Annotated in this window: 56 protein-coding genes, 2 tRNA genes and 3 pseudogenes (1 of these 61 only partly in view); 23 read left to right on the plus strand and 38 right to left on the minus strand. The window is 64.3% G+C overall.

Going from position 1 to position 56,019, the window contains the following annotated elements; translation table 11 throughout:
• Positions 1–11: 11 nt before the first annotated feature.
• The 3 genes from CXY73_RS09645 to CXY73_RS22295 all read right to left on the minus strand — a co-directional run bounded on the left by CXY73_RS09645 (position 12) and on the right by CXY73_RS22295 (position 1,885).
• Positions 12–719, minus strand: a complete 708-nt coding sequence (locus CXY73_RS09645) for a tyrosine-type recombinase/integrase (RefSeq protein WP_199184279.1) — start codon at positions 717–719, stop codon at positions 12–14.
• Positions 683–1,528 carry a tyrosine-type recombinase/integrase gene (locus tag CXY73_RS09650; protein WP_199185338.1) on the minus strand — a complete coding sequence of 282 codons (846 nt, stop codon included), beginning with the start codon at positions 1,526–1,528 and terminating at the stop codon, positions 683–685. The genes CXY73_RS09645 and CXY73_RS09650 overlap by 37 nt, the downstream gene beginning before the upstream one ends.
• A gap of 129 nt (positions 1,529–1,657) precedes the next feature.
• A complete protein-coding gene (locus CXY73_RS22295) occupies positions 1,658–1,885 on the minus strand; it encodes a hypothetical protein (RefSeq protein ID WP_199184277.1) in 228 nt (75 codons plus the stop codon).
• Between the two features lie 158 nt (positions 1,886–2,043).
• On the opposite strand from CXY73_RS22295, the pseudogene CXY73_RS09655 reads away from it, so the two are divergent.
• The 3 genes and pseudogenes from CXY73_RS09655 to CXY73_RS21965 all read left to right on the plus strand — a co-directional run.
• Positions 2,044–2,355, plus strand: a pseudogene (locus CXY73_RS09655) (IS3 family transposase); the annotation flags it as partial.
• A gap of 54 nt (positions 2,356–2,409) precedes the next feature.
• On the plus strand, positions 2,410–2,721 hold the full coding sequence (locus CXY73_RS09660) for a hypothetical protein (protein WP_146071718.1): 312 nt from the start codon (positions 2,410–2,412) through the stop codon (positions 2,719–2,721).
• Positions 2,718–2,858, plus strand: a complete 141-nt coding sequence (locus CXY73_RS21965) for a hypothetical protein (RefSeq protein ID WP_158254094.1) — start codon at positions 2,718–2,720, stop codon at positions 2,856–2,858. Before CXY73_RS09660 ends, CXY73_RS21965 begins: the two co-directional genes overlap by 4 nt.
• Positions 2,859–3,084: 226 nt before the next feature.
• Here the strand turns inward: CXY73_RS21965 and CXY73_RS09665 are convergent.
• From CXY73_RS09665 to CXY73_RS09685, 5 genes are all read right to left on the minus strand, one after another.
• Positions 3,085–3,159, minus strand: a tRNA-Arg gene (locus tag CXY73_RS09665).
• The gene (locus CXY73_RS09670; RefSeq protein WP_369831233.1) at positions 3,150–3,635 is read right to left on the minus strand and encodes a VOC family protein; all 486 of its coding nucleotides are present in this window, start codon (positions 3,633–3,635) and stop codon (positions 3,150–3,152) included. The genes CXY73_RS09665 and CXY73_RS09670 overlap by 10 nt, the downstream gene beginning before the upstream one ends.
• A 10-nt stretch (positions 3,636–3,645) precedes the next feature.
• Entirely contained in the window at positions 3,646–4,143 is a 498-nt protein-coding gene (locus tag CXY73_RS09675; RefSeq protein ID WP_104135580.1) for an HNH endonuclease, read from the minus strand.
• A 341-nt stretch (positions 4,144–4,484) separates the two neighbouring features.
• A complete protein-coding gene (locus tag CXY73_RS09680; protein WP_104177606.1) occupies positions 4,485–5,288 on the minus strand; it encodes a C40 family peptidase in 804 nt (267 codons plus the stop codon).
• A gap of 282 nt (positions 5,289–5,570) precedes the next feature.
• Positions 5,571–6,290, minus strand: coding sequence for a metal-dependent transcriptional regulator (locus CXY73_RS09685; RefSeq protein ID WP_104135578.1), 720 nt, complete (start codon positions 6,288–6,290; stop codon positions 5,571–5,573).
• A gap of 132 nt (positions 6,291–6,422) precedes the next feature.
• On the opposite strand from CXY73_RS09685, the gene serC reads away from it, so the two are divergent.
• Positions 6,423–7,541 carry a phosphoserine transaminase gene (gene serC / locus CXY73_RS09690; RefSeq protein ID WP_104177607.1) on the plus strand — a complete coding sequence of 373 codons (1,119 nt, stop codon included), beginning with the start codon at positions 6,423–6,425 and terminating at the stop codon, positions 7,539–7,541.
• Positions 7,542–7,715: 174 nt separating this feature from the next.
• Here the strand turns inward: serC and CXY73_RS09700 are convergent, their stop codons facing one another.
• Positions 7,716–8,321 carry a DUF3027 domain-containing protein gene (locus tag CXY73_RS09700; RefSeq protein ID WP_104177608.1) on the minus strand — a complete coding sequence of 202 codons (606 nt, stop codon included), beginning with the start codon at positions 8,319–8,321 and terminating at the stop codon, positions 7,716–7,718.
• Entirely contained in the window at positions 8,314–8,694 is a 381-nt protein-coding gene (locus tag CXY73_RS09705; protein WP_092451191.1) for a cold-shock protein, read from the minus strand. The genes CXY73_RS09700 and CXY73_RS09705 overlap by 8 nt, the downstream gene beginning before the upstream one ends.
• Before the next feature lie 93 nt (positions 8,695–8,787).
• Here CXY73_RS09705 and CXY73_RS09710 point away from each other — a divergent pair, with 93 nt between their 5' ends.
• The 3 genes from CXY73_RS09710 to CXY73_RS09720 all read left to right on the plus strand — a co-directional run bounded on the left by CXY73_RS09710 (position 8,788) and on the right by CXY73_RS09720 (position 12,650).
• The gene (locus CXY73_RS09710; RefSeq protein ID WP_146071719.1) at positions 8,788–9,060 is read left to right on the plus strand and encodes a multidrug ABC transporter ATPase; all 273 of its coding nucleotides are present in this window, start codon (positions 8,788–8,790) and stop codon (positions 9,058–9,060) included.
• Positions 9,060–10,922, plus strand: coding sequence for a helicase-associated domain-containing protein (locus tag CXY73_RS09715; protein ID WP_104177609.1), 1,863 nt, complete (start codon positions 9,060–9,062; stop codon positions 10,920–10,922). The genes CXY73_RS09710 and CXY73_RS09715 overlap by 1 nt, the downstream gene beginning before the upstream one ends.
• Before the next feature lie 84 nt (positions 10,923–11,006).
• The gene (locus tag CXY73_RS09720) at positions 11,007–12,650 is read left to right on the plus strand and encodes a DNA repair helicase XPB (protein ID WP_104177610.1); all 1,644 of its coding nucleotides are present in this window, start codon (positions 11,007–11,009) and stop codon (positions 12,648–12,650) included.
• Between the two features lie 111 nt (positions 12,651–12,761).
• Here CXY73_RS09720 and CXY73_RS09725 read toward each other — a convergent pair whose 3' ends face one another.
• Together CXY73_RS09725 and folP are read right to left on the minus strand one after the other, a co-directional pair.
• On the minus strand, positions 12,762–13,484 hold the full coding sequence (locus CXY73_RS09725) for a pyrimidine reductase family protein (protein ID WP_104135571.1): 723 nt from the start codon (positions 13,482–13,484) through the stop codon (positions 12,762–12,764).
• Positions 13,484–14,398: a dihydropteroate synthase gene (folP, locus tag CXY73_RS09730; RefSeq protein ID WP_233198249.1), complete on the minus strand. Its 915-nt coding sequence runs from the start codon at positions 14,396–14,398 to the stop codon at positions 13,484–13,486. Before folP ends, CXY73_RS09725 begins: the two co-directional genes overlap by 1 nt.
• Positions 14,399–14,541: 143 nt before the next feature.
• Here folP and CXY73_RS09735 point away from each other — a divergent pair, with 143 nt between their 5' ends.
• The 6 genes from CXY73_RS09735 to CXY73_RS09760 all read left to right on the plus strand — a co-directional run bounded on the left by CXY73_RS09735 (position 14,542) and on the right by CXY73_RS09760 (position 22,846).
• Positions 14,542–15,234: a response regulator transcription factor gene (locus CXY73_RS09735; RefSeq protein ID WP_092112483.1), complete on the plus strand. Its 693-nt coding sequence runs from the start codon at positions 14,542–14,544 to the stop codon at positions 15,232–15,234.
• A gap of 46 nt (positions 15,235–15,280) precedes the next feature.
• Positions 15,281–17,020, plus strand: coding sequence for a HAMP domain-containing sensor histidine kinase (locus tag CXY73_RS09740; protein WP_104135570.1), 1,740 nt, complete (start codon positions 15,281–15,283; stop codon positions 17,018–17,020).
• A 130-nt stretch (positions 17,021–17,150) separates the two neighbouring features.
• Positions 17,151–17,441, plus strand: a complete 291-nt coding sequence (locus CXY73_RS09745) for a WXG100 family type VII secretion target (RefSeq protein ID WP_104135569.1) — start codon at positions 17,151–17,153, stop codon at positions 17,439–17,441.
• Between the two features lie 196 nt (positions 17,442–17,637).
• Positions 17,638–19,773: a choline BCCT transporter BetT gene (gene betT, locus CXY73_RS09750; RefSeq protein WP_104135568.1), complete on the plus strand. Its 2,136-nt coding sequence runs from the start codon at positions 17,638–17,640 to the stop codon at positions 19,771–19,773.
• Positions 19,770–21,266 (plus strand): aldehyde dehydrogenase family protein, encoded by a 1,497-nt coding sequence (locus tag CXY73_RS09755; RefSeq protein ID WP_104135567.1) that lies wholly within the window; start codon positions 19,770–19,772, stop codon positions 21,264–21,266. Before betT ends, CXY73_RS09755 begins: the two co-directional genes overlap by 4 nt.
• Before the next feature lie 8 nt (positions 21,267–21,274).
• Positions 21,275–22,846, plus strand: coding sequence for a GMC family oxidoreductase (locus CXY73_RS09760; RefSeq protein ID WP_104135566.1), 1,572 nt, complete (start codon positions 21,275–21,277; stop codon positions 22,844–22,846).
• Between the two features lie 135 nt (positions 22,847–22,981).
• Here the strand turns inward: CXY73_RS09760 and groL are convergent, their stop codons facing one another.
• The 5 genes from groL to CXY73_RS09785 form a co-directional block, all read right to left on the minus strand.
• A complete protein-coding gene (gene groL / locus CXY73_RS09765; RefSeq protein WP_104135565.1) occupies positions 22,982–24,610 on the minus strand; it encodes a chaperonin GroEL in 1,629 nt (542 codons plus the stop codon).
• 140 nt (positions 24,611–24,750) lie between these two features.
• Positions 24,751–25,800: a DUF3048 domain-containing protein gene (locus CXY73_RS09770; protein ID WP_104177612.1), complete on the minus strand. Its 1,050-nt coding sequence runs from the start codon at positions 25,798–25,800 to the stop codon at positions 24,751–24,753.
• Between the two features lie 65 nt (positions 25,801–25,865).
• Complete coding sequence (locus CXY73_RS09775; protein WP_035834941.1) at positions 25,866–26,069, minus strand: cold-shock protein; 204 nt, start codon at positions 26,067–26,069, stop codon at positions 25,866–25,868.
• Positions 26,070–26,353: 284 nt separating this feature from the next.
• Positions 26,354–26,917 (minus strand): LytR C-terminal domain-containing protein, encoded by a 564-nt coding sequence (locus CXY73_RS09780; RefSeq protein WP_104135563.1) that lies wholly within the window; start codon positions 26,915–26,917, stop codon positions 26,354–26,356.
• 84 nt (positions 26,918–27,001) lie between these two features.
• Positions 27,002–27,274 (minus strand): DUF3263 domain-containing protein, encoded by a 273-nt coding sequence (locus tag CXY73_RS09785; protein ID WP_104135562.1) that lies wholly within the window; start codon positions 27,272–27,274, stop codon positions 27,002–27,004.
• Between the two features lie 181 nt (positions 27,275–27,455).
• Between CXY73_RS09785 and msrB the strand changes: the two genes are divergently transcribed.
• Together msrB and CXY73_RS09795 are read left to right on the plus strand one after the other, a co-directional pair.
• On the plus strand, positions 27,456–27,857 hold the full coding sequence (gene msrB, locus CXY73_RS09790) for a peptide-methionine (R)-S-oxide reductase MsrB (protein WP_104135561.1): 402 nt from the start codon (positions 27,456–27,458) through the stop codon (positions 27,855–27,857).
• A 4-nt stretch (positions 27,858–27,861) separates the two neighbouring features.
• Positions 27,862–28,509 (plus strand): nitroreductase family protein, encoded by a 648-nt coding sequence (locus CXY73_RS09795; RefSeq protein WP_233198250.1) that lies wholly within the window; start codon positions 27,862–27,864, stop codon positions 28,507–28,509.
• Positions 28,510–28,627: 118 nt separating this feature from the next.
• Here the strand turns inward: CXY73_RS09795 and CXY73_RS09800 are convergent, their stop codons facing one another.
• The 4 genes from CXY73_RS09800 to CXY73_RS09815 all read right to left on the minus strand — a co-directional run bounded on the left by CXY73_RS09800 (position 28,628) and on the right by CXY73_RS09815 (position 32,603).
• Complete coding sequence (locus CXY73_RS09800; protein ID WP_233198251.1) at positions 28,628–29,626, minus strand: DMT family transporter; 999 nt, start codon at positions 29,624–29,626, stop codon at positions 28,628–28,630.
• A 151-nt stretch (positions 29,627–29,777) separates the two neighbouring features.
• Complete coding sequence (locus CXY73_RS09805) at positions 29,778–31,373, minus strand: ABC-F family ATP-binding cassette domain-containing protein (protein ID WP_104177613.1); 1,596 nt, start codon at positions 31,371–31,373, stop codon at positions 29,778–29,780.
• A gap of 135 nt (positions 31,374–31,508) precedes the next feature.
• Positions 31,509–31,581, minus strand: a tRNA-Thr gene (locus CXY73_RS09810).
• A 107-nt stretch (positions 31,582–31,688) separates the two neighbouring features.
• A complete protein-coding gene (locus tag CXY73_RS09815) occupies positions 31,689–32,603 on the minus strand; it encodes a thioredoxin domain-containing protein (RefSeq protein WP_104135559.1) in 915 nt (304 codons plus the stop codon).
• 217 nt (positions 32,604–32,820) lie between these two features.
• On the opposite strand from CXY73_RS09815, the gene CXY73_RS09820 reads away from it, so the two are divergent.
• Both CXY73_RS09820 and CXY73_RS09825 read left to right on the plus strand, forming a co-directional pair.
• Positions 32,821–33,918 (plus strand): ABC transporter ATP-binding protein, encoded by a 1,098-nt coding sequence (locus CXY73_RS09820; protein WP_104135558.1) that lies wholly within the window; start codon positions 32,821–32,823, stop codon positions 33,916–33,918.
• A gap of 64 nt (positions 33,919–33,982) precedes the next feature.
• Positions 33,983–35,293 (plus strand): DUF4032 domain-containing protein, encoded by a 1,311-nt coding sequence (locus CXY73_RS09825; RefSeq protein ID WP_104135557.1) that lies wholly within the window; start codon positions 33,983–33,985, stop codon positions 35,291–35,293.
• 80 nt (positions 35,294–35,373) lie between these two features.
• Here CXY73_RS09825 and rlmB read toward each other — a convergent pair whose 3' ends face one another.
• From rlmB to CXY73_RS09845, 4 genes are all read right to left on the minus strand, one after another.
• A complete protein-coding gene (rlmB, locus tag CXY73_RS09830) occupies positions 35,374–36,510 on the minus strand; it encodes a 23S rRNA (guanosine(2251)-2'-O)-methyltransferase RlmB (protein WP_104177614.1) in 1,137 nt (378 codons plus the stop codon).
• Positions 36,510–37,925 carry a cysteine--tRNA ligase gene (gene cysS / locus CXY73_RS09835; RefSeq protein WP_104177615.1) on the minus strand — a complete coding sequence of 472 codons (1,416 nt, stop codon included), beginning with the start codon at positions 37,923–37,925 and terminating at the stop codon, positions 36,510–36,512. Before cysS ends, rlmB begins: the two co-directional genes overlap by 1 nt.
• Positions 37,922–39,256: a 2-C-methyl-D-erythritol 4-phosphate cytidylyltransferase gene (gene ispD / locus CXY73_RS09840; protein ID WP_104177616.1), complete on the minus strand. Its 1,335-nt coding sequence runs from the start codon at positions 39,254–39,256 to the stop codon at positions 37,922–37,924. The genes cysS and ispD overlap by 4 nt, the downstream gene beginning before the upstream one ends.
• Before the next feature lie 93 nt (positions 39,257–39,349).
• The gene (locus CXY73_RS09845; RefSeq protein WP_104135553.1) at positions 39,350–39,832 is read right to left on the minus strand and encodes a CarD family transcriptional regulator; all 483 of its coding nucleotides are present in this window, start codon (positions 39,830–39,832) and stop codon (positions 39,350–39,352) included.
• Positions 39,833–40,005: 173 nt separating this feature from the next.
• Between CXY73_RS09845 and CXY73_RS09850 the strand changes: the two genes are divergently transcribed.
• Entirely contained in the window at positions 40,006–40,521 is a 516-nt protein-coding gene (locus tag CXY73_RS09850) for a hypothetical protein (protein WP_104135552.1), read from the plus strand.
• Between the two features lie 148 nt (positions 40,522–40,669).
• Here CXY73_RS09850 and CXY73_RS09855 read toward each other — a convergent pair whose 3' ends face one another.
• Positions 40,670–41,353, minus strand: a complete 684-nt coding sequence (locus tag CXY73_RS09855; RefSeq protein WP_104135551.1) for a response regulator transcription factor — start codon at positions 41,351–41,353, stop codon at positions 40,670–40,672.
• A complete protein-coding gene (locus CXY73_RS09860; RefSeq protein ID WP_104135550.1) occupies positions 41,350–42,537 on the minus strand; it encodes a cell wall metabolism sensor histidine kinase WalK in 1,188 nt (395 codons plus the stop codon). The genes CXY73_RS09855 and CXY73_RS09860 overlap by 4 nt, the downstream gene beginning before the upstream one ends.
• Before the next feature lie 182 nt (positions 42,538–42,719).
• Here CXY73_RS09860 and phoU point away from each other — a divergent pair, with 182 nt between their 5' ends.
• Positions 42,720–43,376, plus strand: coding sequence for a phosphate signaling complex protein PhoU (phoU, locus tag CXY73_RS09865; RefSeq protein ID WP_104135549.1), 657 nt, complete (start codon positions 42,720–42,722; stop codon positions 43,374–43,376).
• A 169-nt stretch (positions 43,377–43,545) separates the two neighbouring features.
• On the opposite strand, the gene CXY73_RS09870 is transcribed toward phoU, so the two are convergent.
• From CXY73_RS09870 to CXY73_RS09885, 5 genes and pseudogenes are all read right to left on the minus strand, one after another.
• A complete protein-coding gene (locus CXY73_RS09870) occupies positions 43,546–44,298 on the minus strand; it encodes a phosphoglyceromutase (protein WP_104135548.1) in 753 nt (250 codons plus the stop codon).
• A gap of 185 nt (positions 44,299–44,483) precedes the next feature.
• Entirely contained in the window at positions 44,484–45,746 is a 1,263-nt protein-coding gene (locus tag CXY73_RS09875; RefSeq protein ID WP_104177617.1) for a folate-binding protein YgfZ, read from the minus strand.
• A gap of 189 nt (positions 45,747–45,935) precedes the next feature.
• Positions 45,936–46,328 (minus strand): annotated as a pseudogene (locus CXY73_RS23565) (FABP family protein); the annotation flags it as partial.
• Positions 46,329–46,556: 228 nt separating this feature from the next.
• Positions 46,557–46,751, minus strand: a pseudogene (locus CXY73_RS23570) (FABP family protein); the annotation flags it as partial.
• A 140-nt stretch (positions 46,752–46,891) separates the two neighbouring features.
• Positions 46,892–47,146 (minus strand): hypothetical protein, encoded by a 255-nt coding sequence (locus CXY73_RS09885; protein WP_104135545.1) that lies wholly within the window; start codon positions 47,144–47,146, stop codon positions 46,892–46,894.
• A gap of 72 nt (positions 47,147–47,218) precedes the next feature.
• Between CXY73_RS09885 and CXY73_RS09890 the strand changes: the two genes are divergently transcribed.
• The 4 genes from CXY73_RS09890 (at position 47,219) to CXY73_RS09905 (ending at position 52,106) form a co-directional block, all read left to right on the plus strand.
• Positions 47,219–47,911: a response regulator transcription factor gene (locus CXY73_RS09890; protein ID WP_104135544.1), complete on the plus strand. Its 693-nt coding sequence runs from the start codon at positions 47,219–47,221 to the stop codon at positions 47,909–47,911.
• Positions 47,880–48,755, plus strand: coding sequence for a mycothiol synthase (mshD, locus tag CXY73_RS09895; protein WP_158254095.1), 876 nt, complete (start codon positions 47,880–47,882; stop codon positions 48,753–48,755). The genes CXY73_RS09890 and mshD overlap by 32 nt, the downstream gene beginning before the upstream one ends.
• A gap of 232 nt (positions 48,756–48,987) precedes the next feature.
• Positions 48,988–51,159: an RNA degradosome polyphosphate kinase gene (locus tag CXY73_RS09900; protein ID WP_104135542.1), complete on the plus strand. Its 2,172-nt coding sequence runs from the start codon at positions 48,988–48,990 to the stop codon at positions 51,157–51,159.
• Complete coding sequence (locus CXY73_RS09905) at positions 51,159–52,106, plus strand: NUDIX domain-containing protein (protein ID WP_255411381.1); 948 nt, start codon at positions 51,159–51,161, stop codon at positions 52,104–52,106. The genes CXY73_RS09900 and CXY73_RS09905 overlap by 1 nt, the downstream gene beginning before the upstream one ends.
• A gap of 85 nt (positions 52,107–52,191) precedes the next feature.
• Here CXY73_RS09905 and map read toward each other — a convergent pair whose 3' ends face one another.
• The 6 genes from map to rpsE form a co-directional block, all read right to left on the minus strand.
• Positions 52,192–53,022 carry a type I methionyl aminopeptidase gene (gene map / locus CXY73_RS09910; protein ID WP_233198252.1) on the minus strand — a complete coding sequence of 277 codons (831 nt, stop codon included), beginning with the start codon at positions 53,020–53,022 and terminating at the stop codon, positions 52,192–52,194.
• Positions 53,023–53,142: 120 nt separating this feature from the next.
• Positions 53,143–53,727 carry an adenylate kinase gene (locus tag CXY73_RS09915; protein WP_104177619.1) on the minus strand — a complete coding sequence of 195 codons (585 nt, stop codon included), beginning with the start codon at positions 53,725–53,727 and terminating at the stop codon, positions 53,143–53,145.
• Positions 53,724–55,046 carry a preprotein translocase subunit SecY gene (gene secY, locus CXY73_RS09920; RefSeq protein WP_104135588.1) on the minus strand — a complete coding sequence of 441 codons (1,323 nt, stop codon included), beginning with the start codon at positions 55,044–55,046 and terminating at the stop codon, positions 53,724–53,726. Before secY ends, CXY73_RS09915 begins: the two co-directional genes overlap by 4 nt.
• A gap of 142 nt (positions 55,047–55,188) precedes the next feature.
• Entirely contained in the window at positions 55,189–55,749 is a 561-nt protein-coding gene (gene rplO, locus CXY73_RS09925) for a 50S ribosomal protein L15 (RefSeq protein ID WP_104135540.1), read from the minus strand.
• On the minus strand, positions 55,749–55,931 hold the full coding sequence (rpmD, locus tag CXY73_RS09930) for a 50S ribosomal protein L30 (protein ID WP_066597599.1): 183 nt from the start codon (positions 55,929–55,931) through the stop codon (positions 55,749–55,751). The genes rplO and rpmD overlap by 1 nt, the downstream gene beginning before the upstream one ends.
• Positions 55,931–56,019 carry the 3' end of a 30S ribosomal protein S5 gene (gene rpsE, locus CXY73_RS09935; RefSeq protein ID WP_369831234.1) on the minus strand. 619 nt of this gene lie beyond the right edge of the window, so 89 of the gene's 708 nt are visible here — the last part of the coding sequence; its start codon lies off the right edge, out of view; it ends in the stop codon at positions 55,931–55,933. Before rpsE ends, rpmD begins: the two co-directional genes overlap by 1 nt.

Genomic DNA, 56,019 nt, shown 5'->3' on the forward strand with positions numbered 1-56,019 from the left:
CTGGTCCTGTTTTATGGCCTGTCATCGCTGAGACATAGGTCTTGGGTCGGACAAGTAGACTGCGGAGAGAAATTCCGGGTGAAGACGCCGCGGGAGCGGGTATCGCAATCGGTCAGGACGTCAAGGAGCTCGCCGGTGAGCGGCAGTCGTCGGTCACGATGTCCCTTGGCGCCCAGCACCTCGATAACGCCGTCGTTCAGATGAACATCGTGCGGGGTGAGGTGGCGAACTTCGCCGGTGCGCAGCCCGCCGGAGTGCATCAGGGCGAAGAATGCGACGGCCTGCCATTTCCACGGCGAAGAAGCCTCCACCCGTGCGGCCGCCCGGAAGAACAACTCAATTTCGGCGTCAGTCAGCAGGTAGGGCCGCGACCGGACGAAACCGGCCTTCCAGCGGTCCGACAGCACGTAAGCCTTCTGGTTGCCGTTGATCCGCACCCACCGGCCGAAGTCTCGGATGTAAGACATCCACGACCGGTAAGGTCCCGGCTGGGACGATTGCTGGACCGTCACCCAGCCCTCGATCGTCGCCCGGACGAGAATCTCCAAAGCATGGTCAGCGCAGTATCGGTCGAACTGTTTCAGATACCAGATCCGGGAAGCGCCGTAACAGCCCATGCTCGTTTTGAACGCGAGGTAGCCCTCAAGGTCATCGGCGAACAGGCTGGCGAATCCGTGCCCGCTCACGGTCGTGGCCTTGCAGGCATCGGAAGCACGCATGCGCGCATCTGCTCGGTGTCGTCGCTCAAATAGACGTTCGTGGAATCCGGACTCGAATGTCCCAGAATTGCGGAGATCGTCGGCAGTGGTGTTCTCGCGCGCAGCAACTTCGTCGCCGCGTGGTGACGCAACATCCGGGTGCCCGCTTTCGTCTGCGTCACCCCGGCGGCCCTGAATATCCGCCGCGTGATCGCATAGATCGTCGCATGATCTGCCAACGCGAGGTGCGGGGCCAACGACCGCAGGAACACGTTCTCGATGTCGGAGGCTGGCCGGTCGCCCAGAACATAGTCGGCCAGCTTACTGAGGACCGCGGCAGGCAGCGGCAACGTCAACGGATTGCCCGTTTTCTGCTGCACGATGCCGAGAGTGGAGCTGCGCCAATCGATGTCCATCAGCCGTAGCGCGATGATGTCGCAGGCGCGTAACCCCGTCACCAGAGCCAGCATCGTGATCGCAGCGTCTCGGGCAGGAACGTCGCCGCAGGTGCAGGCCGGAATGACCAACTGCTCGTCACCGTCGGCCAGTACGGGAACGAGCTGGTGCCACCGCCAGGCGCGCGCCATTGTCAACGCATCAAGTAAATCGTGCCGCTGGACATGGGTGAGGAGTGGGCGGAAATTCGATACCACCGTCCACATCGCCGATGCCGCCCACCGGTCCAGCAATGACTCCAGATAGGCAAACACGGTGGTGCCGTCAGCTGCCTCCAACGACGTGATCCCGCTCGCCTCCAAAAAAAGCAGATATTCGCGTGCCGCCCGACCATAGGCACTTCGAGTAGCCGTGGCCAGGCCACGGCGCTCCATCTCTCACGACCACGCGTCCCAGACGGCGACCAAGTCGGCGCATTGCGGCACTGCCAGGCCGCCGCCGCGGTTACTCATCACCAAGCTCACCCGCCTGGTCAATACATACGAGTCGAACAGTGTCACTAATCAGCCATAATCGAAGTGGCGTTGGACGCTGAAGCGGCCCGTTCTCAGACTCGTCGTCATCGACGCAAACTCCGCCCCCAAAGCCGAGGTGTAGACGCCGTCCTTCCGCGCCAGCAGAGCCAACCATCGAATCGACTTCCGATAGTTACCAATCGTCGACTCTTTGTAACCGGCCGCTCTCCGCGCCTCGACAACGACAACTCCAATGTCATCAACCAGCGTTTCCATAGTATTTTCCCTTCACCGTGCATCTGGACACGATGAAGGTAACGCCAGTGACCGCAGCGCACTATGCCGAGAAAGTCGACCTCCCTCCCTGTAAACAAGCGGCATCGGCACGGTTTCTCGGCTTAACGTCATCCTCGGCATAATCGCTGTTAAGCCGAATTCGGCTTAACAGCGATCGCGGGTCGCAATTTCGTTCCAACGCCTTCCTGCGGGTGCTGAAGAACAACGGCATCACCGAGTCGATGGGCCGCGTCGGCGCCTGCGGCGACAACGCCGCGATGGAGTCCTTCTTCGCGCTGCTGCAAAAGAACGTCCTCGACCGGCAACGCTGGGCGACCCGGGAGGAACTGCGCCTCGCGATCGTCGTCTGAATCGAGCGCACCTACCACCGCCGGCGACGGCAACGCCGCCTCGGCAAACTCACCCCGATCGAGTTTGAGACAATAAACATGGCCCTCACGGCCGCCTAAAACCACTAACCCTCTGAGTCAACTGAACCCGGGGCAGTCCCACGGCGCGTGCTCGTGCAAACGAACGCCGTGCGTGCGGGCGGCGACATCGTGATCGGCTCCCCCAAAGGTTACGAGATGCGCAGCGTGCCCGTTCCTGCCTTTCTCGAAGCGTCGCAGACAGATCAGATCGCAGGCAAACAGCGCAACCAGCTCGTGTTCGGCAATGGCAACATCTATTTGGACACGCCGACCCACTGTGACGTCTGGTTCGCGGGAGCCCGAAAACGCGCACGCCTGACCGATTCGTCCATTCCTATTGGGCTGACGCTGCATGATTTGCGGCATACCGCAGCGTCCCTGGCGATCTCGGCGGCGCAAACGTGAAGGCGGTGCAGCGCATGCTGGGGCACGCCTCAAAGGCGATGACCCTGGACACCTACGCCGATCTATTTGACGATGACCTTGACGCAGTGGCGATCTCGCTTGATACTGCAAAGACCAGGTCGGACGCGCTGCCGTAACGATTCACGCCCGTCGGAGTCGATTTTCTACCTCGAGGAGCGGCCCCAAGGCCCCTGGCGCGGTGTCCCCGCTGCGCGTTGAAATGCCAAAATTGGGCCGTTTCAGCGACCACCGATCACACCTAAATCTTTTGAAGTGTGGGCAAAATGTGGGCAAACGGCCATTCCTGAGAAGTACGAAAACCCTACAGCCCAGTGTTTACAAGGGATGTAGGGCCTCAAAGCATGGTGCCCCTGGAGGGATTCGAACCCCCAACCGTTTCCTTAGGACGGAACTGCTCTTCCGTTGAGCTACAGAGGCTGGTTCGGCAAGTTTAGCCGGTCGCGCCGGTCAGCCCGCTCGATCGAAGCACGACGGTGCCACCGAAACCGCGTAATGCCGACGCCGGCTAGCTGGTCATGTGCACGATCTCGAGCAAGTTGCCGCAGGTCGTCGAGAACAGCCGTGGTCACCGGCCTTATAATCGTCGGTTCCTGCGTGACGCGCACGCCGAGGCCGCGAAGTCGCTCACACCGGAACGTCGTCGACAGCGAATTGGGTGAACGGGATGCCGTCGGCGTCCGGGGCCTCCCTGACCGGCTTCGCGGCGAGGTGGCCGCTGGGTTCCAGCAACAGTTCGGTGCCTTTCGGGTTCTCCGAGGGGACACGACGGTCAGCCAGCGGTCCTCGCCGTCCATGGGGCTGTCATGCTTTTTCAGGAAGCCCAGCACGTCGGTGTAGAACCGCAGTGCCTCCACCTGGTCATCGACGAGCCCGCCCGTAATGTTGATCCGCATGACCAAAAACCTAGGCGGCAGGCGCCAGGTAGGCGTCCCAGTCCTCCAGCGGCCGCTCGACGCCGCGCACAACCCACGTAGTGCCCTGCGGCATCCGCGGGGTGAAGCGCAGCTCCCAGCCCATTTCGGCCGGGGTGTGGTCGCTCTTCAGGTTATTGCAGCGCAGGCAGCAGGCGGCGAGGTTGTCCCAAGTGTCGCGCCCACCGCGCGATCGCGGCAGCACATGGTCGATCGTGGCCGCGGACTTGCCGCAGTAACAGCAGCGGTGATCGTCACGACGCAAGACTCCACGGCGACTGACCGGCACGAGTCTCGACATGGGAATGCGCACGTACCGCGTGAGCAGAATGACGCTCGGCCGATCCCATGACCCCGAGGCCGCGAAAACGGGATGGTCCCGATCGGACTGCACGATCGTCGCCTTCTGATTCATGACCAGAAGGAGTGCCCGTTTGAACGAAACAACGGCGAGGGGCTCATAGCCCGCATTGAGTACCAGTGTGCGCATGCGCTCCCTTTCGAAGGAGGCTGGACGGCTTCCAGCCATTCGAACTACATCCGATGCGCAAAGAACAGGAGCGTGACAAGGCGAGAGAGGGTACAAAAAAGGCGCCGTCACGATGACAACGCCTTACGGCTGCTCACGCAGCTCTTCTCGCTCTGACAACTATGCCGAAAGCACTCGCGACCGCGCACATCCATGGTGTGGATAGTGCGTCGCTCATGCATGGGCTCTCCTTGCGGATCTTCAACTACATCAGGGCACTAGGTTAACCCACAAATGGCGCATCAGGTAAACCTGAACGCGCCATTTGTGTGAGCTGTTACCCAGCGTTCACCGAGGGCGGGTTAGATGCCGATCCGCACGATGTAGTAGTCGCTGCTCCAGATGGGCTGTATCCGCACCGACTGGCCGGTGTATGGGGCGTGCAGAATATTGCCGTTGCCGGCATAGAAGCCGTCGTGACCGGGCATGATCACGAGGTCGCCTGGCACGGCATCCTCGATCGCGATCTTGGTTCCGGCCGCGCCCTGGCCCGTCGACGAGTGCGGCAGACTGATGCCGAATTGCGCATAGACGTACATGATGAAGCCGGAGCAGTCGAAGCCGGCCGGGGTGGCGCCGCCATAGACATACGGTGTGCCCTGATACTGCGAGGCCACATTGAAAACGGATGCGAGATCAAAATTCGGGTAGGTCGGGTTGGCCAGGTAGTCGGCGACGCTCGGACCGGAGTAGCTCGCGGCATACGAGGTCATCTGCGCGGCGACCTCGATACGGCGGGTTTCCGCGGCTGCCGCGGCGGCCGCAGCTTCAAGTTCTTCCGGGGTGGTGGCGGTGAATCCTTCGCGAGCAACACTCACGGTCGCTGCCTGCGCGTCGACCTCAACGGCTTGCGCCTGAGCCTTGGACATTTCGGTGGACTCACTGGCCTGAAAGCTGGCTTCGTTCGAACCGGGGGCGAAGGCATAGGCCGGAAGGGCCATTGTGGCGATCATGCCGGTAGCGAGGGTCATAACGACGACATTGCCGAGGCGGCTGCGGCGCTTCTTCGGGGCCGCACGCGGCAGTGCCCGGTGGGCGTGTGCCGAAGGTTCCACTCTTGCCAGGGCATCGGATGTTCGACCCAGCCCGCGGCGGGACCTTCTCATGCCTAATGCAGCCAAAGTTTTAACCTCCGGCGCCTCGACAACACTAGGTTGTTGTCCCGTCCACTTCGCTAATCGCGGGTGTGTTCCTAGTCAAGAGACGGGGCGAACAGGCGTCTTGGCTAGAGTCCTTCGACCGTTTCTGATCTGTGGGACTCCCCGAGGTTACAAGACGCGCACCCATTTGTCACGCTGAAGTACCATTTTTCTAACGAATTGATAACGGCACGGTCATTGGGACGAGACGTCTGGCTGGAATCGGCGCGGAGCGATCTGCGCCCGATGTCAGTGAGCGACGGGCGCGAAGCCGTCCGGCGTGCTGACGAAAATATGGCTGGCGACCTCGTTGGGCAGTTCCAGGCCGGCACCGAAACCTTCGACCTGTACTAGAACGTACGATCCGGCAACCGAGAAGACTCCCGTCGCGCCGGGCATGACGCCGCTCTGCTTGAGCTGCAGAAGCAGCTCGGGGTCGAACTGCACCGGTTCACCTAGGCGACGGATGACCGCGGTCACCGGCTCGGATGAACTCGCCACCACCGCAACCACGCTGGTTACTCCCGCCATGAACGCCACGGCCGCTGATTCACCGAACTCGTCTAATCCCGGAATCGGATTGCCATAAGGAGACTCGGTGGGGTGACCGAGCAGCTCTAAAATCTTGCGTTCCACCTGTTCGCTCATCACGTGCTCCCAGCGACAGGCCTCATCGTGCACGAACTCCCACTCGAGCCCGATCACGTCGCTGAGCAGACGCTCGGCCAGACGGTGCTTGCGCATCACGTGCACGGCCTTACTGCGGCCCGCCGCAGTCAATTCCAGGTGCCGGTCGCCGGAGACGACGACGAGGCCGTCCCGCTCCATGCGCGCGACGGTCTGGGAGACAGTGGGACCGGAGTGCCCAAGACGCTCGGAGATGCGCGCCCGCAACGGCACGATCTGTTCTTCCTCCAGGTCGAGGATGGTGCGGAGATACATTTCGGTGGTGTCGATCAGATCGCTCATCCGCAGCCCTTCGTTCAGCTCGTGCGCGCACCGCTCATCTGGTGACGGAAGGTGCCTCGTTGGCGGCCTCGGCAATGGCCCGCACAGCGTCACAAGCCTACCCGCCAGTGGGAGGGCAACTAGAATTACGGCATGGCAGACCTTCTCATACCCACCGATCTGCTCCCCGTCGACGGACGATTCGGCTGCGGCCCATCGAAAATCCGGAGAGAACAGCTCGACCACCTGCTCGGATTCGGCACCGGAGTGCTCGGCACCTCGCACCGCCAGCCCCCAGTGAAAGACCTCGTCGGTCGGGTGCGGGCCGGCCTCGCCGAGCTGTTCAGCATTCCGGACGGTTATGAAGTCGTGCTCGGCAATGGCGGCTCGACCGCGTTCTGGGATGCCGCAGCGTTCTCCCTGATCGAGAAGCGCGCGCAGAACCTGGTCTTCGGCGAGTTCGGCGGCAAGTTCGCCAAGGCGGCCGCTGCCCCGTGGCTCGATGCCCCCGACGTGATCAACGCCGACACCGGCTCGCGCAGCGACTTCGTTGTGAAGGGCGGCATCGACGTCTACGCCTGGCCCCAGAATGAGACCTCGACCGGCGTCATGGCCCCGGTCATCCGGGTCGCCGGCGACGCTGGCGCCCTCACTGTCATCGACGCCACGAGCGCCGCCGCTGGCATCGATTTCGATGCCAGCCAGGCCGATGTCTATTACTTCGCCCCGCAGAAAAACCTCGCCTCTGATGGTGGCCTGTGGATCGCCCTGTTCTCCCCGGCGGCCCTCGAACGCGTCGAACGTATCGCCGCGAGCGGCCGGTACATTCCGGAATTTCTCAGCCTCAAGAACGCCGTCGATAACTCCCGCCTGAACCAGACGCTCAATACCCCGGCCCTCAGCACGCTGCTGCTGATGGAGAACCAGATCGATTGGATCAACCAGAGCGGCGGACTGGCGTGGGCGTCCGCGTGCACCCTGGCATCGTCATCCGTTCTATATGACTGGGCGGCAGACGTCGATTACGCGACCCCGTTCGTGGCGGACCCGACCCACCGTTCGCAGGTCGTCGTCACGATCGACTTCGACGACGCCATCGATGCGTCAGCGGTCAGCAAGACGCTACGTGCCAACGGCATTGTTGACACGGAGCCGTACCGCAAGCTCGGCCGCAACCAGCTGCGCATCGCGACCTTCACCGCGATCGACCCTGAGGATGTCAAGAAGCTCGTCGCGTCGATCGAGCACGTCGTCGGCCACCTCGGTAACTAGCACGAAGCCCAACGAAAGGATCGGGCCATGCGTCTCTGGCTGAAAGACAGTGAACGTCGGCCCGATCCGCTACCCGCGAGAACGGATGCCCGCAAGGCACTGCTTGTGGGCACGCTGCTCTGGCTGATCGCCCTCGGCGCCGCACTCGTCATTGAGTTCACGGCGCCGCAGGCATCAGGGGCGGCGAGCGCGTCGGGACCGGGTTGGTGGCTGTGGTGCGCTGTCATCGGCGTCGGGCTCGGACTTGCCGGTATCACCTGGGTTCAGTTCCGCCGCCGCTAGGGCCTCATCGAAGTCGATGCCATCGAGGGCATCGAGCGAGTCATCGGCGTCGTCACCGGACCCATCGTCGCTGTCTTCGTCCGAGTCGTCGGAGTCGTCGGAGTCGTCATAATTCTCTGAATCTGATTCGTCGACATCCGCGTCCCCGTCGTCTTCGACAAGGCGATCCGACCACGGCACCCATTCGGGTGCCAGCAGGGAATCGTCGCCGGGGGTGAGCTCGGTCTCAAGCACCGTCGGCGCGGCATTTTCATCGACTCGGGCCAAGGAGACCGTCCAGCGCCAGCCCGGATAGCCGGTCATCAGGCAGTCGAAAAGTAGCGAGATCACGAACTCGCCCTCATCGAGGTGCCCGATCACCTCGCCGATCGTGTCCTCATCCGTGATCTCTCGGAGCGCAGTGCGGGCCAGATCAACGGCCGCGAGCAAGGTGGCGTCGGTTGGTTTTGCCGTCGTGGGCTGGGCGTCGGCCGGCTGTGCGTCCGTCAGGTCAGGCATCCAGTTCCTCGGCGACCTTGCGTAGCATCGCCGCGATCTTCTTGCTGTGGCTCGACTCGGGGTAGCGCCCGCGCTTGAGGTTGGTGCCGATGCCGTCGAGCAGTTTCACCAGGTCTTCGACGATGATCGCCATGTCGTCGGCCGGTTTGCGGTTGATCTTGGACAGGCTCGGCGGAGCTTCAATCACGCGCACCGAGAGTGCCTGGGCGCCGCGTTTGCCGTCGGCGATACCGAATTCGAGCTTCGCGCCGGCCTTGACGGTAACGCCGGAAGGCAGGGCGGAAGCGTGGAGGAAGACTTCCTGGCCGTCATCGGAAGTGATGAAGCCAAAACCCTTCTCTTCGTCGTAAAACTTGACCTTGCCGGTAGGCATCTGAACCTCACTGAGTTTTGGGCGCACAGAAGAGTGCGGGGTGTGAACTCAGCATATTCGGTTGCGGCCGCTGCGTGCCCGTATCCTTAGCCTGTGACCAATCAAACTCCACGACCCGTCAGCCGGATAGAACGTGTTCTTGCTTACACGGTTGCGGGCGTGGTCGGGCTGTCGATCCTCGCCTTTATCGCGGTGATCGCGGCGACGGCGGTGGGCGTCAAGGCGCCGCAATTCGGGCAGGGTATCTGGCCATCCGTTATCGTGCTCCCGACATTCGGTCTTCCGGTTGGTTTTCTGCTGGTCATCGCGCTCATGGTCACGGTTGGAGTTCGCCGCAGTCGCGAAGCCCGACGAGACCGCGAGTAATGCTCGGCCTCGCGTCACGACTTCGGGCCCTGCCCGATGCCGAGCTGCGGCACGTGATCGGGGTGCGCGGTGTGAGCGCGAACGGCATCCACGATTTCTTTGACCTGGCCGAAGCGCTGCTGCACCCCGAAAGCATCCAGCTGGCGCTCAGCCACCTGGACCGGTCCGTACTGGCCGTACTGGCCGTCGCCGGCGAATACACGAGCGCCGATTCGGTACCCAGCCTGCACGCCGTCGCCCAACGGCTCTCAGCACTGGGTTCCACCGAAGTCACGGCCGCCGATGTGGCCGCCCGCGCCGATTTCCTCGACGCCCTGCTGCTCACAGTTCGTACGGACGGATGCTGCATCCCCTACAACGCCGTCTCGGCTCACCTGGCGAAATGGCCGGCCCAGGGCCTTCCGGGAGCCGCCGATCTGGCCATCACAGTCTCCCCGGCCACCGTAGCCGCCGTGCCGGACACCGATATCCCTTTCATCGACACGCTCGCCACCGAGCGCGCCTTCTCGGTTGTATCGTCGATCGCCGAGCTGGTCAACGAGCTCAGCCGCGAGCCCGCCCGCGAGCTCAGCCGCGGCGGACTCGGTCAGCCCGACACGAAGCGTCTGGCCGCCATCATGACCGTTGAGCTCGAGCTGGTCGCGCCGATCGTCGCCCTGGCCGCGCGGGCCGACCTGCTGGCCCGCTCCGACGGGTATTGGATGGAAACCGAGTCCGGCGAGGCCTGGCTGCTCGAAGGCACCACCTCCCGTTGGTCCACCCTGGCTGCGGCCTCGCAGGCGGCCCTCCCTCCTATCGTCGCCGACATTCTGCCGCGACAGGCGGGGTTGTTCTGGGGCGAGGCGCTATCGGGATTCATCGCCTGGCTCTACCCAGCGGGCGGCGAGTGGATGCAGACTCAGCTGACCGAGTTTGCCCGCGACGCCGAACTGATCGGCATCACGGCTCACGACACCACGAGTACCGCCGGCGCGAGCATGCTACGCGGCGACCTTATGGCGGCTGTGGCGACCATGGCGGCTGCCCTCCCCTCCGAGGTCGGTGCCGTGTATCTCCAGCACGACCTGTCGATGGTGTCCCCCGGCCCGTTGGCCCCGTCGATCGATGCCCGCCTGCGCGGGATGGCCGACGTGGAAAGTCGGGAACTGGCGTCGAGCTATCGCATCACCGCAGCATCCGTCAATCGTGCGCTGGCCGCCGGCGAGAACGCCGCGTCTCTGCTGGCCTTTCTCGCTTCAATCTCGCTCACCGGCATTCCGCAGCCAGTGGACTATCTGATCAATGAGTCAGCCGCCCGCTACGGTCGCGTGCGAGTGGGCACCCTGGCCGACGATGCCGCCCTCGCGTTGAGCTACGTCTCTTCAACGGATGCCGCACTGCTGAACACGATCGCGGTCGACCAGACTCTCGCCCCGCTCGGGCTGGTGCGCGCCGACGACGGTGAGCGCCTGCTCAGTCGGTTCGGCGGCGACGCGGTGTTCTGGGCGCTCAGCGATGCGCGCTATCCCGTCGCCGCCGAGAACGAACATGGCGAGATTGTGCACCTGCGGCGACACCAGGTCGCCAGGATCGCCGTGACCCCGCCGAAGGATCCGGCTCTGAACCTGGTCGAGAAGCTCCGCGCCAGCGACGGCCACGGCGTGTCGGTAGCGGATGCCTGGCTCGCCCGTCAGCTCGACTCCGCCATCAAAGCCAAGCAGACCATCCTGGTCAGCGTTGCGATGCCCGGCGGCTCGGTCGTGGACTATCTGCTCCAACCGGCCAGTGTCAGTAACGGCCGCTTCCGAGCTCGCGACCGACGCGCCGACATCGAGCGCACCCTGCCGTTGAAAAGCATCCTGAGCATCACCCCGGCGCCCTGACCAGCCAGGTGTCGAGGACGACACCCGACGCGAGCATTGGCCGAGTGCAGGCGACGGCATCGGACGCGAGTAGGATTGAGCGCTATGTCTGATGGCCCCCTGATTGTTCAAAGTGACCGCACGGTGTTGCTCGAAGTCGCCCACCCTCTTGCCGAGGATGCTCGTCACGACCTCGCCGTTTTTGCCGAGCTCGAACGGGCTCCCGAGCACATCCACACTTACCGCATCACGCGGCTCGGCCTGTGGAATGCCCGGGCGGCCGGCCACGACGCTTCGGACATGCTCGCCACGCTCGAGAAATATTCCAAGTTCGCCATACCGCAGACGGTCAGCGTGGACATCACCGAGACGGTCGGCCGCTACGGCCGCCTCGTCATCGAACGCGACTCCGAGGGCGACTTGGTGCTACACAGCAGCGACCAGGCCGTGCTCACCGAGATAGCAGGGGCCAAGCGCATCGCGCCACTGCTGATCGGGCATCCGTCGTCGGAAACGTACCTGGTCGAGCCGTGGGCTCGCGGGCAGCTCAAGCAGGAGCTGGTGAAGCTCGGCTGGCCGGCCGAGGACCTCGCCGGGTACACGCCCGGCACCCCGCACGACATCGCCCTGCGCGAAGACGGCTGGGCGCTGCGCGACTACCAGAACAAGGCCGTCGCGAGCTTCTTCGACGGCGGCAGCGGCGTAGTCGTGCTGCCCTGTGGCGCCGGTAAAACACTGGTCGGCGCCGGAGCGATGGCCACCGCCAAGACCAACACGCTCATCCTGGTAACCAACACGGTCTCGGCGCGGCAATGGCGCGACGAACTGCTCAAGCGCACCACGCTCACGCCCGACGAGATCGGCGAATACTCCGGGCAAGTCAAAGAGGTCAAGCCCGTGACCATCGCGACCTACCAAATTCTCACCGCGAAGCGCAAGGGCGAGTACGCCCACCTCGAGCTGCTCGACGCCATGGACTGGGGCCTGGTGATTTACGATGAGGTGCATCTGTTGCCAGCACCCGTGTTCAAGCTCACCGCCGAGCTGCAGGCGCGCCGCCGCCTCGGTCTCACCGCCACCCTGGTGCGCGAGGACGGCCGCGAGGGCGATGTGTTCAGCCTGATCGGCCCCAAGCGGTTCGACGCCCCGTGGAAGGAGATCGAGGCTCAAGGCTTCATCTCGCCCGCCAACTGCTACGAGGTGCGCATCGACCTGCCGCAGTCGGAGCGACTCAGCTACGCTGCGGCAGCGGATGATGAGCGATACCGCATGGCGGCAACCGCTCCGGCCAAGCTCGGCGTAGTGCAGGTCCTGATCAAGAAGCACGAGGGCGAACGTATCCTCGTGATCGGCCAGTACCTCGACCAGATCGACGAGCTCGCCGAGGTGTTGAACGCTCCCCAGCTCACCGGTGCCACTCCAATCGACGAGCGAGAACGGTTGTATCAGGCGTTCCGGGTGGGCGAGGTCAAGGTGCTCGTGGTGTCGAAGGTTGCGAACTTCTCGGTCGACCTGCCCGAGGCGACCGTGGCCATCCAGGTGTCCGGCTCATTCGGCTCTCGCCAGGAGGAGGCCCAGCGCCTCGGCCGTCTGCTGCGACCAAAAGAGTCCGGCCTATCGGCGAACTTCTATACCCTCGTCGCCCGCGACACCGTCGACCAGGACTTCGCGCAGAACCGCCAGCGTTTTCTCGCCGAGCAGGGCTACAGCTACACGATCCTCGACTCGCATAGCCTCGAGGCCGCATAACTCCGTTCCCCGCTCGCCTGAGTACTTTCCGGATCCGGGCCCAGAAAGCGGGCCTACGTTGGATCATGGGCCCGCTTTGGCAAAGCGGCCAGAACAAACGCTTGCCCGATCTCAGGACCGCGTGCGCCCGTAACGCAAGAACAGCATGTCGCCGGCGCGCAGGACGTGCAGCAGCTCCATAGCGCGGGTAACAGCGCTAGCGCCAACGGCGATACGCCCGGCCGAGCCCCCCACCAGCACCGGACTGAAACTCAGGCACAACTCGTCGACACAGTCCGCCGCGAGCAGGTCGCCGAACAGGTGCGGACCCCCCTCGCACAGAATCTGCGGCAAACCGCGTTCGGCGAGCGCCGCCACTACGCGGTGCGGCTCGACTTCTTCGTCGCCGCACACGATCACGTCGGCCACCGCGGCGAGCGCGGCCCGCCGGTCTGACGGGGCGGCGGCGTGGGTCAGCACGATGGGTCGAGTCGCAGCTTCCGTGAAAAGCGGATGCCGCGGGTCGAGATCCAGCCGCCCGGACACCACGGCCAGCGGAGGCTGAGCGGCCAGACCCGCCTGCGTGCGCCAGGCCGCGTCATCCGCTGACAAACGAATGCCGCCGTAGCCCTCGGCCCGAACGGTGCCCGCCCCGATGAGGATCACGTCGGTCAGCAGCCGCAGGGTGTCGAACACGAGTTTGTCGTCGGCGTTGTTCAGACCGCCGCTCAGGTCGTCGATGGTCGCGGCGCCGTCGAGACTCGCGATGAAGTTGACGCGCGTCCGCGGCGCCGAACGGTCGACCACTTGGTAGCTCTCGATCAGTTCCGCCCGCGGCGGCAGCTCGGCGCGCATCAGGCGAGGTTGTGACGCTCGTAGGCGGGCTGCCGAAGCCCGAGGATGGCCTCGGTCATGCGCACGGCATCGACGGCCGCGCGCACGTTGTGCATGCGCACGATCCGCGCTCCCTGCAGAATACAGACCGTCATGGCGGCCAGCGAACCGTCGACCCGCTCGCCGCGCGGCCGATCGAGGCTCTCTCCGACGAAATCCTTATTGGAGACGGCCACGAGCGTCGGCAGGCCGAGCCCGGTGATCTCGCCAAGCCTTCGGGTGATCTCGAGCGAGTGCCGGGTGGTCTTGTTGAGGTCATGGCCGGGGTCGATGATGATGCGGTCGGCCCGCATTCCACGCCCGAGGGCACGGTCGACGCGGGCGAGCAGAAACGCGCTGACCTCGCCAACGACATCGTCGTACTGCGGCGCCGGGTAGGGCATTCGCGGCGCCGCGAGGCTGTGGGTAATCACGAGGGTGGCATCGCTGTCGGCGACCACATCGGCCATGGCGGGGTCGTGCACGCCCGTGGTGTCGTTGATCACGTGCGCGCCGGCGGCGATGCTCGCGGCGGCCACAGCCGGGTGAAAGGTATCGACCGAGATGACCACGCCGGCGCCGCGCAGCGCCGCGACCACCGGAACCACCCGGTCGATCTCCTCCTCGATCGGCACGGCCGGCCCGGGCGCGAACTTGGCGCCACCAATGTCAATCCAATCCGCTCCATCAGCAATGGCCTTCCGTGCCGCTAGAACGGATGCGTCGAGCGCGAACGTTGCACCCTGGTCGTAGAACGAATCCGGCGTGCGATTGACGATGGCCATCACTGCCACCTCGCGATCGAAATCGAAGGTGCGGCCGCCGATCAACCGGCGCGGTGCATCCAGTTGAGGAAGCAGCACTCCCGGAGCGGAGCTGATTCTTGTGCGGGTCATAACGGTCCTCACCATTGGAATGAATCGATTGTTCCATTCCATCATGGCGCTAACTCCTGCCGCGGAACGGATCGTCGGCCGCCGATCCCGGCACATGGGCTCACTCTCAGCGAAGCTCCAGCTAACACGCAGATACTGGGGGCATGACTGACGGCCCCCGCATCCTTATCGTCGATGACGAACCCAATATTCGCGACCTTCTCACCACCAGCCTCCGCTTCGCCGGCTTCGCCGTGCGCGCAGTGGGCAATGGCGCGCAGGCTATCTCCGCCGTGCTAGAGGAGGAACCCGACCTCATTATTCTTGACGTCATGCTTCCCGACATGAACGGTTTCGGTGTCACCAAGCGCCTGCGTTCGGCCGGCTACACGGCCCCGATCCTTTTCCTCACCGCCAAGGACGACACCGAAGACAAGATCACCGGCCTCACCGTCGGCGGCGACGATTACGTGACCAAGCCGTTCAGCCTCGACGAAATCGTCGCTCGGATCAAGGCCATCCTGCGTCGCACCATGCACGCCGACGAAGATGCCGTGATTCGCGCCGGCGAACTCACCATGGATCAGGACACCCACGAGGTTCTTGTCGGCACCGAGGCCATCGAGCTGAGCCCGACCGAGTTCAAGCTGCTGCGTTACCTCATGCTCAACCCCAACCGGGTGCTGTCGAAGGCGCAGATTCTCGATCACGTCTGGGAATACGACTTTAACGGTGACGCCGGAATCGTGGAGAGCTACATCTCCTACCTGCGCCGCAAGGTCGACGTGCACTCGAGCGAACCGCTCATTCAAACCAAGCGTGGCTTCGGCTACATGCTCAAGGCTGCCAAGGCATGATCCATGGGGCTTAGGCACAGCGAGCTTTCGTAGACTCAAGCCACTCATGCACGAAACCCTGTCCAGGCGGTGGAGCAGCATCTCCCTCCGTTCCAAGATCACCGGTGTCACGGTGTTGATGCTCACGCTCGGCCTGCTTGTTTCCGGAATCGGCACCATGGCCATGCTCAAGCAATATGTAGTGACTCAGGTCGACACGCAGCTGCAGGTCGACACGCAAACCGCGCTCAGCGGATACTCGTCGAGCGTGTTCTCCCAGGGTGACACCGAGGGAGTCGCCTCGGACTACTTCGTAGCTCTGTACGACCAGGACGGCGCTCTGATAACCCGCACCTGGCAGGAACGCGACCACGCCGAGCTGCCGGTTATCGGCATGCCGCTCGACCTGAAACGGGTATCGCAGCTCGACGGACAGATTCAAACCCTGTGGGACGCCGCCCACGCCACCGAGTTTCACGCGATTATGGTACCCGTGGTGATCAGCCCGACCGGCACCTACGGCACCCTCGTCATGGCGGTGTCGTTGCGGCCGACCGAGAACACCATGGCTACCTACCTCACGATCTTCCTGGGCTTCGGCGCTGGAGTCGTGCTTATCGGAGCCATGCTCACCCGCGTACTCGTCACCACCACCTTCGTTCCGCTCCGCGAGGCCGAGCAGACCGCCGCGGCGATCGCCGACGGTGACTTCAGCCAGAGGCTCGGCGGCGCCACCCCGAACACCGAGGTCGGGCGCCTCAACCGATCGCTCAACATCATGCTCAGCCGCATCGACCGAGCCTTTAAAGACCGCGCCCGCACCATCGACCAAATGCGCCGCTTCGTTGGCGACGCCAGCCACGAATTGCGCACCCCCCTGGTTTCGGTGCGCGGCTACGCCGAGCTGTATCGTATGGGCGCCCTGCAGACCCCCGAAGATGTCGCCCAGGCCATGGAACGCATCGAAAAAGAGGCCATTCGCATGGGTGGTCTGGTCGAGGATTTGCTTGAACTCGCCCGCCTCGACGAGACCAAGCCGCTCGCGCTCACCCGGGTCGACCTCGTTCCGCTGGCGCGCGACGCCGCCCTCGATGCCATGGCCAGCTCACCGGGCCGCCAGGTGACGGTGCTCACTCCCCCGCCGGCACCCGGGTCGCCCGGTCGCGATCTTGACGCTGACCACGACCACGAGCACCGCGATGGTGATTCCGGCGAGATCGACAGCGATGGAACAGAAAGCATCACCACCGGCACGATTACCCGGCCGTCCGGATCGAGCACTCCGACCGGTGCCATCGCCTTCGCCGGCGCCACCCTGGCCCGGCTGCGCACCCGCAAACCGCGCCGTACAACCGCAGCGCTTCCCGATGCCGGCCTGACGGTGTTGCCCGTCGTACCCCAGCTGCCGCCCGTGGTGATGGCCGAAGAGAACAAGATTCGCCAGGTCATCACCAACTTGATGGGCAATGCGATGCGGTTCACCGCACCGGACAGCCCGATCGAACTCGAGGTCGTGGTCGACCCGCGCACCCTGCGGGCATCGATCGCCATCGTCGACCACGGCGAAGGCATCCCACCACAGATTCGCGAGAAGATCTTCCAGCGCTTCTGGCGCGCCGACTCCAGCCGCGCCCGCGAAACCGGTGGCAGCGGCCTCGGCCTCGCCATCGTCGCCGCCATCGTCGCAAGCCACAACGGTACCGTCGACGTCGTCGACACCCCCGGCGGCGGCGCCACCTTCCGCATCTCGCTCCCCCTCGCCGGCACGCCGAGCGCGCCGCTGCACACCCAGCCCGTCATCCCGTAACCGCCCTCCTGCACAGGCCGCGGCAGGCGGCATCTGTTCACAAATTGGTTGCCGGGCAGCGGATGCTGCACGCTCTCCTTCTACGCTCATGGTCACCAACATTCATGTTTGAGTAGCAGGAAGGCACACCATGACGAGCTTTCAGGTCGACAGCGATGCGGTGCAGAGCACCGCCAACACCGCACGCGGCACGATCGGGCAGGTGCAGGCTGATGTGGCCGAACTCAACGCCCAGCTCACGAGTCTCGAAGGGTTCTGGACCGGCCAGGCATCGGCTGCGTTCCAGGGGGCTTTCGCCGAGTGGCGCGGCATGCACCAGCAGCTGGAAGAGAGCCTGACCCTGCTCAACCAGGCGCTGAGCCTGGCCGGACAACAGTACGCCGAGACCGAGCAGGCCAACACCCGGCTGTTCGCACGGTAGACGATTCGTACCCGGTCGGAGTGTGTTATCCCGCGCGGGATAGCACGACCGCAGCCTAAAAAAGCCCGGAAAGACGCGGATTTTCGGTTGCTAGACTGACAGATGCGCTTGCGCCGCCACCGCGGCCACTCGGACAGCCATGCCGCGAACACGCGGTCGGCGCCATCGAGACATCACACCGAGTACCAAGGATGAGATGACTTTCTCTGCCCACATTCCCGCTACCGAACCATCGACCGGACCGCCTGGCCTCCCCCCGGAGAACAAGACCCGGGTGAACAAAACGGTCTTTTTCGGTTCAGCCTCCGGCATCATTGCCATCGCCCTCTGGGCGATCCTCGCGCCCAACAACGCGAGCGACGTCATTGCCGCCGTCGTCGGCTGGGTGTCGGTCAACCTCGGCTGGTACTACTTTCTAATCGTCACCGTCGTGCTGGTCTTCGTCATCGTCGTCGCCCTGGCCCGCGTCGGCAAGACCCGCCTCGGGCCAGACCACTCCAGGCCGCAATTTAGCTTGTTCACCTGGACCGCCATGCTATTCGCCGCCGGAATCGGCATCGACCTCATGTTCTTCTCGGTCTCCGAACCCGTCACCCAGTACCTCGCCCCGCCCACCGGCGACGGCAGCTCCGTTGAGGCCGCCCGCCAGGCCATGGTCTGGACCCTGTTCCACTACGGCCTCACCGGCTGGGCCCTCTACGCCCTCATGGGACTGGCCCTCGGCTACTTCGCCTACCGGCAAAACCTGCCGCTGAGCATCCGTTCAGCGCTGTACCCGATCTTCGGCAAGAAGATCCGCGGCCCGATCGGCGACGTGGTCGACATCGCGGCGATCCTCGGCACCATTTTCGGCATCGCCACGAGTCTCGGCATCGGCGTCGCCCAGCTCAACTACGGCCTCACCTTTATGTTCGGAGCGCCGGAGACGCTTCTCGTGCAGGCCTCGCTCATCGCCCTGAGCGTGGTCATGGCCACGATCTCGGTCGTCTCCGGGGTTGAGAAGGGCATCCGTCGGCTGTCCGAGCTGAACGTTCTGCTGAGCGTTGGTCTCATGCTGTTCGTTCTGATCGCCGGCAACACGAGCTTCCTGCTCGACGCCATCGTCCTCAACATCGGTGACACCCTGAGCCGGTTCCCGGCTATGACCCTTAATACCTTCGCCTATGACCGGCCCGATGAATGGCTCAACTCGTGGACCCTGTTCTTCTGGGCCTGGTGGATCGCCTGGGCACCGTTCGTCGGGCTGTTCCTGGCCCGCATCAGCCGCGGCCGCACCATCCGCGAGTTCGTCGCAGGCACCATGATCGTGCCGTTCGCGTTCATCCTGATCTGGATCGCCGTGTTCGGCAACAGCGCCCTCGCTATTGTGATCGGCGGTGATGCCGGCTTCGGCGAGGTCGCCATGAATTCGCCGGAGCGTGCGTTTTACTCGCTCCTGGCCGAGTTCCCGTTCGCACCGGCCACCGCCGCGATCGCCACCTTCACCGGACTGCTGTTCTATGTCACGAGCGCCGACTCCGGCGCCCTCGTGATGGCCAATTTCACCTCGCATCTCAAGGACTCCGAGTCCGACGGTCCGAAGTGGCTGCGCATCTTTTGGGCGGTGACCACCGGCGTGCTGACCCTGGCAATGATGCTGGTGGGCGGCATCCCGACCCTGCAAAATGCCACGATCATCATGGGACTGCCCTTCTCGGCGGTACTGCTGCTCGTCATGCTCGGGCTGTATCGCGCGCTTCGGCTTGAGCAATCGCTTACCGACAGTTACCGGGCGAGTCTGCCCGGTCTGCTGTCCGGCCGCAGTACCGACCCGGCCAGGGCGCGCAACTGGCGTCAGCGGTTGACCCGCGCCATGAGCTACCCCGGTCCACGCCAGGCCGAACGCTTCGTGTCGAGCGTGGCCCTGCCCGCCCTGCAGGAAGTGCGTGACGAGCTCGTGACGCAGGGTGCAGAAGTGATCCTGTCGCAGGGCGTGGTCGACGGCCTGCAGATTCCGCACCTCGACCTCAACGTATCGATGGGCGACGAACGCGGGTTCAAATACCAAATCTACCCCGTGCAATCCGACACTCCGACCTATGCGGTGCGTTCGGCGAGCGCCAGCGGCAAGTATTACCGCATGGAGGTTTTCTCCCTCGAGGGCAGCCACGGCTACGACCTCATGGGCTACAGCAAGGAGCAGGTCATCACTGACGTGCTCGATCATTACGAAACCCACCTCGACTTTCTGCATCTCAACCGGGCAGAGCCGGGAAACACCGCCCTCGCCGAGGACCAGGTGGCTAAGGACAATTGGGAAACCGATTTTGAATCGGACGAGGTCAAGCAATGAACACACCGATCGATACTGCGGCACCGGCGACGCTGTTCATCAGCGGCGCCTGGCTGCCCGCGAGCGACGCGGGCACCCGCGAAATCCACTGCCCGGCCGATCAGAGCTTGGTCGGCACGGTCAGCGAGGCGACCACAGCGGATGTCCACGCTGCGATCCGCGCGGCCCGCACCGCTTTCGACAGCGGCCTGTGGAGCAGCGTTCCGGCGCCCGAACGCGGTGATTTTCTGCTGCGCGTCGCCGCTGAACTGCGCGTGCGCCGCGCCGAGTTCGCCCACGCCGAAACGCTCGACACCGGCAAACGCCTGGTTGAGAGTGAAATCGACATGGACGACATCGCGAACTGCTTCGCCTACTTCGGCAAGATTGCCGGGCAGGACAGCGGGCGCATCGTCGACGCCGGCGATGAAAACGTCGTCAGCCGCATCGTGCACGAGCCCGTCGGGGTTTGCGGCCTGATCGCGCCGTGGAACTACCCACTGTTGCAGGCCGCCTGGAAGATCGCCCCGGCCCTCGCCGCCGGCAACAGCTTCGTGCTCAAGCCGAGCGAGCTCACCCCACACACCAGCATGCTCATGATGGTGCTGCTCGACGATCTCGGCCTGCCGGCCGGCGTCGCCAACCTCGTGCTCGGTGCCGGTGCTGTGGCCGGCGAACCGCTGTCCAGCCACCCCGACGTCGACCTGGTCTCGTTCACCGGCGGCCTCGAGACCGGTCGGAAGATCGCCGCGGCCGCCGCTGGAACAGTCAAGAAGGTCGCCCTCGAACTCGGTGGTAAGAATCCCAACGTGATCTTCGCTGACGCCGACTTCGACGCCGCCGTGGACAACGCGCTCAATGGCGCGTTCGTACACTCGGGGCAGGTCTGCTCGGCCGGCGCGCGCATCGTGGTAGAGGCATCCATTGCTGAGAAATTCGTCGACGAACTGGTGCGCCGGGCCAACCAAATTCGCCTCGGCGGACCGTTTGATCCCGACGCCGAAACCGGGCCACTGATCAGCGCCGCGCACCGCGACAAGGTCACCGCCTACGTCGCGAAGGGCATCGCAGAGGGCGCTCGCCTGCGCTGCGGCGGAACCTGGGGCGAGGGCGACCTCGAGGAGGGCTTCTATTACACGCCGACCGTGCTCGACCAGGTGTCGGGCGGCATGTCCGTCGTGATCGACGAGGCTTTCGGCCCGGTAGTGACGATTGAAACCTTCGAGACCGAAGCCGAGGCCGTGCGCATCGCCAATGACACCGTCTACGGCCTGGCCGGAGCGGTCTGGACCCAGGACGCCGGCAAGGCCCAGCGCATGGCCAAGGCCCTCCGGCACGGAACCATCTGGATCAATGATTTTCACCCCTATCTGCCGCAGGCGGAGTGGGGCGGCTACGGTCAGTCCGGCGTTGGCCGCGAGCTCGGCCCGATGGGCCTCGGCGAGTACCAGGAAACCAAGCACATCTACCAGAACACCGCACCGGCCGTCACCGGCTGGTTCGCCGCACGTTAGGACCACCGATGACCGCACTGACTCAAACCGAATTCGACTACATCGTGATCGGCGGCGGCTCCGCCGGGGCCGCTGTTGCCGCGCGGCTGAGCGAGGACCCCACGCTCGAGGTGGCCCTCGTGGAAGCCGGCCCCGACGACCGTGGCATCGATGTCATCCTCCAGCTCGACCGCTGGATGGAGTTGCTTGAGAGCGGCTACGACTGGGACTACCCGATCGAGCCGCAGGAGCACGGCAACTCGTTCATGCGCCACGCCCGTGCCAAGGTGCTCGGCGGCTGCTCCAGTCACAACTCCTGCATCGCCTTCTGGGCACCGGCCGAAGATCTGAACGACTGGGCCACTTTCTACGACGCCACAGGCTGGGACGCCGCTAATACCTTCCCGCTGTTCCAGCGCCTGGAAACCAACGAAGACCAGGCGCCGCACCACGGCCAGGCCGGCCCGGTGCACCTGATGAACGTGCCGGCCACCGACCCTTGCGGCGTGGCCCTCCTCGATGCCTGCGAGCAGACCGGAATCCCGCGCACCACGTTCAACTCCGGCACAACCGTTGTGAACGGGGCGAACTTCTTCCAGATCAACCGGCAGGCGGACGGAACGCGCGCGTCGTCATCCGTTTCTTATATTCACCCGATTCGGGATCGTGCCAACTTCACCCTGCTCACCGGAATGCGGGCCCGCAAACTCACTTTCGACGAGAGCAAGCGCTGCACCGGCGTGCAGGTCGTCGATGCTCCCGGCGGCAAGACTCACTACCTCACCACCCGCGCCGAGGTCATCCTCTCGGCCGGCGCCATCGATTCACCCAAGCTGCTCATGCTCTCCGGCGTCGGTCCGTCAGCGCAGTTGAAGGAGTTCGGCATCGAGGTAGTTGCGGACTCCCCCGGCGTCGGCGAGAACCTGCAGGACCATCCAGAGGGTGTGATTCAGTGGGAGGCGAAGCAGCCAATGCCCGAGACTAGCACTCAGTGGTGGGAAGCCGGCATCTTCACGACCACCGAGGAGGGCCTCGACCGCCCCGACCTCATGTTCCACTACGGTTCGGTTCCCTTCGACATGCACACCGCCCGTCAGGGTTACCCGACGACGGAGAACGGGTTCTGCCTGACCCCGAACGTCACTCGGGCACGCTCCCGCGGCACGGTCAAACTGCGCTCGAGCGACTACCGCGACAAGCCTATGGTGGATCCGCGCTACTTCACCGACCCGCACGACATGCGCGTTATGGTCGCGGGAATTCGCAAGGCCCGGGAGATCGTGGGCCAGCCGGCCATGGCCGAGTGGGCTGGCGAGGAGCTGTATCCGGGCGTCACTGTGCAAACGGATGCCGAAATCACCTCGTACATCGAAAAGACCCACAACACGGTCTACCACCCCGCCGGAACCGTGCGGATGGGCGCCGTCGACGATTCGCTCGCGCCGCTCGACTCCGAGCTGCGGGTCAAGGGAGTTACCGGCCTGCGCGTCGCCGATGCGTCGGTCATGCCGGTTCTCGTTACCGTAAACCCGAACATCACCACGATGATGATCGGCGAACGCTGTGCCGACCTGGTGAAGTCGGCCCGCAGCATCCGCTAAAACACGGAACAGACACAAAGGTGGGCGCGCCTCCCCAAGGACGCGCGCCCACCCACTGACCAAAGCACGACGTAAAAAGAGTGCGCGCCTCCCCAAGGACGCGCCCACTCTTTTGTGGTGCTAGCTGGCGGGGACTTAGAAGTCCATGCCACCCGAGGGGTCGCCGGCCGGAGCCGAGTTCTTCTCGGGCTTGTCAGCAACGACGGCCTCGGTGGTGAGGAACAGTCCGGCAATCGACGCGGCGTTGAGCAGCGCGGAGCGGGTGACCTTCACCGGGTCATTGATACCGGCAGCGATCATGTCGACGTACTCGCCGGTGGCGGCATTAAGGCCCCATCCAACGGGCAGGTTGCGCACCTTATCGGCGACAACACCGGGCTCCATACCCGCGTTGAGAGCGATCTGCTTGAGCGGAGCATCGATGGCGACGCGCACGATGTTCGCGCCCGTTGCCTCGTCGCCGACGAGAGCGAGAACTGCCTGGCTCTCGAACGCGGTCTTGCCAGCCTGGATGAGTGCAACGCCACCACCGGCGACGATGCCCTCTTCAACGGCAGCCTTGGCGTTGCGCACTGCATCTTCGATGCGGTGCTTGCGCTCCTTGAGCTCAACCTCCGTTGCGGCTCCGGCCTTGATGACAGCAACGCCGCCAGCAAGCTTGGCGAGGCGCTCCTGGAGCTTCTCGCGGTCGTAGTCGCTGTCGGTGTTCTCGATCTCGGCGCGGATCTGCGAAACGCGACCGGCGATAGCTTCGACGTCGCCGGCACCCTCAACGATCGTGGTCTCGTCCTTGGTGATGACGACCTTGCGGGCGTTACCAAGCAGGTCGAGCGTGACGTTCTCGAGCTTGAGGCCAACCTCTTCCGAGATGACCTGTCCACCGGTGAGAATGGCGATGTCCTGCAGCTGAGCCTTGCGACGGTCCCCGAAGCCCGGCGCCTTGACGGCGACGGACTTGAAGATGCCACGGATCTTGTTCACAACGAGCGTGGCCAAGGCCTCGCCGTCGACGTCTTCCGCGATGATGAGGAGCTGCTTACCGGTCTGGATGACCTTGTCCACGATGGGGAGCAGGTCCTTAATGTTGGAGACCTTGGAGTTGACGATCAGGATGTAGGGGTCTTCGAAGACCGCTTCCTGACGGTCGGGGTCGGTGACGAAGTACGCCGACAGGAAGCCCTTGTCGAAGCGCATGCCCTCGGTGAGCTCGAGTTCGGTGCCGAAGGTGTTCGACTCCTCAACGGTGACAACACCTTCCTTGCCGACCTTGTCGATGGCCTCGGCAATGATCGCGCCAATTTCGGTGTCGCCGGCAGAGATGGAAGCCGTGGCCGCGATCTCTTCCTTGGTTTCGATTTCCTTGGCGCTGGCGATGAGCTCGGCAATGACAGCTGCCGTGGCCTTCTCGATGCCGCGCTTTAGGCTGATCGGATCGGCGCCGGCTGCGACGTTGCGCAGGCCTTCGCGAACCAGGGCCTGAGCGAGGACAGTGGCGGTGGTCGTTCCGTCGCCGGCTACGTCATCCGTCTTCTTGGCGACCTCTTTGACGAGCTCGGCACCGATCTTCTCGTACGGGTCGTCGAGTTCGATCTCCTTGGCGATGGACACACCGTCGTTGGTGATCGTGGGGGCGCCCCACTTCTTCTCCAGAACGACGTTGCGGCCGCGCGGGCCGAGGGTGACCTTGACGGTGTCGGCCAGAATGTTCAGGCCGCGCTCAAGCCCACGACGGGCCTCTTCATTGAATGCAATGATTTTTGCCATATGTGTAACTCGTCCCTCCCGGACGTTCCAAACGATGATGGGGTTAGCACTCAGATGACGAGAGTGCTAGATCGATTCTGGCACTCTGGGGTCGAGAGTGCAAGCGAGCATCCGGGGTGATGTCGGGCTGTCTGCAGCTGTCAGGGAACGAGATCGGCTGAGCCGGTACCGTTGGGCACCAACTGGAACCAGGTATTGCCCGGTGCCAGCCGAATTGTCACGCCGTTGCCGTCGATGAAGCGGATCGGTGAGGTCTGGGCATCCTTGCTCCAGGTGGCCGCTAGGGTCTTGCCACCGGACGAGATCGACGCTTCACCGGAGGCGATCAACTCGGTCTTGGGGATACTGTTGGAGACGGTCACATCGACCCGCAACACGACCACGTTGGTGGCCTTGAGTTGGGCACCCTCGGGGGTCAGGTCGGGCACACCGTCCTGAGCGCGCAGGTAGGCGGCCGCCTCGGCGTTCCAGGTCCAGCTGCGGGCGCTGGAGTTGGAGAACTGGGTGTTGATCACCGAAATCGGCGTGCCGTCCGTAGAAGCGGATGCCGCGGCGAGGGTGGCTGCGTAGGCGTACTGCTGGGCGGGCGGGGTGACGGAGGCATTGCGGTTGACGAATTCCGACGCGGCGAGGATCACGTTGTGCGGGGCCGACGTAGCGGAAGACCGCGAGAACAAGCCGGTCGTGTCATAGTCGAAGATGGCACTGATCTGGCCAGTCACGTTCATCGCGTCGACGAATCGCTGCTGGCCACCGGAATAGGCGACCAGACCGCCGAACGGCGCAATAATGTCAGGGTCCATCGGCCGGATCGACCGCACCGGGCCGAGCTGATCGGGAATACTCGACTGCCAGACCGCGACATAGCGGGTAATGCCGCCCTCGACCAGTTCTTCGAACACGAGGTCGGTGCGGTCGATGGCAACCTGCGGCCGGGCCACAACGTGGTTGTCAATCTTGGCTGCCAGTGACGGGTGGGCCAACGAGCCGCCTTCGACGCTCTGCCCGGTCAGCGGTGCGATCTCGGTCGCCGCCGGGGCGACATAGTCAGAGGTCCAAGCCGTGCTGGTCGGTGCCGAGGAGGGGGTCGGGGTACTGCCGGTGCACGCGCTCAGGAGCAGTGCCGGTAATACGAGGGCGAGCAGCCCCGCGGCCTGAAGCGGTCGAGCGGTACGGGCCGTATTTTTCATAGTCACCGGTAAACACTAACGCCGCCCGTTGCAGCGGGCGGCGTTAGTGTGAAATGCGAGGCGGGTTAGGCCGGTCGAACCGATTCAGCCTGAGGGCCTTTCGCTCCGGCACCAACCTCAAAGACGACCTGCTGGCCTTCTTCGAGAACCTTGTACCCGCTCATGTCAATGGCGGAGTAGTGGACGAAGACGTCTTGCCCTCCGCCGTCGACGGTGATGAAGCCGAAACCCTTTTCAGCGTTGAACCATTTTACGGTTCCGTTCGCCATGTGTTACTCCTTGCTCAGTTATCAACGGCAACGGCCCATTGGCTGTTCCGGGCCGTGCCGCAGAGATTGCGTTCATTCTGTGCGAGCAGCAAATCCCCGAGAACAAGATGTCTGTTGCAAGTTACCTACTGGTGCAAGTTTCCTTGGGCGAGCTTTCTTGATCCGGGCGGGTTTTGCCCGAACAAAATGTGTGACCAGAACGGATATTACTGAAATCGGAGCAGAAGAATAGGGGCTTGACGAATCAAATCATGGCCACTAAGAACACAGCTTTCGCGTTTCGCTCAGCCAACTGGTGAAACGTAGTCGTTGCCGACGACGACGGTCATGCTGGCGCCGGAATCGACGAAATTCGTGGAGACCACGATCTGCGCTCCCGGAAGCGAGGCAGCGACACCGCGGGCGGCGCCTTCCTGGCTCGCATCGGCGTAGTAGATCACCGTGGTCGCCTCCGTGTCGGTACTGGCGTTCCCCGTGGCACTGACCACCCAGCCCGCGGCAGTGAGAGTGTCACTGACGGATGCTGCGACGCCGTCGTTCGCGGACCCGTTGAGCACGTTGATGGTCTGCGCCGGGTCGACGGTAGCAACAGCCGTGGGGACGCCGGTCGCTGTTGGCGGCGTAGTTGCACTGCTCGCGGGCAGCCCGGGAATGCTGGAGAAGTCGAGGTTATTATTAATCGCGAGGATACCGACAGCACCGATGGCAATCAACAGCACGGTGACTCCCAGCGCCCACCAGAATCCAATCCAGCCGCGACCCCTCTTGCCCGGGGCGCGATGGGCACCTACTCGGTCGAGGGCGTGCGGGTGGGTGTCGAAACGGTCTTTCGCAAATTTTTGCGCCATGGTAGTGGAATCCTTGGTTGGCCGGCCGGGCCGGAATCGAGCTGAAGCGCAAGGCTCCGTGCTGGCCGAAAAGCGGGTGGGTGCCTAGTCGCGGGTGGGCAGCGAACGACTGGCGCGTGCCTCGGATCGGACGGAACGCATCCGCTGCAATCGTTTCACCAGCATGGGATCAAAGGCCAACGCCAACGGCGAGTCAACCAGTGCGCCCAATAATTGATAGTACCGGGCGGTCGACAGGCTGAAGGTGGCCCGGATGGCCTCCTCCTTGGCGCCGACGTGCCGCCACCATTGCCGTTCGAAGGCGAGCACGGCCTGGTCGCGTTCGCTCAACTCGGTTGTCGGGGCGTGTTCACTCATTGCTGCGTCCCTCCCCCTGTTGGCTGTCCGTCAGACTCATCCTATTTGCGGGCGGCTGAATGTTACCTCCGGCACGCCCTGCCGCGCTGGGACACGCCGTGTGGAATGCGCGCGAGGCCAAGCGAGTTTAGGCTTAGTAGACGCGGCCAGTGCCCGGTCGCCGGAACGAAGGGATCTGAACATGGACTACGCAATCAAGAAATCAGACAGCGAATGGCGCTCCGAATTGGGCGCGGAGAAGTTTGCGGTACTACGCGAAGCCGGCACCGAGCGCCCCGGCACCGGCGAGCTGCTCGACGAGGGTCGGGCTGGCCTCTACACCTGTGGTGCCTGCAACGCCGAGCTGTTTCAAAGTGGCACCAAGTTCGATTCCGACTGCGGCTGGCCGAGCTTTTACGAGTCGGTTCGGCCCGAAGCGGTCGAACTGCTCGAGGACCGCTCCATGGGAAGCGTGCGCACCGAGGTGCGCTGCGCGAAGTGTGGCTCGCACCTCGGCCACGTTTTTCCCGACGGTTTTGGTACCCCGACCGGCGACCGGTACTGCATGAATTCGCTGTCGCTGAGCTTCACGCCCGCCGAGTAACGCGGTGTCGACGACGGAGGCGGTTGCCAACCCGGAAGTGGCAGGTTCGGTCGGAGCGAGTTCTGGTGTTCCCGGCCCGGACACGACCGGTTCCACAGCGGATACCGCGGCGGTCTTCAAAGCTGTCGCTGAACGGCGCAGTCACTCCAGGGTGACGGCGTTCGCCCCCAGCCGGGCGGAGTTACTTCCGCTCGTGGCGGCGTCCGCGCGGGTGGCCGATCATGGCGCGTTGCGTCCGTGGCGGCTGCTCGAGTTGCGCGGTGACGCTCGGGAGCGGCTCGGAGCGGCGTTTGTGGCGGCATCCGCTTGTGAAGGGCTCGAGGCGATCAAGCTGGCCGGCAAGCCGCTGCGCGCACCGCTGCTGATCGCGATCGTCGCATCGCGGCAGGCGAACTGGAAGGTTGCTGGCTGGGAACAGGATGCGGCGGCTGCGGGCGTCGCGCACCTGCTCACGCTGCTGCTCGAAAACGCTGGCTGGGGGGCGATGTGGCGCACCGGGCCACTGGTTCGATCGGCGCCGGTGCGGGTGCTGCATCGCCTTGCCGACGGGGAAGAGCTGCTCGGCTGGCTCTACGTTGGGGGAATTCCCGAGGAGTCGAAGCCGGGCGTGCGGCTGTCGATTGATCCAGAGGAGTTTCTGGGGGTGTTGTAGGCGATGTTCGGGCTTGCGGTTTTCGTCCCTGGCCCACCTTGGAGCGCCGGGCCCAGGATCTATCATGGGCCCGCTCTTCGGGCCCAGGCGGGATGGACACCACGTTCAGGGACTACCGTTATGCGCGGGCATGACCGGGGCGACGCCAGCGCACCGCCGCGATGACGACGGCCACCAGCGCGAGCGCGGTTCCGGCCAAGGTTGCCACGCCGAGCGGATGCCCCGCGGTGGGCGCGAACAGATCCAGCGCGAGGGCGCAGAGTAGCTGGCCGGCGACGATGCACAGGCCGAGCATGAGTACGCCGGTGGTGCGCACGACGAGTGCAGCCCCGGCGATGAAGATGCAGCCGATGAGTCCGCCGGTGTAGAGCCACGGGTTGTCCGGCAGGTCGAGGGCGAAACCGACCAGCAGACCGTGCACGAACGCCGCGAGTACGAGCGCGACGGATCCGGTGAGGAAGTTCAGAAAAGTTGCCGTGAGTGCGCTCTGCGCGGTGACCCGCACCTGACCGTTCACGGCCTGCTGCCAGCCCTGGGCGATGCCCGCCACGAGGGGCAGCACGAGCAGCCAGAGCGCGTCGATTCCGCGCAATTCGCCGCTCACCGTGCAGGCGACGGCGACCAGAGCGAGCACCGCGCCGACGATTTTGGAGGCGTGCAGCGGTCGGCGCCCACCCGGGCCGATGCCAAACCGGTCCATGAGTACGCCGCTCACGGTCTGGCCGGCCACGACTGCGACGGTGAACAGGGCGATGCCAAGTGGCGCGGCAACGAGGCCCTGCGACAGCACGAACAGGGCGCCGGCCAGGCCGCCGAACAGGTGCCACCAGGACAGGTGCTTTGCTTTCACACCGCGGGCAACGAGTTGGAGGCCACGGCGTCCACGACGGAAGACGACGAGGCCGAGGCTGAGAACGACCAGCCCGGAGCCGAAGGAGATGACGGCGGCGGTGAATCCGTCACCGATTTGATGCCCCAGTTCGCCATTCACCCGCGATTGCACGGCATACATGGCCCCGATCAGCACCGAAAACAGGAGCGCCAGCCAGATCGGCACAGCGGATGCCGCGGGCGCGGTCGGAGCATCCGCTCGGGTTTGTGCGTTGGCTGGGTTCACTTGGCAATACTACGAGATGGGTGCGTGCGGGTAGTGCCCGACCGGACTGCAACCTGCCCGGAGCCAACCCTAGGTCGCTGGGGCCATGATTCATCATGGGCCCAGTTTCCGGGCCCGATCGAAACAGGGGGCAGGGCGCTGGCGCGGCGCGTCAGGCGGCGCGCATCTCGATTTCGCCGGGGGCGGCACCGTCGCTGCCGAAGACCAGGCGGCGGTTGGCAATCTTGTCAGTGAAGAAGCGATCGTGGCTGACCACCACGACAGCGCCGGGAAAGTGCACGAGGGCGCGTTCCATCACCTGAGTGCTCGACATGTCCAGATGGTTGGTCGGTTCGTCGAGCAGCAGCACCGAAGCTCCGGAGAGCAGGCACTGCGCCATCGCGACGCGGGCGCGCTGACCGCCCGAGAGATTGCCAATCTTCTGCTTGAGGTCGGCCTCGCTGAACTGGAACATAGTCAGAAAACGGTTGACCGATTTCTTGGTCGCGGTGAGGGCGAGGCTGCCGGGCATGGCATTGACGGCATGACTGACAGTGTCATTTTCGTCGAGTTCGGTGAGAATCTGGTTGTACGACACAACGCCGGCGCCGCTGGCCCAGGCGACCGAACCGTGGTCGGCCGTCTCCTCGCCGGTGAGCACCCGCAGCAGGGTCGTCTTTCCGCTGCCGTTGCTGCCAAGCACGACGATGCGGTTGCCACGGCGCACCTCGAAACTGAGGTTTTCGAACAGCACCTTGTCGCCGAAACTCTTGGCCAGGCCGTCGACCCGGCAGAGGACGTCCTTGACGGGCAGGTTGCCGTAAATCTCGGTGATGATCTGGTCGACCGGGCGCGGTGTGCGCGATTTCTTGATGTGCGCGAGCTGGTTGCCGAGCTGGCGGCTCTCGGCCTTAGCGGCCTCGCGGCGGTCGGCGATGCCCTCGGCCTCGAAGGCGAGCAGCTCGGATTCGTGCACGAACTGTGCCTCGAGGGTCTTAAGCCGAAACTGCTTCTGCACGATGTACTCGCCGAAGCTGCCGGGGTATTCGTGTAGGTGAAAGTTCTCGACCTCGATGATGCGGGTGACGACAGCGTCAAGAAACTTACGGTCGTGCGAGACGACGATGGCAGCACCCTTGAAGCTCTTGAACCAGGCTTCGAGCCACTCCACGCCGGCCACGTCGAGAAAGTTGGTGGGCTCGTCGAGCAGCAGCACGTCGGGCGCTTCGAGCACGATCTTGGCCAGGGCAGCCCGGTTGCGCCAGCCGCCGGAGAGCTCATCGATCGCACAGACGCGGTGCGCCTGATCGAATCCGAGGGTGGTCAACGCGGTGTCGATGTGCCGCTTGTAGTCCCAACCGTCCAGCCGGTCCATCTCCTCGAACAGCTCGCCCTGCCGCCCGATCAGCAGGTCGAGTTCAGCGCTGGCCGACGAGTCGAGCGCGATTGCCGCGTCAATCGCGGCGAGCTCGGCCTCGACCGCCTTCACGGCAACGAAGAGTTCGTCGAGCACCTCGGTGATGGTCTGCTCGCCGTTGAGTTCGGAGAACTGGGAGAAATAGCCAACCCGAATGCCATCTTCGAGGGTGACCTCGCCGGTGTCCGGCGAGACCTGGTCGAGAATCAGCTTGAGAATGGTGGACTTGCCGGAGCCGTTCTTGCCGATCAGGCCGACCCGGTCGCCGGGTTCGAGGCGAAAGAATGCCTCCCGCAGAATCTGGGTGTTCTCAAAGCGGATGCTGACATCGTTCAGCCGGATCAGGCTCATGTGTGTTCCCTCCCGAGGTTTCTACGGCGGGCATTCGCTGAAAAAAACCCCAGCCGTCAGTGTACGTGGCGGCGCTGTGGGACCGTGGCGGCACAGAAAAACCCCTACATCCCAGCCGGGAGGAGGGGGTAAGGGGGCCGGCCACGGGACTTGAACCCGTAACCCCCACTTTACAAGAGTGGTGCGCTACCAATTGCGCCAGGCCGGCATGAGGCCAGGGCCTCGAATAACCATCCTAAATGATTCTCGAGGCTTTGCCGCCATCGGCCGGGCGAAGCGGATGCGACGGCTCGAGCAGCAGCATCCGCTTAGCAGCTACCCGCCCGGGGTCGGGGTGGGGGTCGGCGTCGAGGTCGAGTAGGTCTCGCCGAGGGCCTGCTGAACGAAGGAGGCGAATTCCTTGGGGTCGTCGAGCGAGCCGGTGTAGGGCTTTCCGTTGACCAAAACGGTCGGGGTGCCGGTGATGGCCTTGATCGACGAGTTGGCAATCGGTCCGTCGAGGGACCTGTCTGTGGCGGCCTGAACCCAGGACTCGAAGGTTCCGTCGTCGATGCAGGTGTTGATGCTCGAGAGCGCGGTGCTCACGCCGGAATCCTTGACCACGGCCTTGATTTCATCGTTGCTACGGCCGGGCGCCGATTCTTCGGGCTGATCGACGAACAGGGCCGAGCTCAAGGCGAAGAAGTCGTCCGGCGAGTAGTTGGCGACGCAGGCTGCCGCATTGGCCGCCCGCAGGGAATACTTGGTGCCGGCGGACTTGCTCGTCAGAATCGACACCGGATGAATCTCGATCGTGGCGGCGCCGGAATCGACCCACTGGGCAATTTGCTCATTGTTGGCGGCTTCGAAGTCTCCGCAGAACGGGCAGAGGTAGTCGAGATAGACACGAATGTTGGCGACGGCGCCGGTGGGATCGGGTTCGGAGGGCCGAACGGCGGCATCGGGCTGTAGCGCCGGGGTGAGCGCCGTGATCATGCCTTCGCCGATGAGGACGCCATCGCTGGCCATGTTCCTGGGGCCGGGACCGGCCGGTTTGATCGAATTGACGATGATGACGGCAACGAGAACAACGATGGCGATGCCCGCGATGCCGATGCCGCCCTGCAGAAAGACCTTGTTTCGACGGTCCTTTTTCTTTTGGCTGACGCGCAGCTGCTTGGCCTTGATGCGGGCCGCGTCACGGCGTCGGTTTTTTGAGGGACTGCTGTCGCTGGGTCCGCCAATAGTCATAAAGATCGCTTTCGAGAAGTGAGCGCGCGCGTCAGCGCACCTTTGGAATATTAGATCCCCTGACTGGGAATCGGCCAAACGGGGCGGACGGGCGATAACCGGCACCGGGACATCCGTCGTGTAATAATAAAAGCGTCGTGTGCTTCGGCGCCCGGCGGACAAATCCTATTCACAACGGATCGTCCGGCACGTTCCTGCCGGTGAAGGAGTAATAATCATGGCTTCAGTGACCTTTGACAAAGCAACTCGGCTCTACCCGGGTTCCACCCGACCGGCTGTTGACCAGCTCGATCTGCAGGTCGCCGATGGCGAATTCCTGGTTCTGGTCGGCCCGTCCGGCTGTGGAAAGTCCACCTCGCTGCGTATGCTCGCCGGCCTCGAAGAGGTCAACGACGGCAACATCCTCATCGGCGACCGCAACGTGACGGATGTTCCGCCGAAAGACCGCGACATCGCCATGGTCTTTCAGAACTACGCGCTGTACCCGCACATGACGGTCGCCGAGAACATGGGCTTCGCGCTCAAGATCGCCGGAATCAACAAGGACGAGCGTGCCGCCCGCGTACTCGAGGCCGCCAAGCTGCTCGACCTGGAGCCCTACCTCAGCCGCAAGCCGAAGGCCCTCTCCGGTGGCCAGCGTCAGCGCGTCGCCATGGGCCGCGCGATCGTGCGTCAGCCGCAGGTGTTCCTGATGGATGAGCCGCTCTCCAACCTCGACGCCAAGCTGCGTGTGCAGACGCGTACGCAGATCGCTTCCTTGCAGCGTCGACTCGGCGTCACGACCGTCTATGTGACCCACGACCAGACCGAGGCGCTCACCATGGGCGACCGGATTGCGGTACTCAAGGACGGCATCCTGCAGCAGGTCGGTTCGCCCCGCGACCTGTACGCGAAGCCGCAGAACGTGTTCGTGGCCGGATTCATCGGCAGCCCCGCAATGAACCTGTTCCTCGCGGACACCGTCGACGGTGGCATCAAGTTCGGCACCGCGACCGTCCCCGTGCAGCGCGACACCCTCGCTGGCTCGACCGGCAAGAAGGTCACCGTGGGAATTCGTCCGGAAGATATTCAGATGTCGTCGACCGCCGGAGACGGACTGCAGATTGAGGTCGATCTGGTCGAAGAGCTCGGCGCCGACGGCTACCTCTACGGTCACTCCACGATCGAGGGCAAGCGCACCGACATCGTCGCTCGCGTCGACGGCCGCTCCCACCCGAACGCCGGCGAGACGGTGTACCTCACAGCTACTCCGAACCACCTGCACGTGTTCGACGCTGAAACCGGTCTGCGCCTCGGCGGCGCCGTCACCGACTAGTCAGCTTTTCGGCTTTCGGCTGGAGGGAGTTCGCTCCCTCCAGCCTTTTGGTTAGGGTCACACTATGAGCGGTTCCCTCAATATCACCGCGGCTACGGCCGACCCTGCCCTACTCGACCTGCCGTGGCATCTGCCTTTGGATGCCTGGCCGAATGAGAACATCGCCTCGTTGCCCAAGGGCATTTCCCGGCACCTGGTGCGGTTCGCTCATCTGAGCGGGCGGGTGGTCGCCATCAAGGAGACTACGAACGAGATGGCTAAGCGCGAGTACGACATGCTGCGCACCCTGGCCAATCTGGAGATTCCCTGCGTCGAGCCGGTCGCCGTCATCACCAATAGAACGGATGCCGACCTCGACCCCCTGAATTCGGTTCTGGTCACCCGGCACCTCAAGTTCTCACTCCCCTACCGCGCCCTCTATTCACACGCCCTGCGTCCGGATACGGCCACCCGGCTGGTTGATGCCCTTGCCGTGCTGCTGGTGCGGTTGCACATGATCGGATTCTTCTGGGGCGACGTGTCGCTGTCGAACACTTTGTTTCGGCGAGATGCCGGCGCCTTCGCTGCCTATCTCGTCGACGCCGAGACCGGACAGTTGTACTCCGGCGGGCTCTCGAATGGACAGCGCGAGAACGATTTGGAAATCGCCCGGGTGAACATTGCCGGGGAATTGATGGACCTCGAAGCGGGCGGCCGCGTTGCCGACGAACTCGACCCGATCCGGATCAGCAACGGCATCGTTGCGGCTTACCGACTGCTCTGGAAGGAGCTCACCGGCTCAGAGTCGTTCTCTAGTTCCGAACGGTGGCGCATCACCGAACGGGTCGAGCGCCTCAATAACCTCGGCTTCGACATCGAGGAACTCGCGATCAAGACCGATGGGACTGGTTCGCGCGTGCGGATTCAGCCCAAGGTTGTCGACGCCGGACACCATCAGCGCCGTCTGCTGCGCCTGACCGGCCTCGACGCCGAAGAAAACCAGGCTCGTCGGCTACTCAACGACCTCGACTCCTACCGCGCTGCGTATGGCGAGCCGGCCGCCGACGAGGAAATGGTCGCGCACGAGTGGCTCGTTCGGGTGTTCGAGCCGGTGGTGCGGGCAATTCCCGTGGAGTTGCAGGGCAAGCTCGAGCGGGCGCAGGTGTTCCACCAACTCCTCGATCACCGCTGGTATATGGCGCAGAACCAGTCGCGGGACATTCCGCTCGCCGAGGCCGTGAGCTCGTATGTGCAGGATGTGCTGCGGCACCGCCGCGACGAGGCTACCGTAATGGATCCACTCACCGGGGCGATTACGCTGCCGATCCGGGTGCAGCCCGGCGACGATACCTCGGTCGACCCCGATGATGCCGACGACTGGACCCTCAAGGTTTAGCGCTTTCTCCCAGTTGCCTACTGGTACTTCTTTGCGACCGGGCCCGGGCCCGGTCGCAAAGGGAGATACGAGTGCGGGGTCTACTGCTTGGCGGCCTGTTTCGCGGCCTTGATCTGAGCACGGAGGCGGGCCACCTCGTACAGGGTGACTCCGGCGGCGATTCCGGCGTTGAGTGATTCGGTCGAGGCGCTGATCGGAATCGAGACGATCGCGTCGCAGGTCTCGGTGACGAGGCGGGACAGGCCCTTGCCCTCGCTGCCGACGACGATGACGATCGGGCGCTCGGCGAATCCGGTACCGAGGTCGGGCAAGGACACGTCGCCGTCGCCAGCCAGGCCGAGCACGAACACGCCTTGCGCCTTGAGTGCCTTGAGCGTCTGGGTAAGATTGCTCGCCATCGCGACGGGGGTACGGGCGGCGGCGCCGGCGCTGGTCTTCCAGGCAGAGGCGGTGACGCCAACCGAGCGGCGCTGCGGCACGATGATTCCGTGGCCGCCGAATGCAGCGGTCGAACGGATGATCGCACCCAGATTGCGCGGGTCGGTGATGCCGTCGAGGGCCACGAACAACGGCTTGTGGCCGCGGCTGATGGTCAGTTCGAGCAGTTCCATCGGGTGCGGGTACTCGTAGGCCGGAACCTTGAGCGCGAGGCCCTGGTGCACGGCGTCGCGACCGGCGAGACGGTCGAGTTCGGGGCGCATAACCTCGAGAATGGGGATGTTGCGGCTCGTCGCCATGAGCAGCACCTCTTTGACCCGCTCATCCATTTCGATGCGCGCTGCGATGTAGAGGGTCAGTGCCGGGATCTTCGCGCGCAGCGCCTCAAGCACCGAGTTGCGGCCGGTGACGATCTCGTGCTCGTCGATCTGTTGGGCGCGACGGGTCGAGGATCCGCCGCCGCCGGTGTTGCCGGTGCCGCGCTGCGGGCCTCCCTGCGACGCGCCGCGGGAACCACCACGAGCAGCGGGGCCGCCACGCGAGCCGCCACGGTTGGCGGAAGCATCCGCTGCCGGGCGCGAGTTGAAACCGCCGGCGGCGGTGAAGCGCTCGGCCGCAGCCTTGCGCTTGCCAGCGGGGTGGTAGGGACGGTCTTCGGCCTTGGGCGTGGGCTTCTTACCCTCGAGCGCCTGGCGGCCCTGGCCACCGGAGCCGACCTGGGCTCCGCGGCTGCCCTTGCGCACCGATCCGGTGCGCGATTTGCGGTCTAAGTTCTTCATCAGTCAAAGCTCCAATGGGCACCCGACGGGGTGTCTTCGATGGTGATTCCGGCGGCGACGAGTTCGTCCCGGATTCGGTCTGCGGCCGCGTAGTCGCGGTTTTCCCTGGCGAGGGTGCGGTCGCTGAGCAATCGCTCGACCAACGCGCTCAGGGCCACCATGGCCGGTTCGTCCGTCGCCACGGCCCAGCCGGGCGACAAAGGGTTGATTCCCAGCACTTCGCTCATCGCGAGTACTTCACTACGAGCAGATGCCGCAGCATGCAGGTCTTCGGTATCCAGCGCGGCGTTGCCGGCCCGAACGGTGTCGTGGAGCACACCGAGCGCCTGTGGAACGGCGAGATCGTCGTCCATGGCCGCGGCGAACTCGTCGGGCACGACCTCGACGCCACTCCCGGCGAACCGGGTACCGGCAAGGCGCCGGTCGGCACGGTCGAGAAAACTTTCGATGCGGTCGAGGGCCGCTTCGGCCTCGGCCAGGGACCCGTCGTTGTAGTCAATGGTCGAGCGGTAGTGGGCGGCGCCGAGAAAATAGCGCACGACGATGGCGCGAGCCTGGTCGAGCAGTTCGGCCGCGAACACAGAGTTGCCGAGCGACTTGGACATCTTCTGCCCGTTCACGTTCACCAGGCCGTTGTGCACCCAGTAGTTCGCGAAGTCACTGCCGGCCGCGTTCGACTGGGCCAGCTCGTTCTCGTGGTGCGGAAACCGCAGGTCGAGTCCGCCGCCGTGAATGTCGAACCGGTCGCCGAGGTAGCGGGCGGCCATGGCCGAGCACTCGATGTGCCAGCCGGGGCGACCAATGCCCCACGGCGACGGCCAGGCGGCTGAGTCCGGTTCGCCCTCCTTATGGCCCTTCCACAGGGCGAAGTCGTGGGGGTCGCGCTTGCCGCGCGGGGAGGAATCCGCTGCCGTTTCCATATTGTCCGGCGACTGGTGCGTGAGCGCGCCATAGGCGGCCCAGCTCGCACTGGAGAAATACACGTCGGCCGAACCGTCAGCGGCCGGGTAGGCGTGGCCGCGTTCGATCAGGGTCGCGATGAGGGTCTGCATCTCGGTGATGCTCGCCGTCGCGCGCGGCTCGTAGGTGGGGGCGAGGATGCCGAGGCGCTGGTAGCCGGCGGTGAACTCGAGCTCGTAGCGATAGGCGAGCGCCCACCACTGCTCGCTCGAACCCTTGGCGTTGATCAGAATCTTGTCGTCGATGTCGGTGACGTTGCGCACGAACGTGACGTTCAGTCCGCGGTAGCTGAGCCAGCGGCGCAACTGGTCGTAGACCAGGGCGCTGCGCAGGTGACCGATGTGCGGGCTGGACTGCACGGTGGGTCCACACACGTACATTCCGACCTGGCCCGGTTCGCGGGGGACAAAGTCAAGCAAGGCCGCAGCCTTCGAATCGTACAGTTGCATGGTCACGCCTCCCAGTTTAGGTCAGGGGTCTGACCCGGCCCTGGTGCCGCAGGCGGTAGCGGGTAGAGCAGCGCCGTTGCCGTCGCCGCGACGCCCTCGCCGCGACCGGTGAATCCGAGGGCGTCGGTCGTGGTTGCCGCGATATTGATCGGTGCAGAGAGGATGCCGGCGAGTCGCGTTTCTGCCTCGGCACGACGCAGCGAAAATTTGGGGTGGTTACCGATGATCTGCACCGAGACGTTGCCGACCTGGTATCCGGCGGCAGCAACCAGGCGCACCGTTTCGGCAAGAAAGACGTCGCCGTGGGCGCCGCTGAACCGCGGATCAGTCGTGCCGAACACGCTGCCGATGTCGCCGAGGCCGGCCGCGCCGAGCAGGGCGTCGCAGATGGCGTGCGCGGCGACATCGCCGTCACTGTGGCCGCTGAGGCCGCGCTCCCCCGGCCAGTACAGCCCGGCCAGCCAGAGATCGGTCGTGCCATCGGCAGCGAAGGCGTGCACGTCGAGTCCGGTGCCAATGCGCGGCGGGAGCGGGGACTGCGGCGGGGTCGCGGCGACCACGTGCAGAATCAGTTCGGCTCGTTCGAGGTCTTCGGGCGTGGTGATCTTGAATGCGAGGGGGTCGCCGGGAATGACGGTGACCGTATGTCCGGCATCGGCGACGAGAGCGGCATCGTCGGTGAGCGCTTCGAACCGACCGTTCTGCACGGCCCAGGCGCGGGCGGCGGCGAGCATGGCGCGAGGAAAGCCCTGCGGGGTCTGTACGGCTAAGAGCTCGGAGCGGTTAACGGTGCCGAGGATTGTGCCGGATGCGGCGACCCGTTTGATGGTATCCACGACCGGGAGCCCCGGAATAATGCCGTGTCCGGTAGAACGCACAGCGTCGACGACGGCGTCGCACAGGCTGGCGGGGGTGAGGGCACGCGCGGCATCGTGCACGAGCACCACGTCGATACCCGGGAGCAGGGCTGCGACGCCCTGGTCGACCGAGTCCTGGCGGGTGCCTCCGCCGGCGACGATCGTCAGGGCCGATGCGGGCGCCTCATGACGGGCGGCGGTAGCGGCGGCGATGGCGCGCGCATCCGCTATCCGGTCGCTGGGGGCAACGACAATGATCTGCACGGGCCAACGCATTCCAAAAATGGAATCCAGGGCGTGGTCGAGTAGGGGGCGCATATGCAGCAAAACGAATGCTTTAGGTTCGGCGTGCCCCAGACGGTTCCCACTGCCGGCAGCGACGACGATCACAGCAACGGTGGGCGCCGTCACGGCCGAGCGCGTGCGGTCGGCGAGAGCGCCGGGCTGGGGCACGGCCTGCGACACGAGGGGAACAGTCATATTTGGAGGGTATCTATCTGGGGCGGTTGCGGGGCACGAACATGCAAAAGGCGGCACCTCGCGGCGCCGCCTCTCACGAAGCAAAGTTAATGATTATGAAGCGAGGACCTCATCCAGAACGGTGGAGGCACGCTCTTCATCGGTCTTCTCGGCGAGCGCCAACTCGCTGATCAGGATCTGCCGGGCTTTGGCCAGCATGCGCTTCTCTCCAGCGGACAGGCCGCGGTCCTGATCGCGACGCCACAGATCGCGCACGACCTCCGACACCTTGATGACGTCGCCGCTGGCGAGCTTCTCGAGGTTAGCCTTGTACCGGCGGGACCAGTTGGTGGGCTCCTCGGTGAACGGTGCCCGCAACACTTCGAACACCCGGTCGAGGCCCTCCTGGCCGATCACGTCGCGCACGCCGACCAGGTCGACATTCTCGGCGGGAACCTCAATTGTCAGATCACCCTGGGTGACGTTGAGCTTGAGGTAGAGCTTCTCTTCACCCTTGATGATGCGCGTTTTGACCTCGGTGATCGTTGCAGCGCCGTGGTGGGGATAAACAACAGTTTCGCCAACCTCAAACAGCATAGAGATCCCTTCAGCAGAATCTACGATACCACGTCAAGGTGGTGCTATAGTACGCGCGCCCCCACGAGGCGCGCCAACGACATCCCGCTGCCCAAACTCGCCGCTAAGCTAGTCACAAAGCGAATTCTGCAGCGCCGGCCAACCGTCGACCGCTGCTTCGGTATGGAGGTCCTGTGAGAGCGCGCATCGCTGCATCCGTTGTATTGGCGGCTGGCATTCTGTTGGGCACGAGCGCATGCGGATTTTTCGCACCGCAAGCCACGTCCATCGAGTACAACGCGAGCGACGGGGTCAGCGGTGACGTTGGCGAGATCCACATTCGCAACGGTCTGCTGATCTCGACCGACGGAGAACGGGCCAACCTGATCGTGTCCGTCGTGAACACGACCGACTCCGAGCAGAATCTGCTCGTGCAGTACGAGTCCAGCACCGGTACGGTCTCACAAGATGTTCCGGTCGAGGCCAACACGACCGTAACGTTCGGCACCGAGGGTGAGGAATCGGTCATTCTGGAGAACATGAACAGCCAGCCTGGCTCGCTGTTTCCGGTGTTCTTCCAGTACGGCGAAGAGACCGGCGTCGAGCTGCTCTTGCCGGTTCTGACCGGCACTCAGGGTGAGTATTCCACCCTGCTGCCGACGCTCGCGCCGACCGAGACCCCCGAACCGACCGAGACCCCCGCAGCGTAGATTCTTCAGCAAACAGGCCGCCAGCCCCTCGGGGACGGCGGCCTGTCTTGTGCCTGCGGCAGCCTGCGCTGCGTAGCCGGCGTGACGTGCGCGAGTGCGCGCATCCATTGCCCGCCTGGTCAAGCGGATGCCGTCCGTCCCTGACGGCTCAGGCCTCGAAGCGGTAGCCGAGCCCGCGCACGGTGACGAGCATGGTCGGGTCAGACGGAACCGCCTCGATGCGCGAACGAATACGTTTGATGTGCACATCGAGCGTCTTGGTGTCGCCAAAGTAGTCCGTGCCCCAGACCCGGTCGATGAGCTGGCCGCGGGTGAGCACCCGGCCGGCGTTGCGCAGCAAGAACTCGAGCAGCTCGAATTCCTTGAGCGGCATGTTCACGAGTTCGCCGGACACTGAGACGGCGTGCCGCTCGACGTCCATGCGCACGGTGCCGGCGACGAGCGTGGTGTCGTCGTCACCGCCGCCCTGCTCGTCGTGGCGCCGCAACACCGCACGGATTCGCGCGACGAGTTCGCGCGTCGAATACGGCTTGGTCACGTAGTCATCGGCGCCGAGTTCAAGTCCGACGACGATATCGATTTCGGAGTCCTTGGCGGTGAGCATGATGATCGGCACCATCGACCGGGTGCGGATCTCGCGGCACACCTCGGTGCCCGGAATTCCGGGAAGCATGAGGTCGAGCAAGATGAGATCGGTGCCGCCCTGGTCGAATTCGCTGATCGCGCTCGGCCCATCTTCGGCCACGACGACCTCGTAGCCCTCACGTTCGAGCAGGAAACTCAGCGGCTCGCTCAGCGCGCTCTCGTCTTCGACCAGAAGGATGCGTGTCATAGTGTGTCTCCTGCGGCCGCACGTGCGGCTGGTTGAGGCTTCTTAGGGCCGGGTTCGATCGGCTGCGCCGCCTCGGGGAGACGGATGGTGAAGGTGGATCCGCTGCCCGGCTGGGACCAGACGCGAATGTCTCCGCCGTGGTTCTGCACGACGTGTTTGACAATAGACAGGCCCAGTCCGGTTCCGCCGGTGTGGCGCGACCGCGCCTGGTCGACCCGGAAAAACCGTTCGAAGACCCGGTCCAGATCGGCTTCGGCAATGCCGACGCCCTGATCGGTGACGGTGATTTCGACGATGCCCTTCTGCAGGCGTACGCCGACGCCCACGCGCGATCCCTCGACGGAATAGTTCACCGCGTTGGCGACAAGGTTGTGCACGGCCACGATGAGCAGAGCTTCATCGCCGTAGATGCGGGCATCGGACTTTTTGCCCAGAACGATGGTGATGCGTTCCGCTTCTGCGACGACTCGACACTGGTCGACGGCCGCGGCGACAATGTCGTCGACGCTGAGATTCTCCGGCTCGGCGAGCACGTCCTGCGCCTGCAACCGGGACAGTTCGATGATCTCCTGGGTGAGGCGACCGAGCCTGGCCGACTCCGTCGTTAACCTGTTGGCGAAGCGGCGAACCTGCGCCGGTTCATCCGCTGCCTGATCGAGCGCCTCAGCGAGCAGACCAACGGAGGCGATGGGGGTTTTCAGTTCGTGACTGATGTTGGCCACGAAGTCGCGGCGCACCTCGTCGAGGCGGAAGGCTTCGGTGCGGTCCTCGGCCAGGAGCAGCACGTAGCGAGTACCAAGCCGGGCCAGGCGCACCCGAAAGCGCATGCTCGCGTCGCCGAACGGGCCGCGGGAGAGCACGAGGTCTTCGCTGATCGGCTCGCCGGTACTGCGTACGAGCCGGGCGAGTTCGAGCAGTTCGGGATGCACGAGCTGGTGATTCCAGACCAGACCAAGGGTGAGGGCGCCCGGGCTGGTCTTGATGACGTTGTTCGACGGGTCGAGCACGACGCCGGCGGTTTCGAGCGCGTCAAGCACCTGGTCGATCCCGTCGGGCACGGCCGGGTTCACCACTTCGCTGGCGCGGCGTCCGTGCCGTTCGGCAACGTGCAACAGCGTCACGAAGCCAGCCCCGACGCCGAGGCCGAGTGCCAGCGACAGCAACACCAGCCACGTCGATTCCATAACCTACAGGTTACTGACCCTCTGGGGCTTTACTTCGCAGCGAAGGCTGCCGGAGACCTGTACTTTAGAAAGAGTTCAAGACCACGGCACCTGCCGTTAACCTAAATCCGGCATTCTGTGTCGGAGGCCAAGGCGGGTCTCACAGGCCCGTGCGTGCCCGCGCGGCAAGGAAGGACCACAGCATGCGCGACGTATTCCAGCAGGAACTGGCAGAAGTTCAACAGCGACTGGTCGAGATCTCTCGGCTCGTCGCCATCTCGATGGACAAGGCCACTCACGCTTTCAACGAGAGTGACGTCAGCCTCGCCGAAGAAGCCATCACCGAAGACGAGAAGATCGACGAGCTAACGGTTGAGCTCGACGAGCTCGCGATCACCATTCTGGCCCGCCAGCAGCCGGTCGCGCGCGACCTGCGCATCGTCGTGAGCGCCCTGCGCATCAGCGCCTCCCTTGAGCGGATGGGCGACCTCTCGACGCACATCGCCCAGCTGGCCCGGTACCGTTTTCCCGACAAGGTCATTCCCAAGGGCCTGCGCGGCACGTTCGCCGAAATGGGCGCGCTCGACGTGGTCATCGCGAATATGCTCACCGAGCTGCTCCTGCACCAGGACATGGCCCTCGCCGAGACCATTCGCAATGAAGACGACAAGGTCGACGCGCTGCACGTGAGCGTCTTCGACGCCGTCCTCGGCGCAACCTGGAAAGGACTCGCCGCCGACACCGTCGATGCGACCCTGGCCAGCCGGTACCACGAGCGGTTCGCCGACCACGCGGTGTCGATCGCGAAGAAGGTGCAGTACCTCGGCACGGGAGACTGGCACCAGGACAACCAGCTCTAGCCTGCTCTCGGTTTGAGCGAGCGCTCGCATGAGCGCGCCCAAAATGGGCACCCGCTGCGGTAATCGGCGTAGCGCCCACCGACATCGGGCGCGGCCACGACGCCGAGTGCCGTAGCCGCAGAAATTGGCACGGCAAGGCCCAGAGCGTTCGCTCCGGGCCTTGGGCGAGTTACTTTTTGTTACCCTGGGCTGCGACGGCGGCGGCTCCGGCGGCCGCGGCCTCGGGGTCGAGATACTCCCCCGGTCCGAGCGGCATGAAGTCTTCGCCGAGCCGGTAAACCAGGGGGATTCCGGTGGGGATGTTCAGTTCGGCGATGTCGGCATCGCTGATGCCGTCGAGGTGCTTCACCAGGGCGCGCAGCGAGTTACCGTGCGCGGTGACCAGGACGGTCTTGTTCGCGCGCAGGTCGGGCACGATGTCCGACTGCCAGTAGGGCAGCATCCGCTCAACGACGTCCTTGAGGCATTCGGTGCGCGGAAGGGCGGCGCCGAGGTCGGCGTAGCGCGCGTCATGCGCCTGCGAGAACTCGCTGGAGTCGTCGAGCACGGGCGGCGGGGTGTCGTAGGAGCGGCGCCACAGCATGAACTGCTCCTGGCCGAACTTGGCCTGGGTGGCCGCCTTATCGAGGCCCTGCAGCCCGCCGTAGTGGCGTTCGTTGAGGCGCCAGGAACGCGTGACCGGGATCCACGAGCGGTCAGCTTCTTCGAGCGCGAGGTTCGCTGTCTGGATGGCGCGGGAAAGCAAGCTGGTGTGGAGCACGTCGGGCAGCAGACCGGCGTCCTTGAGCAGCACGCCGGCGCGGACAGCTTCGGTGGCACCCTGCTCGCTGAGGCGAACGTCCACCCAGCCGGTAAACAGGTTCTGCTGATTCCAGGTGCTTTGGCCGTGGCGGAGGAGGACGAGTGTGTAGGGGGCAGACATGTGCCCACTCTATCGAGCGTGGGTGGCGAAATAGCGCCGGAGCACACCCGCCTGCGGGGGCTAATTCAGGAAAACTGGTCACAGCGGATGCTGCCACCCGCGCAAACACGAGGGAAGCAGCATCCGTCACAGAGAGTTTCCTGAATAAGCCACCAAAAGTCGGCGAGCCCTTGGAGCCGGGAAGGCTAGCGAACCGGGGTGCGGGCACCCAGGCGCGGCAGGCGGGGGATATCGGCGACGGATCCGGCGGACTGTGGCACGATGATCTCCTGGCTGGCCGAGATGGAGATTCCCTCGGACTCGACATAGAGGGTCGACGTGGCCGGAATGATGCGCTTGATCACGGCGAGCGCGATCGGCCCGAGCTCGTAGTGAATGGCGCTCGAAGTGATGGTGCCGACGGCGACTCGCTCGGGCTCTGCCTCTGAACTGCCTGGCCTGACGCGGTCGGCCTGCACCGGGTCGCCGGGCGCGGGCAGCACGCCTTCCGACCCGTCGAGGTGCAGCATGACCAAGCGGCGCGGCGGGTGGCCGAGGTTGTGCACCTTGGCCACGGTTTCCTGCCCGCGATAGCAGCCCTTGCTGAGGTGCACGGCGGTGCGCAGCCAGTCCAGCTCATGCGGGATGCTCTTCTCATCGACCTCCCGCGCCCGTCGCGGACGCCACGCGGCGATGCGCAGCGCCTCCAGGGCGAGCAGTCCGGCCGGTTTTACCAGTTCAGCGGATGCCGCGGCGCCGGTTGGTGAGGATGGGGCAGGGGCAGGGGCGGTGGCGGTGGCGGTGAACGCTGTCGCGGCGGCGCCGGCGGCGAGTGAATCACGCAGCGCGGGGAGGCTGGCGCGGGCCACGAGGGTTTCGGTGTAGGTCCAGCGGGTTCCGGGATGCTCGGGCACTTCGGCGTACTGGTAGCCACCACGGGCGACGGCAGCCCAGGGATCCAGCCAGGTCAGCGGCACGCCGTTCGGGGCGGCGGCGGTGATACCAACAGAAGCTGGGGCATCCGTCATGGCGCCGATGGTGGCGTACACGAGGGTGTGGTCGACAACCTGCACCCGCAGCATGAACTTCATGCGGTCGAGGAAGGTCTGCAGGCCGGGCAGCTCGGCGGCCTCGACGAGAAGCCAGGTTTCGACGCCGTCATCCAGCACGCGGACGGCGTACTCGAGGTGTCCGGTGGGGTCGAGCAGCAGCATCTCGGTGGATCCGCCGGGGGCGAGGCTTTTGAGCTCCTGGCTCGCGATGGAGTTGAGCCAGCTGAGGCGGTCGGGGCCGGCGACGGAGAGCACGCCGTGGTGCGAGAGGTCGACGATGGCGCGTCCGGCGACGAGGGAGCGTTGTTCGATCATGGGATTGCCGTAGTGCGCGGCGACGCCGACGTCGATTCCCTCGGACTGCACCGCGCCGGGCAGTCCCAGCAGCGGCGAGACGGTTGTTGCCGGGTCAGTCATGGCGCTCAATTCTGCCGATCCGGGTTGACGGTCGGCGATCGTGCTTGGGGGCGTGCTCGTTGGCACGGCTCATGCACCTACAACACTACGGCCCGCAGATTTATTCGACGGGCGGGCCGGGTCACTGCCTGACCGGGTTCACCTGAGGAAACCGGGCCCAGGCACGGTTGAAGGAGGGGCGTGCGGCGGCTAGGAGACTCGGGCGAGGCGGCCGGAGGCGTGAGTACGCAGATCCTGGCCGAGAGCGGCGATGTCCCAGGCCCAGAGCAGGTGATTGTCGACGAGGCCGTAGAGGCGGGTGGCGGCCGCGTAGGGCTTCGATCCGGCGGTACGCAGTACGGCATCCGTGGCGAGGTCGATGCGCGGGCCCTTCACCTGGCCGAGGTAGAGCTCTGCGACGCCGCCGGGATGCACGAGAGTGACCTCGATATCGAAGCCGCCGTCACGATTGCGCAACGTTTCAACGGCCGCCGCCGAGGTGAACGGGCGCTCCCCCAAGCCCGGCAACATGCCGGGCCCCGGGTCGCCGTCACCCTGGTTACGGCTAAGCCGCCAGTACCCCGTTTCGGTGACCAGGGGGAGCTTCTCGTCGGACAACATCTCGTCGGACAACATCTCAGGGGGCAGCATCTCAGGGAGTAGCGGAGAGGCTGGCGTAGCGACATCCGTTCCCGAGGAAACGGTCTTTCCCTGCAGAGCGGATGCGGCAGCGCGGGTTTTGGCGGAATCCGTTTCAGAGGCGGAGCCAGTAGCGGTCTCAGACGCGGGCACGGCGGTGTCCGCTTCAGCGGCTGCAGCATCCGTATCCAGAGGCTCGAGCCAGGTATATGAGCTGTAGTTCAGGTGCGGCAGGCCGTCATGGCTGAAGCTGATGCGGTGGCCGAAGGTGCGGCTGACCGACTCCGTGCCGATTTTGTATTCGAGCACACCGGAACCTTCCCAGACTCCGATCAACCAAGAGAGTGGAACAAGTTCGGACGGCAAGCCGACCGGAAGGTCAAACATGCGTACTTACCGCTGCCCCCGGAACAGCTTGAAAACGACCATGCCGGATACCCAGGCGATCGACAAGCTGGCCAGTCCGAGCAGGCCTAAAAAGAAAAGTTCCAGCGCTAACAGATCCATGCTGCGAGTCTAGCGGGAGCTCAGAGCACAGCCACGACAATCGTCGCCACGACGAGGATCACGAGGGCGCCCGCGATGCTCAGCGTGACCCGTTTCACGTAGCCCTCTTTGGTTCCGGTGGCGATCTGCAGGCCGAGTGTGACGAGCGTGCAGCCGGCCAGGGTGAGCCCGAACCAGCCGAGCGCCGAATTCGGGGTAGCGAGCAATCCGGTAAGAACAGCCCCCACAATCGCCAGTAACCACACGGTCGCGATCGTTCTCCAGTGCCAGCTCACGTCTCTATTGTGCCCGAACGGTCGCATCCCGTGGCACGCTAGTATGAAATTCGAGACACTTGGAGGGCGCCCGTGGCGCAGTTGTTGATCCTGACCTCGGCGGCCAACAATGACGTACTCCCCGCCCTGGCGCTGCTTTCCCACAATGCAAAACTGATTCCCGCCCAGGCGGATCAGCTCATTCACGCTCCGGATTCCGATTTGATTTTGGTCGATGCCCGAAGCAACTTCGCCGTGGCCAAGTCGCTCTGCCAGATTCTGCGCACGATGGGCACCGTCACTCCCCTGCTGCTCGTCGTCACCGAGGGCGGACTGGCCGCGGTCAGTCCCGACTGGGGAGTCGACGATGTCATTCTCGACACGGCTGGCCCAGCCGAAGTGGATACCCGTATCCGCCTGAGCATCGGCCGGCTCGCCCACACCGTGCCCTCGAACACGATCCGCGCGGCCGGAGTCGTGATCGACGAAGCGAGTTACTCGGCCAAGGTGCACGGAAAACCGCTCGACCTCACTTATAAGGAGTTCGAGCTGCTGCGGTTCCTGGCCGCGCATCCTTCACGGGTATTCACTCGCGAACAGCTCTTAAGCGAGGTCTGGGGCTACGACTACTTCGGCGGCACTCGCACGGTCGACGTGCACGTGCGACGCCTGCGCGCCAAGCTGGGCGACCAGGAATCGCTCATCGGCACCGTGCGCAACGTCGGCTACCGATTCAATGTGCACGAAGAAAATGATGAGCGAGTTCCCAATTCTCTCCGCGCTTAATAAAACGGATGCCGCGGGGCTGGTCGAATTTCACCGGATCGCCGCGGAGGCGCTCGCCTTTGACGGCTACGCGCCCTTCAACGAGCAGGCGCTGTTCGACCTGCACAGCGGCCTACGTAGCGCCTATCTGGTGCGATCGAACGACCTTCTGGTGGGGGCGGCGCTCGCCGGGCGCGGGGAGATCGACCTGGTTGTTGCACCGGAGTCGCGGCGACGCGGATTTGGGCGGGCGGCGGCGATCGAGCTCGTCGCGACGGTTCCGAACGGACTGACTATGTGGTCGCACGGCGATCATCCGGGAGCGCGTGCCCTCGCCATTGAGCTGCGCTTCGTCGCCGCACGCACTCTGCTCGAGCTGCGTCTGCTCCTGGACGAAGCTGGGCCGGCGGCATCCGCTTTGCTGGAAGCCGACAGCATAGACGTGTTCCGCCCGGGCATCGACGATGCCGAATGGATCGCGCTAAACGCCCTGGTCTTTGCGACGCACCCGGAACAAGGCGCGATCACATCGGCCGATCTCACGGCGCGGCAGGCCGAGTCATGGTTCAGCAGCGATGACTTTCTGATTTTGCGGGACGCCGACGGTCGCATGATCGGCTACAACTGGCTCAAGGTCGACGGGGCGATCGGCGAGATTTATGTGGTCGGGGTGCATCCGGATGCCGCCGGTCGAGGATTCGGACGCGCGCTCATGCAGGCGGGGATCCAGCGACTGCGCGACGCCGGCTGCGTCACCGCCGCCCTCTACGTTGAGGCCGACAGCGCCGGTGCCGTGCACCTGTATCGGTCGCTCGGTTTCACCGACCACACGGTTGACGTGCAGTACCGCCGCCTCGCCGACTGATCCCTTCTCGACTGACCCTGTCGCGTCGGACACCGTCTCGACTGACCCAACGCCACCATGTCAGAAGCTGCACCAGCTGGTGCAACGTCATCCGTGCCAGGGGCGATTCGCAACGTAACTCCGTCGATATAACCGGGGCGACGCGCCGAAAAGTCAACGGCTTCGAGATTATTTCGCCTCCCGTTCACCTCGTTCGTCGCGGTGGCGTGATTAAGGGTGTCAGGATGGATAAATGGACGGCGAAACCACCCAAGCAGACTCGGGTCTCACAGACTTCGATGACGACTTTGACCCACTTTTCGGCAAACTCGACCCGGCGCTGCCCGACGACCGCTACCTCGACCGCGAGCTGAGCTGGCTCGCTTTCAACCAGCGCGTGCTCGAATTGGCCGAGGACGAGTCGCTGCCCGTGCTCGAACGCACCAACTTTCTCGCCATTTTCGCGAGCAACCTCGACGAGTTCTTCATGGTGCGCGTCGCCGGGCTGAAACGCCGCATCCTCACTGGGCTGGCTGTACCGACCAACGTGGGCCGGGCTCCGCAGGACGTGCTCAGTGACATCTCGGCCGTCGCCCACGCCCTGCAAGACCGCCACGCCCTCGCCTTTCAGAACCTCGTGCGCCCCGCCCTCGCCGAGGCCGGCGTCGAGGTGGTCGACTGGCAGAGCCTCGGCGACACCGAACGTCGCTCGCTGCGCACCTATTTCTCGAATCAGATCTTTCCGGTACTGATGCCTCTGGCAGTTGACCCGGCGCATCCGTTTCCCTATATTTCCGGACTCTCGCTCAACCTGGCCGTGCGGGTACGCAACACCAAAACCGGCAAGCAGGAGTTCGCCCGGCTCAAGGTTCCGCCAATGCTGCCGCGCTTTGTGCGGGTCGACCGCAATGAGTCGGTCGATCGCATCCGCTACATCGCCCTCGAAGATCTCATCGCCAACCAGCTCGACGATCTGTTTCCAGGCATGGAAATTCTGGAACACCACGTGTTTCGGGTCACCCGCAACGAAGACGTTGAAATTGACGAAGATGAGACCGAAAACCTGATCAAGGCACTCGAGAAAGAACTGCTGCGTCGACGGTTCGGGCCGCCCATTCGCCTGGAGATCACCGAGGACATGGACGAGGTCACCCTCGGCCTTCTCGTGCGCGAACTCGACGTGACCGAGCAGGAGGTCTACCACCTGCCAGCACCGCTCGACCTCGGTGGATTGTTCGACCTGCGCATCGACCGTCCCGACCTGCACTTCGCCAAGCACGTGCCGACCACGGCAGCCCAGCTACTGCCGAGCGAGCCGAACGCCGAGCAGGACATCTTCGCGGCCGTCGCACACCGGGACGTACTGCTACACCACCCCTACGAGTCCTTCGCGACGAGCGTGCAGGCATTCTTGGAGCAGGCCGCGGCCGACCCGAACGTGCTTGCCATCAAGCAGACGCTGTACCGCACCTCCGGTGACAGCCCCATCGTCGAGGCACTCATCGCCGCCGCCGACAGCGGCAAGCAGGTGCTCGCGCTGGTGGAGATCAAGGCCCGCTTCGACGAGCAGGCCAATATCACCTGGGCGCGCAAGCTTGAAAAGGCCGGCGTGCACGTGGTCTATGGGCTGGTCGGCCTCAAAACGCACTGCAAGCTCGCCCTCGTGGTGCGCTACGAGAAGGGTGTGCTGCGGCACTACAGCCATATCGGCACCGGAAACTACAACCCGAAGACCAGCCGCATTTATGAAGACCTCGGTCTGCTAACAGCGGATGCCCAGGTCGGCAAGGACCTTACCCGCCTGTTCAACGAGTTGTCGGGGTACGCCATAGAGAAGAAGTTCAAGCGGCTTCTCGTGGCTCCCCTGCACCTGCGCAAGGCCTTGCTTAAGCAGATCCAGACCGAAACCGAGAACGCCCTCGAGGGCAAGACCAGTGGCATCCGGATCAAGGTCAACTCAATGGTCGACGAAGACATCATCGACGCGCTGTACCGGGCGAGCCAGGCCGGCGTGCACGTCGACGTCTGGGTGCGCGGCATCTGCAGTCTCAAGCCGGGCGTGGTCGGCATGAGTGAGAACATTCGGGTGCGGTCCATTCTGGGCCGGTACCTCGAGCATTCGCGCCTGTTTTCTTTTCACAACCTGGGCGAAACGCAGGTGTTCATCGGCAGCGCCGACATGATGCACCGCAACCTTGACCGCCGGGTCGAGGCCCTCGTGCGCCTGATCGACCCTGAGCACCTGGTCGAGATCGAGGCCCTGTTCGAACGGGCCATGGATCCGCGCACCTCGAGCTGGTGGCTCGACGAGACCGGGCATTGGACCCGCCACGACGTCGACGAGAACGGCGTGCACCTCAGCGATATGCAAAACCGATTGATGCAGCAGATCAGCGCCCGCAAACGACCGGCGGGGCGTCGCTAGTGGCGTCCAAAACCACGGATACCAACGTTTATGCTGCCGGCGCGGTCTGCTGGCGCCTGATCGACGGTCGCATGCACGTGCTGCTCATTCATCGCACGGTGCACGGTGACGTCACCATCCCCAAAGGCAAGGTGGACCCGGGTGAGTTGCTGCCCCGCACCGCGGTGCGTGAAGTCGGGGAAGAGACCGGGCTGGACGTAGCTCTCGGAGTTCCGCTCGGCGTGTCGCACTACGACATGCCAGACGGTCGAACCAAGGTCGTGCACTACTGGGCAGCCGAGATCACGCCGGACGCGATCGCACGCTCGACATTCGTTCCGAACGGCGAGGTCGCCGCGATTGAATGGGTCACCATCAAAAAGGCCCGCAGCTATCTGAGCTACCCGGCAGATGTGGAGATTCTCGAGACGTTTTCGGCATTCGTCGAGGCCGGCGTGACCCGCACGTTTGCGGTTATCGCACTGCGCCACGGCAAGGCCGCGCCACGCACCGGAGCGGGGCCTGACGCCCGTCGTCCGCTGACGGCGCGCGGGGTAACGCAGGCTGCGGGCCTGGTCGCGACGATCACGGCCTGGCGACCGTTGCGCATCATCTCGAGCACGGCGACGCGGTGCGTGACGACGGTGGCTCCGCTCGCAGCCGCCACGGGCATCCCGATCAAGCAAACGGACCTGATCAGCCAGGACGCACTCGAAAATGGTGAAGCAGATGTTCGCTCCATCGTCGGCAAGCGCGTGCGCTCCCGCAAGACCGCTGTTTTGTGCAGCCACGGTCCGGTGCTGCCCGAGATCATGCGGGAAATCGCGCTGGCTACCGGGAGCCAGCCGACCTCTGCGCTGTTCGACGCCGCAGACCTCGACACCGGCGGGTTCTCGATCGTGCACCTGTCGTCGGAGAACCCGGCCGCGGGCATCCTGGCCATCGAGACGTTCCGCGCGACCGCCTAACCGGCGTTTCACAGCCGCGCTCAAGCTTGCGTTGGGCGCTGGCGGTTTACGTCGACACCGCTCAGCACGCCGTCGGGAAGCCGGGTTACGGGATGGGGACGGGCGTGATGCCAAACTGGGCGAGGCCGGCAGCGCCACCGTCTTCGGCGGTCAACACCCAGATACCGTCCTTGTGCACGGCAATGCTGTGCTCCCAGTGCGCTGCGGCCTTGCCGTCGCTCGTGGCTACGGTCCAATCGTCGTCCCGGGTGTAGGTATCGATCGACCCGAGCACGACCATCGGCTCGATAGCGACGACGAGCCCCGGCTTCACATCCGGACCTTTCGGGCGCACGCGGTAGTTGAACACCGGCGGATCCTCGTGCATCGAGCGGCCGATGCCGTGGCCGACATAGTCCGTGAGAATGCCATAGCTGCCCTGCGACTCCACGTAATCTTCAATGGCGTCACCGACCTCATTGAGGTGACGGGCGGTGTGTAGCCGGGCGATGCCGTGCCAGAGCGATTGCTCGGTCACGTTACACAGCTTCTGCCGTTCGGCCACAAGCTCGGGTCGGCTGGCGTCCGGCAGCACGAAGCTGAACGCGGCGTCGCCGTTCCAGCCTTCGATGATGGCGCCACTGTCGATTGAGACGATGTCACCGGCCGCGAGGCGCCGCTCAGAAGGGATGCCGTGCACAACGTCGTCGTTCACCGAGGCACACACGGTGTGGTGATACCCGGCCTCGAGCTTGAAGTTCGGCTTACCGCCGAGCGCGACGATGGCGGCCTCGGCCGCAGCGTCGAGTTCGAGGGTCGTAGCCCCGATCACCATGGCAGAGCGGGCGGCCTTGAGCGATGCGGCGGTGGCCAGGCCCGGGGCGACCATGAGGCGCAACTGGGCGGGGTTCTTGTAGATGGAACGACGAAAACTCACTGATTTCCTACAAACTAGCTCCGAGAAGGGGAGCGATCTTTTCTTATTTGCGTTGTGGTGCACATGATGATGGGCCGAGTCGTTAGGCCCGGCCCAAACTCGTGTTAGAGCCTGGTCGTGCTACTGACCACGCAGGCCGCGGTCGGCCAGGGCGGCGAGAATGCGCTCGGTGACCGCCTCAACGGCACCGAGGCCGTCGATCGTGACCACGAGGCCACGAGCGCTGTAGACGTCGATCAGCGGAGCGGTCTGCTCCGCGTAGACATCAAGACGATGGCGGATGACGTCGGCCGTGTCGTCCGCGCGGCCCTGCTCGGCCGCACGCTTCAGCAGCCGCGTGACGACCTCGTCGGTGTCGGCGGTGATGAGAACGACTACGTCGAGCTGAGTGCCCCCTGCACTCAGCAGACGATCGAGCTCATCGACCTGATCGGTCGTGCGCGGATAACCGTCGAGCAGAAAGCCGCCGGCAGCATCCGCTTCCTTGAGCCGGTCAGCGACTATGGCGTTGGTGAGGGTGTCGGGGACGTACGCTCCGGCGTCCATGAACGACTTGACCTCGACGCCCAGCGGGGTGTTGTTGGTCACGTTGTAACGAAAGATGTCGCCGGTGGAGATGGCGGGAATGTCGAAGGCAAGCGCCAGGCGCTCCGCCTGGGTGCCTTTGCCAGCGCCGGGCGGGCCGATCAATAGTAAGCGCGTCATTTAAGAAGCCCCTCATAGTGTCGCTGTTGCAGTTGCGAGTCGATCTGCTTGACCGTCTCGAGCCCCACGCCGACGATGATGAGAATACTCGCGCCGCCGAACGGGAAGTTCTGGTCGGCACCGATAACTGAGAATGCAACGAGCGGGATCAACGCGATAAAACCCAGGTAGAGCGAACCCGGAAGCGTAATGCGGGTGAGCACGAAGTCGAGGTACTCGGCGGTCGGCCGGCCGGCGCGGATGCCGGGAATGAATCCGCCGTACTTCTTCATGTTGTCCGCAACTTCTTCGGGGTTGAAAGTGATCGCCACGTAGAAGTAGGTGAAGCCGATGATCAGGAAGAAGTACATGGCCATGTACAGCGGCTGGTCGCCGCCGGTGAGGTTGTTGGAGATCCAGACGACCCAGGCCGGAGCTTCGGTGCCGGCGGCCGGCTGGTTGAATTGCGCGAGCAGGGCCGGCAGGTACAGCAGCGAGGAGGCGAAGATCACGGGGATCACGCCGGCCATGTTGACCTTGATCGGAATATAGGTGTTGTTGCCGCCGTAGGTGCGGCGCCCGACCATACGCTTGGCGTACTGCACCGGTATTCGCCGCTGGGATTGCTCGACGAAGACCACGCCGGCGACCACCAGAATTCCCACGATCAGCACGATGATGAGGGTGTCGAGGCCCTGCTGCTGGCCGATGGCGCCGAGCGATCCAGGGAACAAGGCTGCGATCGAGATGAAGATCATGAGCGACATGCCGTTGCCGACGCCGCGTTCGGTGACGAGCTCACCCATCCACATGATGACGCCGGTGCCGGCGGTCATCGTGATGACCATGAGCATGATGGCGTACCAGGCGTCGTTGGTGATCAGCTGCGTGCACTCGGTGCTGGCGGATGTCCCAAACAGGGCGCCGCTGCGGGCGACGGTGATCAGCGTGGTCGACTGCAGAATGCCGAGGGCGATCGTGAGGTAACGGGTGTACTGGGTCAGTGTGCTCTGACCCGAAGCACCCTCCTTGTAGAGGGTGTCGAAGTGAGGGATGACCACGCGCAGCAGCTGCACGATGATGGAGGCAGTGATGTAGGGCATGATGCCGAGGGCAAACACGCTGAGCTGGAGCAGGGCGCCACCACTAAACAGGTTGACGAGCTCGTAGAGGCCGCTCGAACCCTGGTTGGCCGCCAGACACAGCTGCACGTTGGCGAAGTCCACGAACGGGGCCGGGATGAACGAGCCCAACCGGAACAGAGCAATGATGCCCAGGGTGAAGCCGATCTTCTTGCGAAGGTCGGGTGTGCGGAAGATCCGCGCAATGGCGCTGAACAAAAAGGCCTCCAGATATTTACGCAGACCGACCCGCGCGGGTCGACAGGAGTACATCGACTAAATACGATCGAGCTTGTCGAATCACACCAAACGATTTAACTCGATTGACGGATTCGACAAGCTCGATTGAGCGTCTACGGGTTTACTTTACAGATCCGCCCGCGGCAACAATTTTCTGCTCAGCTGAAGCAGAGACCTTGTCAACCGTCACGTTCAGCTTAACGGTAATCTCACCGGTGCCGAGAACCTTGACTTTTTCGTTGTCACGAACCGCACCCTTGGCGATCAGGCTGGCGATGGTGACATCGCCGCCGTTCGGGTAGAGGAGTTCAAGCTTTTCCAGGTTGACAACCTGGTACTCGACGCGGAACGGGTTCTTGAATCCACGCAGTTTCGGGGTGCGCATGTGCAGAGGCATCTGCCCACCCTCGAAGCCGACGCGTACGCTGTAACGCGCCTTCGTACCCTTGGTGCCTCGACCCGCGGTCTTACCCTTGGATCCTTCACCACGGCCAACGCGCATGCGGGCCTTCTTCGCTCCGGGAGCGGGGCGAAGGTGGTGTACCTTCAGCACGTGCTCGCGGGGCTCAGTCGACTCGGCTGCAACGGGGGCCTTCTTCGGTGCTGCGGCCTTTTTGGGGGCAGCGGCCTTCTTCGTGTCGGGCTTGTCGGCTACCTTGGTAGCTTCCTTCTCGTCAGCCATTAGTCAATCTCCTCGACCTTTACGAGGTGAGCGACGGTGTTGACGTAGCCACGGTTCTGCGAGTTATCCTCGCGGATCGTAACGGCGCCAATGCGTCGCAGACCCAGACTGCGAAGAGTGTCGCGCTGGTTCTGCTTCTCACTAATTTTGGACTTGATCTGTGTGATCTTCAGCTGGGCCATCAGGCACCTGCCTTCGCGGTTGCGGCTGCTGCAGCTGCAGCAGCGTCGGCACGCAGGAAACGGGCCGGAGCCACGTCTTCATAGGCCA

The organism is Cryobacterium sp. Y50, from assembly GCF_002929805.1.
Classification (GTDB): domain Bacteria; phylum Actinomycetota; class Actinomycetes; order Actinomycetales; family Microbacteriaceae; genus Cryobacterium.

Bases quoted from the DNA above. Each gene is read 5' to 3' on its own strand.
- CXY73_RS09770 (WP_104177612.1), bottom strand. From the start codon at position 25,800: ATGAAAAATACGGCCCGTACCGCTCGACCGCTTCAGGCCGCGGGGCTG.
- CXY73_RS09875 (WP_104177617.1), bottom strand. From the start codon at position 45,746: ATGACTGACCCGGCAACAACCGTCTCGCCGCTGCTGGGACTGCCCGGC.
- CXY73_RS09645 (WP_199184279.1), bottom strand. From the start codon at position 719: ATGCGTGCTTCCGATGCCTGCAAGGCCACGACCGTGAGCGGGCACGGA.
- CXY73_RS09900 (WP_104135542.1), top strand. From the start codon at position 48,988: ATGGACGGCGAAACCACCCAAGCAGACTCGGGTCTCACAGACTTCGAT.
- CXY73_RS09675 (WP_104135580.1), bottom strand. From the start codon at position 4,143: ATGCGCACACTGGTACTCAATGCGGGCTATGAGCCCCTCGCCGTTGTT.
- CXY73_RS09785 (WP_104135562.1), bottom strand. From the start codon at position 27,274: ATGAGTGAACACGCCCCGACAACCGAGTTGAGCGAACGCGACCAGGCC.
- CXY73_RS09855 (WP_104135551.1), bottom strand. From the start codon at position 41,353: ATGACACGCATCCTTCTGGTCGAAGACGAGAGCGCGCTGAGCGAGCCG.
- CXY73_RS09860 (WP_104135550.1), bottom strand. From the start codon at position 42,537: ATGGAATCGACGTGGCTGGTGTTGCTGTCGCTGGCACTCGGCCTCGGC.
- groL (WP_104135565.1), bottom strand. From the start codon at position 24,610: ATGGCAAAAATCATTGCATTCAATGAAGAGGCCCGTCGTGGGCTTGAG.
- CXY73_RS09670 (WP_369831233.1), bottom strand. From the start codon at position 3,635: ATGCGGATCAACATTACGGGCGGGCTCGTCGATGACCAGGTGGAGGCA.
- rpmD (WP_066597599.1), bottom strand. From the start codon at position 55,931: ATGGCCCAGCTGAAGATCACACAGATCAAGTCCAAAATTAGTGAGAAG.
- CXY73_RS09775 (WP_035834941.1), bottom strand. From the start codon at position 26,069: ATGGCGAACGGAACCGTAAAATGGTTCAACGCTGAAAAGGGTTTCGGC.
- CXY73_RS09745 (WP_104135569.1), top strand. From the start codon at position 17,151: ATGACGAGCTTTCAGGTCGACAGCGATGCGGTGCAGAGCACCGCCAAC.
- CXY73_RS09715 (WP_104177609.1), top strand. From the start codon at position 9,060: ATGCTCGGCCTCGCGTCACGACTTCGGGCCCTGCCCGATGCCGAGCTG.
- mshD (WP_158254095.1), top strand. From the start codon at position 47,880: ATGAGCGAGTTCCCAATTCTCTCCGCGCTTAATAAAACGGATGCCGCG.
- CXY73_RS09720 (WP_104177610.1), top strand. From the start codon at position 11,007: ATGTCTGATGGCCCCCTGATTGTTCAAAGTGACCGCACGGTGTTGCTC.
- CXY73_RS09755 (WP_104135567.1), top strand. From the start codon at position 19,770: ATGAACACACCGATCGATACTGCGGCACCGGCGACGCTGTTCATCAGC.
- CXY73_RS09680 (WP_104177606.1), bottom strand. From the start codon at position 5,288: ATGAGAAGGTCCCGCCGCGGGCTGGGTCGAACATCCGATGCCCTGGCA.
- CXY73_RS09825 (WP_104135557.1), top strand. From the start codon at position 33,983: ATGAGCGGTTCCCTCAATATCACCGCGGCTACGGCCGACCCTGCCCTA.
- rlmB (WP_104177614.1), bottom strand. From the start codon at position 36,510: ATGAAGAACTTAGACCGCAAATCGCGCACCGGATCGGTGCGCAAGGGC.
- CXY73_RS09870 (WP_104135548.1), bottom strand. From the start codon at position 44,298: ATGTCTGCCCCCTACACACTCGTCCTCCTCCGCCACGGCCAAAGCACC.
- betT (WP_104135568.1), top strand. From the start codon at position 17,638: ATGACTTTCTCTGCCCACATTCCCGCTACCGAACCATCGACCGGACCG.
- phoU (WP_104135549.1), top strand. From the start codon at position 42,720: ATGCGCGACGTATTCCAGCAGGAACTGGCAGAAGTTCAACAGCGACTG.
- msrB (WP_104135561.1), top strand. From the start codon at position 27,456: ATGGACTACGCAATCAAGAAATCAGACAGCGAATGGCGCTCCGAATTG.
- CXY73_RS09740 (WP_104135570.1), top strand. From the start codon at position 15,281: ATGCACGAAACCCTGTCCAGGCGGTGGAGCAGCATCTCCCTCCGTTCC.
- ispD (WP_104177616.1), bottom strand. From the start codon at position 39,256: ATGACTGTTCCCCTCGTGTCGCAGGCCGTGCCCCAGCCCGGCGCTCTC.
- CXY73_RS09700 (WP_104177608.1), bottom strand. From the start codon at position 8,321: ATGCCTGACCTGACGGACGCACAGCCGGCCGACGCCCAGCCCACGACG.
- CXY73_RS09805 (WP_104177613.1), bottom strand. From the start codon at position 31,373: ATGAGCCTGATCCGGCTGAACGATGTCAGCATCCGCTTTGAGAACACC.
- CXY73_RS09705 (WP_092451191.1), bottom strand. From the start codon at position 8,694: ATGCCTACCGGCAAGGTCAAGTTTTACGACGAAGAGAAGGGTTTTGGC.
- CXY73_RS22295 (WP_199184277.1), bottom strand. From the start codon at position 1,885: ATGGAAACGCTGGTTGATGACATTGGAGTTGTCGTTGTCGAGGCGCGG.
- CXY73_RS09780 (WP_104135563.1), bottom strand. From the start codon at position 26,917: ATGGCGCAAAAATTTGCGAAAGACCGTTTCGACACCCACCCGCACGCC.
- rplO (WP_104135540.1), bottom strand. From the start codon at position 55,749: ATGGCTGACGAGAAGGAAGCTACCAAGGTAGCCGACAAGCCCGACACG.
- CXY73_RS09845 (WP_104135553.1), bottom strand. From the start codon at position 39,832: ATGCTGTTTGAGGTTGGCGAAACTGTTGTTTATCCCCACCACGGCGCT.
- serC (WP_104177607.1), top strand. From the start codon at position 6,423: ATGGCAGACCTTCTCATACCCACCGATCTGCTCCCCGTCGACGGACGA.
- CXY73_RS09815 (WP_104135559.1), bottom strand. From the start codon at position 32,603: ATGACTATTGGCGGACCCAGCGACAGCAGTCCCTCAAAAAACCGACGC.
- CXY73_RS09735 (WP_092112483.1), top strand. From the start codon at position 14,542: ATGACTGACGGCCCCCGCATCCTTATCGTCGATGACGAACCCAATATT.
- CXY73_RS09725 (WP_104135571.1), bottom strand. From the start codon at position 13,484: ATGCGCGCCGAGCTGCCGCCGCGGGCGGAACTGATCGAGAGCTACCAA.
- folP (WP_233198249.1), bottom strand. From the start codon at position 14,398: ATGACCCGCACAAGAATCAGCTCCGCTCCGGGAGTGCTGCTTCCTCAA.
- CXY73_RS09650 (WP_199185338.1), bottom strand. From the start codon at position 1,528: ATGGAGCGCCGTGGCCTGGCCACGGCTACTCGAAGTGCCTATGGTCGG.
- CXY73_RS09685 (WP_104135578.1), bottom strand. From the start codon at position 6,290: ATGAGCGATCTGATCGACACCACCGAAATGTATCTCCGCACCATCCTC.
- CXY73_RS09915 (WP_104177619.1), bottom strand. From the start codon at position 53,727: ATGACGCGCTTACTATTGATCGGCCCGCCCGGCGCTGGCAAAGGCACC.
- CXY73_RS09760 (WP_104135566.1), top strand. From the start codon at position 21,275: ATGACCGCACTGACTCAAACCGAATTCGACTACATCGTGATCGGCGGC.
- CXY73_RS09820 (WP_104135558.1), top strand. From the start codon at position 32,821: ATGGCTTCAGTGACCTTTGACAAAGCAACTCGGCTCTACCCGGGTTCC.